General features: G+C 44.8%; 64 protein-coding genes, 2 tRNA genes, 1 pseudogene and 1 other annotated feature (2 of these 68 running past the window's edge). Of the genes and pseudogenes, 53 read left to right on the top strand and 14 right to left on the bottom strand.

Going from position 1 to position 56,470, the window contains the following annotated elements:
* Together feoB and BVG16_RS16800 are read right to left on the bottom strand one after the other, a co-directional pair.
* Positions 1 to 1,427, bottom strand: the 5' portion of a protein-coding gene (gene feoB / locus BVG16_RS16805) for a ferrous iron transport protein B (RefSeq protein ID WP_078499833.1). It extends 589 nt beyond the left edge of the window; 1,427 of the gene's 2,016 nt are visible here — the first part of the coding sequence; its start codon is at positions 1,425 to 1,427; the stop codon falls past the left edge of the window.
* Complete coding sequence (locus BVG16_RS16800) at positions 1,424 to 1,666, bottom strand: FeoA family protein (protein ID WP_078499832.1); 243 nt, start codon at positions 1,664 to 1,666, stop codon at positions 1,424 to 1,426. The genes feoB and BVG16_RS16800 overlap by 4 nt, the downstream gene beginning before the upstream one ends.
* A gap of 215 nt (positions 1,667 to 1,881) precedes the next feature.
* On the opposite strand from BVG16_RS16800, the gene BVG16_RS16795 reads away from it, so the two are divergent.
* Positions 1,882 to 2,844 carry an aldolase catalytic domain-containing protein gene (locus BVG16_RS16795; RefSeq protein ID WP_078499831.1) on the top strand — a complete coding sequence of 321 codons (963 nt, stop codon included), beginning with the start codon at positions 1,882 to 1,884 and terminating at the stop codon, positions 2,842 to 2,844.
* Positions 2,845 to 2,984: 140 nt separating this feature from the next.
* Positions 2,985 to 3,992, top strand: a complete 1,008-nt coding sequence (locus BVG16_RS16790; protein ID WP_078499830.1) for a hypothetical protein — start codon at positions 2,985 to 2,987, stop codon at positions 3,990 to 3,992.
* Between the two features lie 75 nt (positions 3,993 to 4,067).
* Here the strand turns inward: BVG16_RS16790 and BVG16_RS16785 are convergent, their stop codons facing one another.
* Positions 4,068 to 4,967 carry a C40 family peptidase gene (locus BVG16_RS16785; RefSeq protein WP_078499829.1) on the bottom strand — a complete coding sequence of 300 codons (900 nt, stop codon included), beginning with the start codon at positions 4,965 to 4,967 and terminating at the stop codon, positions 4,068 to 4,070.
* Positions 4,968 to 5,146: 179 nt separating this feature from the next.
* Here BVG16_RS16785 and BVG16_RS16780 point away from each other — a divergent pair, with 179 nt between their 5' ends.
* Positions 5,147 to 5,785, top strand: a complete 639-nt coding sequence (locus BVG16_RS16780; protein ID WP_233147079.1) for a TetR/AcrR family transcriptional regulator — start codon at positions 5,147 to 5,149, stop codon at positions 5,783 to 5,785.
* Positions 5,782 to 6,462 carry an MBL fold metallo-hydrolase gene (locus BVG16_RS16775; protein WP_078499827.1) on the top strand — a complete coding sequence of 227 codons (681 nt, stop codon included), beginning with the start codon at positions 5,782 to 5,784 and terminating at the stop codon, positions 6,460 to 6,462. Before BVG16_RS16780 ends, BVG16_RS16775 begins: the two co-directional genes overlap by 4 nt.
* A gap of 312 nt (positions 6,463 to 6,774) precedes the next feature.
* Here the strand turns inward: BVG16_RS16775 and BVG16_RS16770 are convergent, their stop codons facing one another.
* Entirely contained in the window at positions 6,775 to 7,020 is a 246-nt protein-coding gene (locus BVG16_RS16770) for an HD family phosphohydrolase (protein WP_144027409.1), read from the bottom strand.
* Positions 7,017 to 7,340, bottom strand: a complete 324-nt coding sequence (locus tag BVG16_RS16765; protein ID WP_078499825.1) for a YbjQ family protein — start codon at positions 7,338 to 7,340, stop codon at positions 7,017 to 7,019. The genes BVG16_RS16770 and BVG16_RS16765 overlap by 4 nt, the downstream gene beginning before the upstream one ends.
* A 363-nt stretch (positions 7,341 to 7,703) precedes the next feature.
* Here BVG16_RS16765 and BVG16_RS16760 point away from each other — a divergent pair, with 363 nt between their 5' ends.
* The 8 genes from BVG16_RS16760 to BVG16_RS16725 all read left to right on the top strand — a co-directional run bounded on the left by BVG16_RS16760 (position 7,704) and on the right by BVG16_RS16725 (position 13,710).
* A complete protein-coding gene (locus tag BVG16_RS16760) occupies positions 7,704 to 8,597 on the top strand; it encodes a carbohydrate ABC transporter permease (RefSeq protein WP_078499824.1) in 894 nt (297 codons plus the stop codon).
* Positions 8,594 to 9,433, top strand: coding sequence for a carbohydrate ABC transporter permease (locus BVG16_RS16755; protein ID WP_078499823.1), 840 nt, complete (start codon positions 8,594 to 8,596; stop codon positions 9,431 to 9,433). The genes BVG16_RS16760 and BVG16_RS16755 overlap by 4 nt, the downstream gene beginning before the upstream one ends.
* Positions 9,434 to 9,481: 48 nt before the next feature.
* Entirely contained in the window at positions 9,482 to 10,834 is a 1,353-nt protein-coding gene (locus BVG16_RS16750; protein WP_078499822.1) for an ABC transporter substrate-binding protein, read from the top strand.
* A gap of 35 nt (positions 10,835 to 10,869) precedes the next feature.
* Positions 10,870 to 11,862, top strand: a complete 993-nt coding sequence (locus BVG16_RS16745) for a LacI family DNA-binding transcriptional regulator (RefSeq protein ID WP_078499821.1) — start codon at positions 10,870 to 10,872, stop codon at positions 11,860 to 11,862.
* 109 nt (positions 11,863 to 11,971) lie between these two features.
* On the top strand, positions 11,972 to 12,811 hold the full coding sequence (locus BVG16_RS16740) for a sensor histidine kinase (protein WP_078499820.1): 840 nt from the start codon (positions 11,972 to 11,974) through the stop codon (positions 12,809 to 12,811).
* Positions 12,808 to 13,452 (top strand): response regulator, encoded by a 645-nt coding sequence (locus tag BVG16_RS16735; RefSeq protein ID WP_078499819.1) that lies wholly within the window; start codon positions 12,808 to 12,810, stop codon positions 13,450 to 13,452. Before BVG16_RS16740 ends, BVG16_RS16735 begins: the two co-directional genes overlap by 4 nt.
* Before the next feature lie 101 nt (positions 13,453 to 13,553).
* Positions 13,554 to 13,630, top strand: a tRNA-Pro gene (locus BVG16_RS16730).
* A gap of 6 nt (positions 13,631 to 13,636) precedes the next feature.
* Positions 13,637 to 13,710: transfer RNA gene (locus BVG16_RS16725), tRNA-Gly, on the top strand.
* A 367-nt stretch (positions 13,711 to 14,077) separates the two neighbouring features.
* Here the strand turns inward: BVG16_RS16725 and BVG16_RS16720 are convergent.
* From BVG16_RS16720 to BVG16_RS16710, 3 genes and pseudogenes are all read right to left on the bottom strand, one after another.
* Positions 14,078 to 14,413, bottom strand: coding sequence for a YrdB family protein (locus tag BVG16_RS16720; protein WP_078499818.1), 336 nt, complete (start codon positions 14,411 to 14,413; stop codon positions 14,078 to 14,080).
* A 79-nt stretch (positions 14,414 to 14,492) separates the two neighbouring features.
* Positions 14,493 to 15,271 (bottom strand): annotated as a pseudogene (locus BVG16_RS16715) (alpha/beta fold hydrolase).
* A 48-nt stretch (positions 15,272 to 15,319) separates the two neighbouring features.
* Positions 15,320 to 15,748 (bottom strand): MarR family winged helix-turn-helix transcriptional regulator, encoded by a 429-nt coding sequence (locus tag BVG16_RS16710; protein ID WP_078499817.1) that lies wholly within the window; start codon positions 15,746 to 15,748, stop codon positions 15,320 to 15,322.
* Between the two features lie 263 nt (positions 15,749 to 16,011).
* Here BVG16_RS16710 and BVG16_RS16705 point away from each other — a divergent pair, with 263 nt between their 5' ends.
* Genes BVG16_RS16705 through BVG16_RS16695 form a run of 3 tightly spaced genes read left to right on the top strand, consistent with a single transcriptional unit; the run spans position 16,012 to position 18,795 of the window.
* Positions 16,012 to 16,599 (top strand): RNA polymerase sigma factor, encoded by a 588-nt coding sequence (locus BVG16_RS16705; RefSeq protein ID WP_078499816.1) that lies wholly within the window; start codon positions 16,012 to 16,014, stop codon positions 16,597 to 16,599.
* Entirely contained in the window at positions 16,583 to 16,894 is a 312-nt protein-coding gene (locus BVG16_RS16700) for a hypothetical protein (RefSeq protein WP_078499815.1), read from the top strand. Before BVG16_RS16705 ends, BVG16_RS16700 begins: the two co-directional genes overlap by 17 nt.
* Positions 16,888 to 18,795, top strand: coding sequence for a tetratricopeptide repeat protein (locus BVG16_RS16695; RefSeq protein ID WP_078499814.1), 1,908 nt, complete (start codon positions 16,888 to 16,890; stop codon positions 18,793 to 18,795). Before BVG16_RS16700 ends, BVG16_RS16695 begins: the two co-directional genes overlap by 7 nt.
* A 168-nt stretch (positions 18,796 to 18,963) precedes the next feature.
* Here BVG16_RS16695 and BVG16_RS16690 read toward each other — a convergent pair whose 3' ends face one another.
* On the bottom strand, positions 18,964 to 19,833 hold the full coding sequence (locus BVG16_RS16690) for an AraC family transcriptional regulator (RefSeq protein ID WP_078499813.1): 870 nt from the start codon (positions 19,831 to 19,833) through the stop codon (positions 18,964 to 18,966).
* Positions 19,834 to 20,079: 246 nt separating this feature from the next.
* Here BVG16_RS16690 and kduI point away from each other — a divergent pair, with 246 nt between their 5' ends.
* From kduI to BVG16_RS16655, 7 genes are all read left to right on the top strand, one after another.
* On the top strand, positions 20,080 to 20,913 hold the full coding sequence (gene kduI / locus BVG16_RS16685; RefSeq protein ID WP_078499812.1) for a 5-dehydro-4-deoxy-D-glucuronate isomerase: 834 nt from the start codon (positions 20,080 to 20,082) through the stop codon (positions 20,911 to 20,913).
* Between the two features lie 33 nt (positions 20,914 to 20,946).
* Positions 20,947 to 21,702: a DeoR/GlpR family DNA-binding transcription regulator gene (locus tag BVG16_RS16680; RefSeq protein WP_078499811.1), complete on the top strand. Its 756-nt coding sequence runs from the start codon at positions 20,947 to 20,949 to the stop codon at positions 21,700 to 21,702.
* A 15-nt stretch (positions 21,703 to 21,717) separates the two neighbouring features.
* Positions 21,718 to 22,470, top strand: coding sequence for a 2-dehydro-3-deoxy-D-gluconate 5-dehydrogenase KduD (gene kduD / locus BVG16_RS16675; RefSeq protein ID WP_078499810.1), 753 nt, complete (start codon positions 21,718 to 21,720; stop codon positions 22,468 to 22,470).
* 77 nt (positions 22,471 to 22,547) lie between these two features.
* Positions 22,548 to 22,800: a binding site (T-box leader), on the top strand.
* A 66-nt stretch (positions 22,801 to 22,866) separates the two neighbouring features.
* Complete coding sequence (gene pheS / locus BVG16_RS16670) at positions 22,867 to 23,898, top strand: phenylalanine--tRNA ligase subunit alpha (RefSeq protein ID WP_078499809.1); 1,032 nt, start codon at positions 22,867 to 22,869, stop codon at positions 23,896 to 23,898.
* Between the two features lie 74 nt (positions 23,899 to 23,972).
* Positions 23,973 to 26,417, top strand: a complete 2,445-nt coding sequence (gene pheT, locus BVG16_RS16665) for a phenylalanine--tRNA ligase subunit beta (protein ID WP_078499808.1) — start codon at positions 23,973 to 23,975, stop codon at positions 26,415 to 26,417.
* A gap of 91 nt (positions 26,418 to 26,508) precedes the next feature.
* A complete protein-coding gene (gene zapA / locus BVG16_RS16660) occupies positions 26,509 to 28,494 on the top strand; it encodes a cell division protein ZapA (protein ID WP_078499807.1) in 1,986 nt (661 codons plus the stop codon).
* 36 nt (positions 28,495 to 28,530) lie between these two features.
* Entirely contained in the window at positions 28,531 to 29,031 is a 501-nt protein-coding gene (locus tag BVG16_RS16655) for a CvpA family protein (RefSeq protein WP_078499806.1), read from the top strand.
* A 68-nt stretch (positions 29,032 to 29,099) separates the two neighbouring features.
* On the opposite strand, the gene BVG16_RS16650 is transcribed toward BVG16_RS16655, so the two are convergent.
* Positions 29,100 to 29,453 (bottom strand): phage holin family protein, encoded by a 354-nt coding sequence (locus tag BVG16_RS16650; protein WP_078499805.1) that lies wholly within the window; start codon positions 29,451 to 29,453, stop codon positions 29,100 to 29,102.
* Positions 29,454 to 29,608: 155 nt separating this feature from the next.
* Here BVG16_RS16650 and BVG16_RS16645 point away from each other — a divergent pair, with 155 nt between their 5' ends.
* The 4 genes from BVG16_RS16645 (at position 29,609) to cysK (ending at position 33,966) form a co-directional block, all read left to right on the top strand.
* Positions 29,609 to 31,969 (top strand): endonuclease MutS2, encoded by a 2,361-nt coding sequence (locus tag BVG16_RS16645; protein ID WP_078500130.1) that lies wholly within the window; start codon positions 29,609 to 29,611, stop codon positions 31,967 to 31,969.
* Positions 31,970 to 32,042: 73 nt separating this feature from the next.
* Positions 32,043 to 32,462, top strand: a complete 420-nt coding sequence (locus BVG16_RS16640) for a DUF350 domain-containing protein (RefSeq protein WP_078499804.1) — start codon at positions 32,043 to 32,045, stop codon at positions 32,460 to 32,462.
* Positions 32,463 to 32,588: 126 nt separating this feature from the next.
* Positions 32,589 to 33,011: a hypothetical protein gene (locus tag BVG16_RS16635; RefSeq protein ID WP_078499803.1), complete on the top strand. Its 423-nt coding sequence runs from the start codon at positions 32,589 to 32,591 to the stop codon at positions 33,009 to 33,011.
* Between the two features lie 37 nt (positions 33,012 to 33,048).
* Complete coding sequence (gene cysK / locus BVG16_RS16630) at positions 33,049 to 33,966, top strand: cysteine synthase A (RefSeq protein WP_078499802.1); 918 nt, start codon at positions 33,049 to 33,051, stop codon at positions 33,964 to 33,966.
* A 45-nt stretch (positions 33,967 to 34,011) separates the two neighbouring features.
* Here cysK and BVG16_RS16625 read toward each other — a convergent pair whose 3' ends face one another.
* A complete protein-coding gene (locus tag BVG16_RS16625; protein ID WP_078499801.1) occupies positions 34,012 to 35,253 on the bottom strand; it encodes an NAD(P)/FAD-dependent oxidoreductase in 1,242 nt (413 codons plus the stop codon).
* Positions 35,254 to 35,409: 156 nt separating this feature from the next.
* Between BVG16_RS16625 and BVG16_RS16620 the strand changes: the two genes are divergently transcribed.
* The 12 genes from BVG16_RS16620 (at position 35,410) to BVG16_RS16565 (ending at position 43,560) form a co-directional block, all read left to right on the top strand.
* The gene (locus BVG16_RS16620; protein ID WP_078499800.1) at positions 35,410 to 35,643 is read left to right on the top strand and encodes a hypothetical protein; all 234 of its coding nucleotides are present in this window, start codon (positions 35,410 to 35,412) and stop codon (positions 35,641 to 35,643) included.
* A gap of 22 nt (positions 35,644 to 35,665) precedes the next feature.
* On the top strand, positions 35,666 to 36,055 hold the full coding sequence (locus tag BVG16_RS16615; RefSeq protein ID WP_233147064.1) for a spore coat protein: 390 nt from the start codon (positions 35,666 to 35,668) through the stop codon (positions 36,053 to 36,055).
* Positions 36,056 to 36,168: 113 nt separating this feature from the next.
* Positions 36,169 to 36,660 (top strand): Lrp/AsnC family transcriptional regulator, encoded by a 492-nt coding sequence (locus BVG16_RS16610; RefSeq protein WP_078499799.1) that lies wholly within the window; start codon positions 36,169 to 36,171, stop codon positions 36,658 to 36,660.
* An 18-nt stretch (positions 36,661 to 36,678) separates the two neighbouring features.
* On the top strand, positions 36,679 to 37,875 hold the full coding sequence (locus tag BVG16_RS16605) for an aminotransferase class I/II-fold pyridoxal phosphate-dependent enzyme (protein WP_198957491.1): 1,197 nt from the start codon (positions 36,679 to 36,681) through the stop codon (positions 37,873 to 37,875).
* A gap of 125 nt (positions 37,876 to 38,000) precedes the next feature.
* Positions 38,001 to 38,213: an aspartyl-phosphate phosphatase Spo0E family protein gene (locus tag BVG16_RS32480; protein WP_233147063.1), complete on the top strand. Its 213-nt coding sequence runs from the start codon at positions 38,001 to 38,003 to the stop codon at positions 38,211 to 38,213.
* Between the two features lie 98 nt (positions 38,214 to 38,311).
* Positions 38,312 to 38,863, top strand: a complete 552-nt coding sequence (locus tag BVG16_RS16595; RefSeq protein ID WP_078499798.1) for a hypothetical protein — start codon at positions 38,312 to 38,314, stop codon at positions 38,861 to 38,863.
* Between the two features lie 53 nt (positions 38,864 to 38,916).
* Positions 38,917 to 39,477 carry a bifunctional adenosylcobinamide kinase/adenosylcobinamide-phosphate guanylyltransferase gene (locus BVG16_RS16590; protein WP_233147077.1) on the top strand — a complete coding sequence of 187 codons (561 nt, stop codon included), beginning with the start codon at positions 38,917 to 38,919 and terminating at the stop codon, positions 39,475 to 39,477.
* A 1-nt stretch (position 39,478) separates the two neighbouring features.
* A complete protein-coding gene (locus tag BVG16_RS16585) occupies positions 39,479 to 40,048 on the top strand; it encodes a cob(I)yrinic acid a,c-diamide adenosyltransferase (RefSeq protein WP_078499796.1) in 570 nt (189 codons plus the stop codon).
* A complete protein-coding gene (locus tag BVG16_RS16580; RefSeq protein WP_233147062.1) occupies positions 40,045 to 40,980 on the top strand; it encodes an RluA family pseudouridine synthase in 936 nt (311 codons plus the stop codon). Before BVG16_RS16585 ends, BVG16_RS16580 begins: the two co-directional genes overlap by 4 nt.
* Positions 40,981 to 41,016: 36 nt before the next feature.
* Positions 41,017 to 41,373 (top strand): arsenate reductase family protein, encoded by a 357-nt coding sequence (locus tag BVG16_RS16575; RefSeq protein WP_078499795.1) that lies wholly within the window; start codon positions 41,017 to 41,019, stop codon positions 41,371 to 41,373.
* A 168-nt stretch (positions 41,374 to 41,541) separates the two neighbouring features.
* On the top strand, positions 41,542 to 42,420 hold the full coding sequence (locus BVG16_RS16570; protein ID WP_078499794.1) for a 5'-3' exonuclease: 879 nt from the start codon (positions 41,542 to 41,544) through the stop codon (positions 42,418 to 42,420).
* A gap of 9 nt (positions 42,421 to 42,429) precedes the next feature.
* Positions 42,430 to 43,560, top strand: coding sequence for a phosphodiester glycosidase family protein (locus tag BVG16_RS16565; RefSeq protein WP_078499793.1), 1,131 nt, complete (start codon positions 42,430 to 42,432; stop codon positions 43,558 to 43,560).
* Positions 43,561 to 43,613: 53 nt separating this feature from the next.
* Here BVG16_RS16565 and BVG16_RS16560 read toward each other — a convergent pair whose 3' ends face one another.
* Positions 43,614 to 43,910: a DUF3055 domain-containing protein gene (locus BVG16_RS16560; RefSeq protein ID WP_078499792.1), complete on the bottom strand. Its 297-nt coding sequence runs from the start codon at positions 43,908 to 43,910 to the stop codon at positions 43,614 to 43,616.
* Positions 43,911 to 44,217: 307 nt separating this feature from the next.
* Between BVG16_RS16560 and BVG16_RS16555 the strand changes: the two genes are divergently transcribed.
* On the top strand, positions 44,218 to 46,566 hold the full coding sequence (locus tag BVG16_RS16555) for a S9 family peptidase (RefSeq protein WP_078499791.1): 2,349 nt from the start codon (positions 44,218 to 44,220) through the stop codon (positions 46,564 to 46,566).
* Between the two features lie 163 nt (positions 46,567 to 46,729).
* Here the strand turns inward: BVG16_RS16555 and BVG16_RS16550 are convergent, their stop codons facing one another.
* Entirely contained in the window at positions 46,730 to 47,935 is a 1,206-nt protein-coding gene (locus BVG16_RS16550; protein ID WP_078499790.1) for a site-specific integrase, read from the bottom strand.
* 13 nt (positions 47,936 to 47,948) lie between these two features.
* Positions 47,949 to 48,530, bottom strand: coding sequence for a LexA family protein (locus BVG16_RS16545; protein ID WP_078499789.1), 582 nt, complete (start codon positions 48,528 to 48,530; stop codon positions 47,949 to 47,951).
* A 168-nt stretch (positions 48,531 to 48,698) separates the two neighbouring features.
* Here BVG16_RS16545 and BVG16_RS16540 point away from each other — a divergent pair, with 168 nt between their 5' ends.
* From BVG16_RS16540 to dnaB, 14 genes are all read left to right on the top strand, one after another.
* The gene (locus BVG16_RS16540) at positions 48,699 to 48,887 is read left to right on the top strand and encodes a helix-turn-helix transcriptional regulator (RefSeq protein WP_078499788.1); all 189 of its coding nucleotides are present in this window, start codon (positions 48,699 to 48,701) and stop codon (positions 48,885 to 48,887) included.
* 159 nt (positions 48,888 to 49,046) lie between these two features.
* On the top strand, positions 49,047 to 49,244 hold the full coding sequence (locus BVG16_RS16535; protein ID WP_078499787.1) for a helix-turn-helix domain-containing protein: 198 nt from the start codon (positions 49,047 to 49,049) through the stop codon (positions 49,242 to 49,244).
* A gap of 22 nt (positions 49,245 to 49,266) precedes the next feature.
* Positions 49,267 to 49,416 carry a hypothetical protein gene (locus tag BVG16_RS32875; RefSeq protein WP_158081715.1) on the top strand — a complete coding sequence of 50 codons (150 nt, stop codon included), beginning with the start codon at positions 49,267 to 49,269 and terminating at the stop codon, positions 49,414 to 49,416.
* A 32-nt stretch (positions 49,417 to 49,448) separates the two neighbouring features.
* The gene (locus tag BVG16_RS32870; protein ID WP_158081714.1) at positions 49,449 to 49,595 is read left to right on the top strand and encodes a hypothetical protein; all 147 of its coding nucleotides are present in this window, start codon (positions 49,449 to 49,451) and stop codon (positions 49,593 to 49,595) included.
* Positions 49,596 to 49,697: 102 nt separating this feature from the next.
* Positions 49,698 to 49,841: a hypothetical protein gene (locus BVG16_RS32865; protein WP_158081713.1), complete on the top strand. Its 144-nt coding sequence runs from the start codon at positions 49,698 to 49,700 to the stop codon at positions 49,839 to 49,841.
* A 4-nt stretch (positions 49,842 to 49,845) separates the two neighbouring features.
* Complete coding sequence (locus tag BVG16_RS16530; protein ID WP_078499786.1) at positions 49,846 to 50,127, top strand: AbrB/MazE/SpoVT family DNA-binding domain-containing protein; 282 nt, start codon at positions 49,846 to 49,848, stop codon at positions 50,125 to 50,127.
* Positions 50,128 to 50,940: 813 nt separating this feature from the next.
* Positions 50,941 to 51,102, top strand: a complete 162-nt coding sequence (locus BVG16_RS32860; RefSeq protein WP_158081712.1) for a hypothetical protein — start codon at positions 50,941 to 50,943, stop codon at positions 51,100 to 51,102.
* A gap of 1 nt (position 51,103) precedes the next feature.
* Positions 51,104 to 53,179 (top strand): ATP-binding protein, encoded by a 2,076-nt coding sequence (locus BVG16_RS16520; RefSeq protein ID WP_078499784.1) that lies wholly within the window; start codon positions 51,104 to 51,106, stop codon positions 53,177 to 53,179.
* A complete protein-coding gene (locus tag BVG16_RS16515; RefSeq protein ID WP_078499783.1) occupies positions 53,180 to 54,184 on the top strand; it encodes a recombinase RecT in 1,005 nt (334 codons plus the stop codon).
* Positions 54,181 to 54,888: an MBL fold metallo-hydrolase gene (locus tag BVG16_RS16510; protein WP_078499782.1), complete on the top strand. Its 708-nt coding sequence runs from the start codon at positions 54,181 to 54,183 to the stop codon at positions 54,886 to 54,888. Before BVG16_RS16515 ends, BVG16_RS16510 begins: the two co-directional genes overlap by 4 nt.
* A gap of 9 nt (positions 54,889 to 54,897) precedes the next feature.
* Entirely contained in the window at positions 54,898 to 55,098 is a 201-nt protein-coding gene (locus tag BVG16_RS16505) for a hypothetical protein (protein ID WP_233147061.1), read from the top strand.
* Positions 55,099 to 55,103: 5 nt separating this feature from the next.
* Positions 55,104 to 56,033, top strand: coding sequence for a hypothetical protein (locus tag BVG16_RS16500; RefSeq protein ID WP_078499781.1), 930 nt, complete (start codon positions 55,104 to 55,106; stop codon positions 56,031 to 56,033).
* Between the two features lie 4 nt (positions 56,034 to 56,037).
* A complete protein-coding gene (locus BVG16_RS16495) occupies positions 56,038 to 56,376 on the top strand; it encodes a replicative helicase loader/inhibitor (RefSeq protein ID WP_078499780.1) in 339 nt (112 codons plus the stop codon).
* Positions 56,354 to 56,470, top strand: the beginning of a protein-coding gene (dnaB, locus tag BVG16_RS16490) for a replicative DNA helicase (RefSeq protein WP_078499779.1). 1,299 nt of this gene lie beyond the right edge of the window; the window shows 117 of its 1,416 coding nt (coding positions 1–117); its start codon is at positions 56,354 to 56,356; the stop codon falls past the right edge of the window. The genes BVG16_RS16495 and dnaB overlap by 23 nt, the downstream gene beginning before the upstream one ends.

Here is a 56,470-nt window from a genome sequence, read left to right as displayed (position 1 = left end):
AATAGTTTCGCGAGCAATAGAGCGAGTACAATCCCCAGAAGGTATAAGGAGAAGACGACAATCGCTTTATGGCTTACGAAGAAAACACCAACGAATAGGCTATAAACTGGAAGCCGAGCTGAGCAAGACATCAATGGCGTCAACAAGGTGGTAACCAATCGTTCTTTAGGTTGTTCGATGGCGCGCGCCGACATGATCGCCGGGACATTACAACCGAATCCGATGATGAAAGGGATGAATGCTTTACCGTTCAAACCAACCATCTCCATGATTTTGTCCATGACAAGGGTAACACGAGCCATGTACCCTGAATCTTCGATGAAGGAGATCATCAGGAATAACATGAAGATTTGCGGTACAAATACAAGGACGCCGCCGACGCCTGCAATGATACCATCGACAATTAAGGCATGTGTGAATGGGGAAGCACCGAGGGCCGTCAAAGCCTGATTGACCCCATCACTTAGCGGTCCGCTGAAAAAAGCATCTAACATATCTGACACGGGTTGCCCAAACCAATCGAACGTCAATTTAAATAGAAGAAACATAAATAGGAGAAAGATCGGTAAACCCAGGATTTTATGGGTAACCAGGGCATCGATTCGTTCGGTCAAAGAATGCTCCTTCTGCTTTCCGCGATCGACGCATTGCTCACATAATTGCTGGATGTAGGCGACACGCACACTGCGGAGATACTGCGGCAGATGTAAGCCAGCACCGCTCTGGACAATAGCATCTTCCGTCTGCCTGTACAATTGTTCCAATGGCTCCATTGGCATCATTCGAGCGAGGGATTCTTTGACAGCGGTGTTGTTCTCGAACAATTGAAGGCTTAGCCAGCGCGTATCCGGTAATTCGAGCTGCAAGTTATCTAGATAAGAAGCGCATGCGACAACGGCTTGCTCCACAATCGGGCCGTAATCCAGTTGAAAGGGAGTTTCGATGGAAGTTGGCATGCCTGTCAATTGCTCGAGAATGGCATCGGTTCCTTTGCCCGTTCTCGCGACGATCGGAATCACAGGCACTTGCAGGATTTGGGATAGTTTATCCGTATGGATGCGAATTCCTCTTGATTTTGCAACATCGATCATGTTGAGCCCAATCACGAGCGGTTTCCGGTATTCTAAGAGTTGAAGGGTAAGATAGAGGTTCCGTTCAATTTGGGAACTGTCTATGACATTTAGCACAGCGTCAGGAGATTCTGTGAGCAGAAAATTCGCGGCAACACCTTCGTCACGGGAGAGGGGGTTGAGAGAATAGATTCCAGGGAGGTCGACCAGGCGGTCTATTTTATTCAGCAGCGTCCCGACTTTCTTCTCAACCGTTACACCAGACCAGTTACCTACATATTCATAGGAGCGTGTGAGTGTATTGAAAAGCGAAGTTTTTCCGGTGTTCGGATTCCCGGCTAACGCATATGTTCTCATCGGATTTGCACCTCAATCTTAGCTGCTTCTTGTTTCCGGATTCCAAACAGCTGTCCGTTCGATTCTAAGGTAAGTGGTCCGCCGAATAGACTTTTGCGTTTCATACGTATTTCAGAGCCGACTGTAATGCCTAAATCTAATAAACGTCGACAGACGAGAGAATCTAAATCCGAGATGCTGTGGATACAAGCGATGCAACCAGGTTGTGCATGTGATAATGCTATGGTATTCGTCTTCATACGAAGCCACCCTTGCTGTTTATATTGATTCAATGAGAATGCTTATCATTATTATTTACTTCACTATAGCATGTTGCTAAAGCATGAACAACCCCGTAAACTTTGGATTTTTTGCGAACAAAGAGGATCTGTCATGTCGAATTTCTTTTGATTTACTGGACAAATTCAAGTAGAATGGAAGGAAATGAAAAAAGAGCTTAAAGGAGACTAGCTAGATGAAGACAAATCATTGCAAAATCGTCGACTGTACCATTCGTGACGGCGGCCTCGTGAACAATTGGGATTTCAGCATCGAATTCGTTCAGAATTTGTATGCCGGGTTGAACGAAGCTGGCGTTGACTATATGGAAATCGGCTATAAGAACTCTCCGAAATTGTTAAAAGGGGCAGATCAAGTCGGTCCATGGCGGTTTCTAAACGATGATTTTCTTCGCAAAGTCATTCCGCAAAAAGGAAATACGAAGCTATCCGCACTTGTTGATATCGGTCGTGTTGATGAAGATGACATCTTACCGCGTGAAGAAAGCATGTTGGATTTGATTCGCGTAGCTTGTTACATTAAAGATGTAGATAAAGCCTTGGATTTAGTGCAGAAATTCCATGACCTTGGTTATGAGACAACCGTGAATATTATGGCGCTGTCGAACGTTATGGAGCACGAGCTCATCGAAGCGTTCCAAATGATTCGCGAAAGTGTCGTTGATGTTGTATATATCGTAGACTCTTACGGCAGCCTAGATCATAACGATGTCAAACATTTGGTTGAGAAATTTAAACAGCATCTACCGAACAAACGTCTTGGCGTGCATACGCATAATAATATGCAGCTCGCATTCTCCAACACTTTAATTGCGGCGGAGTTAGGCGTTGAATTGTTAGATGCCTCGGTATACGGCATGGGTCGTGCGGCAGGGAACTGTCCTACGGAATTGCTTGTAACGCACCTAAAGCACAGTAAATATTCTTTACGTCCGGTATTGGATATTATTGAACGCTTCATGATTCCTCTTCGCGAGAAAGAAGAATGGGGTTACATCATCCCTTACATGATTACAGGTACACTAGACGAGCATCCACGTTCAGCGATGGCGCTTCGTGTCTCGGACGATAAAGATAAAGCGGTTGAGTTCTATGATCGTTTAACGACGCCTGAGACTGCGATACCTAAATCGAAATAATGCCATTGAAAAAGAGACCATGGATTTCGTGAATCACGATGTCCTGGTCTTTTTTCATACCAGGTTGACGATGCATAGAAACATATAACCGTTCGCTCTCGTCTAGAGGTTAGGTCATAAGAAGAAAAGAGGGAAATGTGATGAATGTTGCAAAAACACTGTTGTGCAACTTGGTGGTGTTATTAACCGTTACGGCTTGCAGCTCAGGCACGGAACCGAAGCCCGAGTATTCTGAAGATCAAGTAGGGAGCATTCAATCCGCTCCAGCACAGCAAAAATCGACCGTATCTAATGGAGAGAAAGAAGAAATTATCAAGAAACTCCAAGATGAATTAAGCAAACTGAATGAAGCAGCGGATGCAGTAACGTTGACAGAAAGCTACATTAAAAATACAGGCGAGAAGCAAGCCGATCATATGTTTATGACATTAGAAGATTTTTACGATAAGAATATAACGATTGCACAAGAAAGATTCAGTCGGACCGAGGTACAGGAAGCGCTTTTGAAAATCTCGTACCCCATCACAGCGGAAAAGGTAGCCACCATTCCCAACAAAGAGATTCGCCACATGGTAGAGCAGCAATTGAACGGAAAATATAAACTGGAATCCGCTGAAGGCATGATTTTTCCGGTCGTGGATTATGAGGGATTAAAGATGTTTCAGCCGTATCTCACCGTTTCCATGAAAGATTATATTAACCTGCAAGCGATTCAGTCCAATGAACCGGTCGCTAAGGACGCGGGGCTTGTGATTTCCAGAGAAGAATTGATGAAGCGGACCGAGCAAGTGGAGAAATACTTGTTGAAGTATCAACAGATGGCCCGTTATGATCGCGTGAAGCAAATGTATCTCAATCACTTACAGATGCTCTTGTTAGGCTTAAACAATACACCAACGTTTGACTATGATACCTACAAGCTGAATCCAGACGTAAAAAAGGAATTTCAGCAGCTCATAAACAAGCATCCTGATACGGTAACAAGCAGAGTTGTGGATCAATTTCTGCAAATTTTAAGTAAGACGAAGGATCATGTGTATACGAAGAAAGATGGGCAGCAGACGGATATTCTGGCTGTTCGCTCGTTCTTGGATGGGTTGGATGACACGGTAGAAAAGCTGATTCGTCAGATGACGACAGAAGGTTAAAGTGAAAGAGAAGAAGCAAAAGACCTGGAACTGCGAAGCGCAGTTTCCAGGTCTTTTTCGTTTTATCAGAACTAGCTATTTGATCACATCCACCATAAACAGTGTGTTCTCTGCCCAGTGTCCAGAATCCAAGTTACTAATTTGTACACCGGGGACACCCCAGGTGTGAATAAACTTGTTATTTCCCATATAGATCCCGACATGCCCAGGTATGGCATTGGTCTTAAAACGTCCCGGTACGCTAAATAAGATTAAGTCGCCGACTTTGAGATTGCTTTTGGTAACCCTGATGCCGCTTTTTCCTTGATCCTTGGCCAGACGAGGCAGACTTAACCCAAAATGTTGAAAGACGTGCTGCGTAAAGGAGGAGCAATCGAATGTATTAGTTTCTTCATAAGGACCTGCGCCGAATCTATAAGTCGTGCCCACGAAGTTTCTGGCGTAATCGACGAGTGCATTTCGATCGATGGAGGTATTTAAGGTCTGGAAACCTTTGCTGCGGTAGACTTGCATGGGTGCCTGATTCATTGCATGCACATCGTTAAGATGACCCAGCGTGATGACGCGTTGATTTTTATCCCAACGCATTTGGGTTTGTAAGAGCTGAGATAGGGACTCCGTCGTGAGATAGAGGTGACCTTTCAACCGAATAGGAGCCTTGCTTAACGTAATGGGTGTGCCTAGGGATACCGCTTGTCGATTGTTGTTCTGAATCTCGTACATGACATCGGTATACCCTATATTGGTCTTGTCTCCGCGGGTTTCCTGCATTCGCAATCCAAGCGATTGGACGGCATCCTCTACAGGAACCCAAGAGGTCCCATCTTGTTCTGTTAGCACCACTTGATCGGATATGACGCCTGTAGATGCATTCATCTGCGGATGATCCAGCGGTTTACTGCAAGATACCGTCCATACGAGACTCATGCCAATAAGGCATATGGAGAAGGTACGGTAAGGTGTTAGCTTCATCATCGTCTACACTCCAATAATGTTTTCTCATAGTGTGCAATATAGTTGTTGGTTCTATGTATGAGGTTATTTCATTATTTTCAGGAAAATGATTGACAAATGGTTCGGATTAAAATATATTATAACCAACGGTTAGTAACCAATGGTTATAAAAATTAAAGGAGGCTGAAGTGATCTTGAAAATGACAACAGAGAAGGGATCTCGGGCCGAGGAAACGAAGCGTCGAATCCTGCAGGCAGCGGGCGAATTATTTGCAGAACGTGGGTTTCAAGCTGTGACGATGCGAGAGATCGCGAAGCGGGCAGGTTGTTCACATACAGCGATATACATGCATTGCAAAGATAAAGAGGAGCTGCTTCATCAATTGGCGGTACCGCCACTAGAGGAATTCCGATCTGAACTGCAGACTTTGCTGGAAGCGAACCCCGTCGGTTCTGTTGCTGCACTGCAGCAAGCGAGTTTTGGATGGATGCGCTTTTCTCTCCAATATCGGAGTATTGCGTCGGTGATCGTAACCATGAAATCTGTACGTGTGGATGAACCGGCACCAGAGTTAAAGATCAACCAGATTCGATTAGTGATCTTTAACCTTTTAAGTGAAGTGCTTGTAAGGAGCTTGCCTGTTGGATTGACGGAGAATCAGAAATTAATGTGTTCACGCATATATTTTTACTTGCTCATGGGAGTTTTGAATACGTATATCGATAGCGAAGAGAACACGGCAGAATTACTTAAACGATTGACACCGATTTTAGAAGAATCAATGAATGTGATGCATGCTGGAATGCTCCAGCAATATGGAGAGGGGAATGGAAAATGAAGTGGACGAAGGTAACCGAACGGATTTGGAGATTGAAAAGCTGGTTGATGTATCCGATTATTCCGATTCATGTATGGCTTGTAAAGGATGAGACCTATGGAGGTTGGACGCTTGTCGATGCGGGGATGAAAGGCATTGCGCCAGCTGTGCTCCGACATATCGAAGAATTGAATGAAGGGCCGCTTCGGCGCATTATTCTAACGCATGGCCACACGGATCATATTGGTGCCATACAACCGATCGTAGACGCAACGAACGCGGCTGTCTATGCTTATGCAGAGGAGATCCCCTATATGGAGGGGGCGAAGATCTACCCTCGCCGCAAGAAAGCTGAGTTCAACGTAAAGCCAGGACTTGCACAGGCATTGCCTACGGATTCAGCAGGGAAGCTGCTAGCTATTGGCGGTCTGCAGCCTTATTTTGCTCCAGGTCATTCTCCAGGGCATGTTGTATATTATCATGAGCAGGATGATATATTGCTGGCTGGGGATCTGCTCACCTCCAATGCGAGGGGAACGAAGTTGAAAACGCCGATGGCGATGTTCACGGGGGATATGAACCAAGCGTTAGAGAGTGCGCGAATCATTGATAAATTGAAGCCTCGTCAGATCGAGGTATGCCATGGCAGCGCGGTATCGAATCCGGTTGCCCAGCTACAAGCGATATTCAGTTCGTAATAGGAAAAGGGAGCCGTGAAAAACAGCTCCCTTTCTATTTGCTCCCCCTCCAAATCAAATGGAGAAAGAAATCGCGTGTCTGCGGAAAAATGTTTTAATAAATGAGTCCATCAAGTAGAGGTGAGGGATTTTCTTGGAAGAGTTTACGTCCGCCTTTGGGAGCCCATTTTATCCCTCTCATCTAATCCAAGAAAATGGGCGGACAAGAGCGGCTGGAGAGAAAGCCCTCACCGGTACGCCGGGATGCATATTATTTAATCATGCTTTTCTTACTTTTCTTACTTTTCCCTTATGCTCCCAGATGTTCTTTCTTCATTTGTCATCCACCCGTACATATTCGCGTTCACCTGTACTTGGATTATAGTAGACCTGATACGTGAACCCGTCTTTCGGGTCAATGAAGACCTCGTTCGTCTTGACGAACTGACCGTTAAGGAGCGGGTTCATCGTCTCATTCGGTTTGCGGCGATAACGTTTGTCATAATAAGCCCAGCTTAACCATAGAAGGACAAGGAAGACAACAATATTGAGTCCCCACCATCCAAAAACCCACATCACGCTAATGGCCTCACGGTTACGGCTGTACCGTACGCAACGATCTCACTCATGTTCTGGCCTACATCTCCGCTGTCAAACCGCATCATGATGATCGCGTTCGCACCCATGGTATGGGCATTCTGCACCATGCGATCCATCGCCTGTCTCCGGGCATCCTCAATCATTTGCGTATATTGCTTGACTTCACCGCCAACTAATCCTTTCAGGGATGCCATAATGTCTCCGCCCAGGCCGCGCGCACGAACAACCACGCCAAATGTAGGTCCAAGAACTTCTGTTACTTCATAATTTGCTATATTTTCCGTCGTAGCTACGATCATAAAGAACAACTCCTTTTTTGTATATATTTTTCGCAAAGTCTTCCAGTAGTATTACGAAAGAAAGCTGGAAAAGTTGTGATTATTTTTTTGTTTAAAAATAAAATAAATATATTGAAATTTTATCCAATAATGTTATGATGAACCTACAGTCAAAATTAAAGCCCTTTAACTTTGTTGCAATCCATGCAGCACGACAATCCTACACGAGCGATGTATTACGAATTCATGAAATGAATGAATAGGCTTGAGTGGTTAGATTGCATGCGTGGATCACATCGGTAAAGGTTTTTTTGCATCCGAAAGTTAAAGCCCTTTAATTTTGATGAGAACAAAAGAAAATATAGAGGGGGAGGGGTAGAAAAGATGAAATTATCCGCAACCGGCAGAGAAAATTTTTATTTCTATATCTTCATCATGCCGTGGCTCATCGGATTTATCGTCTTTGCGTTATACCCAATATTAGCGTCGTTATATTACAGCTTTACGGAATACGACATTATCAGTACACCGAAGTTCGTCGGACTCGCGAATTACAAAGAGCTGTTCCAAGATGAATTATTCTACAAATCGATTTGGGTTACCGTCAAGTACACCATGATCAGCGTTCCGCTCACCCTATTATTATCTTTAATCTTCGCGATGCTGATCAATCAGAAAATTCCGGCTCAAGGGTTCTTCCGAACAGCAATGTACTTCCCGAGTATGGTATCCGGGGTGTCGATGTCCCTGCTCTGGTTCTGGATTTTCAACCCACAAATCGGGTTTTTCAACTACATCCTGTCCTGGTTCGGCATTCAACCGCAGCTTTGGTTTTTGGACGAGAAATTAGCTTTGTGGGCATTGATTATTATGTCCTTCTGGGGCATGGGCGGCGGCATGTTGATTTTCCTCGCTGCACTGCAAGGGGTGCCTGCAAGCTTACTTGAAGCCGCAAGACTAGATGGAGCCGGCCGTTGGTCTACGTTCCGAAATGTTACGTTTCCTATGATTTCTCCGATTTTCTTGTTTCAACTCATCATGGCTATTATCGAATCCTTCCAAGTCTTTACACCCGCGTACGTGATGACCCAAGGAGGTCCCAATTACTCCACACGCTTCTATGTCTTTCATTTATACGAATCCGCTTTCAAAAATTTCCGACTCGGCTATGCTTCTGCGATGGCTTGGTTACTCTTGATCGCCGTATTAATCATTACTTATATCATCATGAAGACATCCAACCGCTACGTGTATTATGAGGGGGGAAAAGAATCATGACCCAAAAGATTACCCTCGGCCGCAGTATAGCCTTCCTCATCTTAGTCGTGTGTACGGCCGCGATGATTTCTCCCGTAATCTTCATGATCTCGACTGCGCTCAAAACGAAGAGCGAAATGATGTTATTCCCGCCCACCTGGATTCCGCAAACCTTTCAATGGAAGAACTTCACGGAGTTATTCACCAATGATGAGATCAAATTCGGCATTCTCTATCAGAACAGTGTCATTATTGCATTCTTCACCGTCATTGGGACGGTTCTATCGTCTGCCTGTGTCGCCTATGGATTCTCCCGCTATCACGGTAAAGGACGCAATCTCATGTTCATGCTGATGATCTCGACCATGATGCTGCCTTATCCCGCGATCATGATCCCTCAATTTTTATTGTTTTCGAAGTTGGAGTGGATGGATAGCTTCTTGCCGTTGATTGTACCTGCTTTTTTCGGCTCAGCCTATCAGATTTTTCTGCTGCGTCAATTTTTTAACACATTGCCCAATGAGTTATATGATTCCGGGAAAATAGACGGTTGCAGTGAGTTCCGGATGTTCTGGAATCTTGCATTGCCGTTATCAGGGCCTGCGCTTGCGACGGTCGCGATTTTCTCGTTCGTATGGAGCTGGAATGATCTGCTGGGTCCAGTTCTCTATCTGAGCTCTCAAGAGAAATTTACGTTACCTATCGGTATGGCGGCTATGATCTCATCGAAATTCCGGATTGCGCCATGGAATTTGCTTATGTGTGCGGCGATTATGGCGGTTCTTCCGGTGGTTGCTTTATTTGCGATCGCGCAGAAGCGATTTACAGAAGGTATTGTGCTGACGGGTATTAAGTAGTCGCGAATGGCGATTGTTTAATCTATACATTTTAAGGGGGAAATAAACATGAAAAAAACGCGTAGCGTCTGGCGTAACTTGTTAGGTACTGCATTGGTATTATCCTTATTTTTAACCGCATGTAGTAGTAAATCATCCAGTGGAAGCAGTGGAGACCCCGTTACGATTACGTATTACACCATTGACTCTCCGGATCGCACCTATGTAGAGAAGCTTATCCCGGAATTTGAGAGCAAACATCCGAACATTAAAGTAAAGGTCGATAAAGCTCCTTATGAACAGTTCGATTCGAAGCTTCAAGCGAATATCGCAGCTAAGAAATCGCCCGATATTACATCGCACTTCGGGTATGGCGGTTTTATGGAGTACTACAATAAAGGTTTACTTACGGATTTATCAGATATCATGAAAGAGGATAACTTCAAAGCTGCGGATTACGGTATTCAAGAAGAGCTGATGAATATCTACAAAGTCAATGGGAAGACCTATGGTATTCCTTCGAACAACTACGTCACATTGATGCTCTATAATAAGGATCTGTTCGATAAAGCGGGCGTAGCTTATCCGCCGTCGGATTATGAAGATGCAAGCTGGACATTCGATAAAATGGTTGAGATGGCCGAGAAGTTGACGGTTCAATCGGATGACATTACGAAAGCGCAGTACGGTGTGGATTTCGGCTGGGGTGAGTTGGATATGCGTCCTACGTATTTCGGAGCGAAGGTATATTCCGATGATACATGGACGAACGGCGGTAAACCTAGTGAGACATATTTTGGCTCCCCGGAAGCGATTGCTGCTTATCAGAAGTGGATCGGCATGATCTGGGATAAAAAAGTATCTCCGCCACCAGCGTTCTCCAAAGCTGTAGCCGGTCAATTCGGAGATCCGTTCCTCTCTGGTAAAATTGCGATGTCTGTCGTCGGTTCCTGGAGCTTGGCAAGTCAGAAGGATTTCAATTTTAAAGTCGGTGTCGCCGCGGTTCCGACTGGCGGAAATGATAAAGTGCGCAGTGTGCTGTACGTTGACCCGTTGTTCGTGCTGAAAGACTCGAAGCATCCGAAGGAAGCCTATGAATTCATCAAATATATGATTTCCAAGGATGTTCAAGAGCAATCGATCGAATTGAGCGGAGGAACGCCTCCGATCAATGACAGTGCGAAAGAGAAATATTATAATAACTTTGAAGGTATCGATCCGAATATTATTAAGCAAGTATATGAAGGTGCCAACAAGTACGGCGTCGAATCTTATAATCACCTCGTAGCGAATTACTCTCAGATCAATGAGTTGTTCATTAATGAACTCCAATCGGTGCAGAATGGGGATCAGAAAGTGGAAGCCGCGCTCCCAGTCATTCAGGAGAAGCTGACCAAATTATTGGAACGCGTGAATAAATAAGGGGTAACCCTTGACGTAGTAGGAGAGAAGAAACGATGAAAGTAAGCATTTTTGATGTTGCAAGAAAGTCCGGTTTATCGGTTGTCACGGTATCTCGCGTGCTGAATAATTCACCGTCTGTGCGGGAGAAAAATCGTCAGCGGGTACTCAATGCGATGAAAGAGCTGGATTATCATCCGAATGCGGCTGCACGGTCGTTGGCAAGAGGCAAGACGCGCATCGTAGGTCTGATCGCAACGACCTTACAGGATTCCTTTCTGGATGAAGTTATGCGAGAGATTACGACGGCCCTTGAATCTCACGGGTACTTCCTGGCGCTGTCAGTCTCCGCGGATAAGCAAGATAAGAATCATTACCTAATTCAAGAGGAACGGGTAGATGGGCTGATTCTGTTATCCCCTATTCATGAAGCTGAGTATGTTTATGAATTAAACAAGCGGAACCTTCCGTTTGTGCTCGTGGATAACCAGACGAATATTCCATCGACATCGAGCGTGATTGTGGAAAATGATAAAGGCGGGTACGATGCGACGAAATATTTGCTGGAGTTAGGGCATACGAAAATTGCACATATTCGAGGACCGCATTTATTCCGAAGCGCGAATGAACGGGAGAAAGGATTCTTGCGTGCCCTTCGTGAAGCGGGATTGGAGCCTTTTGCCGTGGAACAAGGCGAATTCTCCATCAATGAGGGGTATCGCATTGCACGGAAGTGGCTGGATGAAGACCGGTTGCCGACCGCTATTTTCGCAGGAGATGACTATTTGGCTACAGGTGTGATCAATGCCTTGTTGGAAGCAGGGATTCGCGTGCCTGAACAAGTGTCGGTTATTGGTTATGATGACCAGTTCCTTGCGCAAGAACTTCGACCTCTTCTAACGACGGTAAGACAGCCAGCGCAACAAATCGCACATCATACCGTAGATATTATTTTGAAGTTGATTCAAGGCACATTACAGGATAGTGTTACCGTGAAGCTCCGTCCTGAACTTATTATTCGTGATTCTACGCAACGATTGAAACCATAAACGAAGCCTGCTGCTCTGTTGGATACAGAGTGGTGGGCTTTTGTACCATTTTGAAGTAAACTGAAGGGAATGAAGATGTCTAATAGCCTAAAGGAGCTGAGTAGAGCTCATGTCTTACAAGTGGATTAAGCGGTTGATCTTATGGATCCCGACGATTACGATCGGATTGTGGGAATACGCTCGACATACCGTTTTGCTTCCTTATATCTCGATGAATTTAGGGAACGTGCTGGCGGCCGTCATTATCTTTATTATAACGATTACGATTCTGCGTCATTTATTCGCTCGACTTGAGGATGTACAGGAGAAGCTGAATGAAGAGCGATCTTTGAAAGCGGCATTGCAGGAACGGGAGAAATTGGCCCAAGAGCTGCATGACGGGATTTCACAATCTTTGTTCATGTTATCGGTGAAGTTAGATCAGCTTGAGATGGCGAAGGACGAAGAGGATCGGATCGAAAAAGTGGACAAGCTTCGGGAAAAAGTACGGTACGTCTACGACGATGTGCGGCAAGCTATAAGCAACCTGCGAACAGATCCGGAGCCGTCAGACATGCCTTGGTCACAATCGCTGCTGATGATGATGGAAGAGTTCAAACATGACTCCGGGATTGAACTCCATTTGGATTGGCAATTATCCGAAGATCCCCTGACAGCCAAAGAAAAGATTGAGCTTTTTGCATGCCTGCGTGAAGCGCTCGTGAATGTACAAAAACATGCCCAAGCTTCTGACGTGTGGATTACAGGGGTTTCTACGGCAGATGGATTCCATTGCGTGGTGAAGGATAATGGGCGTGGATTTACTTCCGATCCTTTTCAGGTCAAGGGAAGATTCGGCTTGCAAATGATGAAGGACCGCGCAGCGAGTATGGGATGGGTCTTGGATTTGACGCGTGAAGAGAAGTATACGATCGTAAATATACGTAAAGGAAGGAAGGACGTCATATGACAGCATTTCGCGTCTTAATTGTGGATGATCATGCACATGGTCGGGAGGGAATGCGGGATATTCTATCCATGGACCTGGAGTTCGAGGTGGTGGCCGAGGCAACGAACGGATTGGAGGCGATCCAATTAACCGAGCAATATATGCCGGACCTTATTCTGATGGATATCTCGATGCCGGAGATGGACGGGCTGCAAGCGACGAAGCATATCAAAGAATCCTACCCCTATGTCAAAATCGTGATGGTTACCGTATCCGATGATATTACGCATCTATTCGAAGCATTGAAACGCGGTGCTCAAGGCTATTTGCTCAAGAACTTGAAGCCTTCGGCTTGGCATGAATATTTGCGTGCTATTGCCATTGATGAAGCACCGATGTCGAAGGAGTTAGCATTCCGTATCTTGCAGGAGTTCCATCCGCGGGAAATGAAGCAAGTTGCCACTGCCAGCCCGTTAACCGTTCGTGAAAAAGAAATTTTGGAGCGCGTTGCTAAGGGAGAGTCGAATCGAGAGATCGCCGAGGTGCTGACCATCTCCGAGCATACGGTAAAGAACCATCTGAAAAACATATTGCAGAAGCTGCATCTAGAGAACCGTGTTCAGTTGACGCGATATGCGATTGAGAACGGGCTAATTCTTTAAAATAAAAAAATATAAAAAAAGTATTGCAAAGATTCTGGAACCATGATATATTATTACTTGTCGCCGCAATGGTGACGAGCAGTAATGAAGAAACACCGCTTCGGGATGTAGCTCAGCTTGGTAGAGCACCTGGTTTGGGACCAGGGGGTCGCATGTTCAAATCGTGTCATCCCGACCATTATTTGCGGGTGTAGTTCAATGGTAGAACTTTAGCCTTCCAAGCTAATAGCGTGGGTTCGATTCCCATCACCCGCTCCAGTTAATCAAAAAAGCAACCACCCATTGGGTGGTTTTTTGTTGTTTGGAGCGGTGCGAGAAATGAACGGACACAGGAGCCCTTATTCTGCAAAAAGCATTCAAAATGCTGGTTGAACGGACACAGGAGCCCTTAATCTACTATAAATAGGGTATATACTCATTATTAGTATAGAATAAGGGCATCTGAGTCCGCAAAAGCGGCTAATCTGTGATTATAGCAAAGAATAAGGTCTCTCATGTCCGCTTTTGCTCCCGGATTTCTACGACAGTTGATTTGAAATACCAATCCGCCTCTCCTATCGACCAACGTATAGGTTTACACAATAAAGAACCGTCGGGTGATCTTCCCTGATGGTTTTTCTCATCGCTACTCCCACACATAATCGATTAAACGGTTAACCACAAGAATAACGCCGAAAATGGTTGCCCATGTTGATTTTCCTCGGCGGTACAGTGCATAAATCGAAATTGCGAATACGCCTAATCCGATGGCTTGCTGAATGACATAGGGCAATTTATAGGTGGCATGCGGAGCGACGTATAGTCCCCAGATGAACGCAGCGAGTATAGGCGCACCCAAACCGCAGATTATTTTGATGCCCCACCCTTTGCGAATTGTAAATCCCCAATATCCTAGCGCGGCAAGGGCGCAGAGTTCTAATAGAAAACTTATGGCTAAGTTCAGATTTAAAATGATCGTCAAATGAGACTGCCTCTTCCTTGTCCTGAATGGTATATATTGTAACTATGCAGGCGCGAATTATTGTGTTTAGTCGACAAAATCAACCTATTATTTTTTCACCCTTCGGTAAACTCCCTTTATATATCCACGTTTCTATCATTTGATTAAAAAAATCAGGCTTTGCCATAGAAATTCCGTGCCCCATTTTAGGTATGATGACACCTGCACAATTTGAATTGCTTGCCACAATATCCTTTGCAGATTTTTTCATAACGGCTTTTTCTCGTTCGCCCACAGTAACCAATATCTTTCCATTCGCTTTTTTAAAATCCTTAGGTATTTCAAATGACATATTTTCCTCTAATATTCGAACAAGCGTATCTGGTCTCATATGACTGCTCTCTTTATAATACTTTTCGAAATATTCTTTATTCACATATAATGTTTGTGCTTGTAGTTTGGCAAACAACCTATTTCGCATTAATGGAGATGTTAATCGAATAGAAGGTCGAATCCACTTCTTGATATATGTAATAGGTCTCACCAAAGCACTATTTATCATTGCAAAGTCAATCAAATCTGGTTTCATACTCACGAGTTGAATCGTTACTTGAGCGCCCAAAGAAAACCCAATAACGATCACTTTCTTACCTTTTGCTTTTTCTTGGATTAATTCGATTAGTTGATCTGCGCTATTTTAATTGAAAAGTCTACCTCATCATTACTCAGACCTTGCTCCGGTAAATCTGGAACAACACAATGAAAATTAGTAAAGTATTGAATTTGCTTATCCCACATCCAACCGCTCACTCCACCGCCATGTAAAAATAACATCAGAGCAGCGTTTATATCACCATATTCCTGATAATGCAAAGCCATCTCAATCATCCCTCTCTTCTTTGTAATGATCCGCTTTTTTGAATTTACTTAGCAATTCCCTTTCGCAATAACTTGTAATTTTTCTAGTATTTTCGTCAACTGTTTCAATTCTTCTAGAGATAGCCTTCCATAGACCTCTCTATTAATTTCATCCTTCAAAAAGGCTAAATCTTTAAAATATTGATTGGCTTTATCAGCGAGATTCAAGATAATTTCACGGCGATTCTTCGGATTAATAAACCTTTCAACATAACCTTTATCCTCTAATTTATTTAGCAGCTGACTTACTGCACTTGTTGAAACATTTAACTTATCTGCTAAATCTTTTGTTGAGGTAACACCTGCTTTTATTAATTCAAGTAATAATACTTGCTTTGTTGTTAGCTCATTATCCAGCTTGCCCTCATATTTTTTTGCTATTTGGATATTTATCTCGTTATGTAAAACGTTTATATGATTAATATAATGATCCTTCATTCCACACGATACCTCGCTTAATTATTAAGTTTACTTAACTATAAAGCTTGTTTAATAAAATATAAATATTAAACGGCATTGATGGTAGTTCACGATTTTCTCTTGCCCATTTTCAACCTCGGTTAATTCGTCAAGCATGATTTCGGTTTTGAACCAAAATTTCTTTTGGAATTTTTGCAACATCATGCAACCTAAACACGAGGTGACCGCATCTACATGGTAGAATACTTCAAAGAAAGTCCCGGCAGGTGGGAGCGTGAGATATGGCAAACCGGGGAGTTGCAAGGGAAGTGGAGCAACAATTGGCAGCGCGGATGAAGCAGGGGGATCAGACGGCGCTCGCGGAGCTCATGGATCTGTATGGAACGGGGATTTATCGTACAGCCGTCTTGTTAATGAAGGATATACATTTGGCAGAGGATGCAAGTCAGGAGGCTTTTATCAAAGCGTATCAAAGGATACATCAATTTACAGGGCAAGGATCGCTGTATGGATGGCTCTTAACAATAACGTTGAACCAGTGCCGGACTTGGATGCGCAAGAGTGCGTGGAGACGATTATTCTATCGAGCGGTGCCGGAGGAAACGATGATCCCTAGACCAACCGAAGTTGATCATCAAGGACCAGAGCAGTCCTTTCTTCGTCAAGAGCTACTGGGACAGGTGTACCAATTACCTTATAAATATCGAGAGGTCATCATTCTTCATTATTATCAAGATTTATCGGTATATGAGATAAGCGAATATTTGGGGGAGCGGGAAGGGACAGTCAAAAGTAAATTATTTCGTGGCAGAGCACTGCTAAAAAACGTACTCGAGAAGGAGGAATGGCAAGATGAAGGATCGGGATGACCTGCATCAACAGTTGGAGAAGGCCGTACACAACATCCATTTCGACGAACACATGAAGCAACATGTCCTGAACCATGCGAAGCCTTCATTCTGGGAACGTGAAATTCAAATTCCAATTTCGATCATCGTGGTGCCGGCGCTGCTTATGGTGATCGTGAGTGTCGGGTTATTCCATGCGCATACTTGGTTCGGAACGGATTCGAAAAAGGGGCTTAATAATCCGAACAAGATGGTTACGCTGCATAGCGGTACGTTTTATGAACAAGAGCTGGAGAAAAGGAGAACATCATGGTGATTCGGTTAAAAGTAAAGACGCTGGCGATCCTGATTGTCCTCCTTGTCATGGCATCGGTGATCGCTGTTGTAAATCTGCCGTCTAATTTATTGCGCTCGGGGGCATATGATGCGGTGATCCGCTATTTTCCTTGGAGTAGCGAGGTGCCTGATGCGCTAATTCTAGCTGGACAGAACGCGGTACCTAATATAGATGAATCGGATGAATTGCTGTATATGATGAGTGACGGGGATCGAGCATCTTTTTCGAATTCAGGCATCACGGTAGAGAATCAAGAAAAGGCGATTCAATATTACGAACAATTTCTCCGTGACTATCCCGATGATCCAAGAGTGAATGACTTCGTATTATGGCAGTTAACCTTGCTTCATCGAAAAAAGGGGGACATCACCCGCACGGAAGAACTGTTGAACCAACTCGTGAAACTGCCTGCGAAGTCTGCGGAAGCTCAAAGATTATTATACGAAGTTAAACGAATCCAATCCGAACCCGGGGAGCATCTAGCGGTCAAGGGGAGCGTCCGATTTAATGGAGAACCAAGATCAGGAGTCGTCTTATTTCTAAAGAGCCGAAGTACGATAGGCGGATTCTCGAGCAATGAAATTTATCAGTCGGATTCCATCACGGTGATGACCGATAAAGACGGGAATTATTCGTTCTATGATGTGCCTCCGGGGGAGTATTTGGTCGGTGTCGCGGTTCCTTATCCCAGCGTGGAAGGCTATTTTTTGCTGCCGCACAAAGAAAAGTTTGTTGTCGTGGAATCTTCTAAGACAAAAGATTATGACGTGGATTTTATACCTTTAATGGAGCTTGTTTCGCCAATGGATAACGAAATGATTCAAGGATCGACGATCCAATTTGAGTGGAAACCCGTGAAGGGAGCGCAGTATTATCAAGTCTCACTTACTTCTCTGGAGCGTTCTAGGGAAGATGGTCGGATCGTTGGTTCTTTAACAAGACCTTTAACAGAGAAATGGATGGGTACTTCTGCTTCATATAACATCGAGGCTTTACAAACACAGTATACAGGCTCTTCGAAATCACACGCAGCAGGGGACGATAAGAATAAAGCTGCGCTAGATCCTAATTCCATACTGGGTCTTCTGTATCCTGGCGGCGAGTTTAGTTGGTCCGTCGATGCGTATGGGACAAAAGGTGAGAAGATCGGCAGCAGCAGCGGATACTATCGATTAGACTCGGCTATTCCGTTCTTTACGATTAATGCGGCTGGCGAATCCGAAGGAGATCGTTATGCAAGGCAGTATGATTATGAGAAAGCGATCCAGGCGTATGAGCAAGAAATTCCTGATCCCAAAGCCGTTCGCAAGCTGGCGCTGATCTATGATTACGGCATCACTTGGGAGGATCATGGGAACCCGCACAAAGCGCTGCCGTATTGGGAAATGCTTCAGAATCCGACGGCTATGGATCAACTGATGATGGCGGACGATTATCAAAAGACGGGGGAGCCCGAGAAGGCGATCGCGATTTATGAGAAGTTAGCTGAACAGGGCGAATCTCGAGCGGAAGAGAAATTAGGCGATGATTATCGGACACGCGGGATGCGTAACGAGGCTATGCAGATGTATAAACGAATGCTTCAGCATGCCCCTGAACCAACGGGCGAGAAATTGGTGTTGATGCATCTATTGGATGGGGATATCGACGAAGCACGCAAGGTGGCAGAAGAGGCACCTATTGATTACGCAAAGGAAAATTTGCATGCACTTATGATGAAGGTAGAGGAAAAAGATGTAAGCAATACGCAGTTCATGCAAGGCCTTGAAGGAATCGAATTAGGAAAAAGTTCGCAGGTGGATCAAGCTGTTGCTGCATTAAAACAAGATGACCCCAATTTGGCGACTATTTTAAAAGTTTTACGATATTACGTGAAGTAGACACAACTTGGGATCCACCAACGGTATAACATGAAAAAGCTTCTTCGAACACACCAGTGTGAGCGAAGAAGCTTTTTTGTGCAAATATGAGAAAGCATTAGCTGCGCAAATATTTCTCGCTGAAACGCTATACGTCCTTGAAAAGGACTCCGTAGGCGTTTTTGCTTGTTACGATTGAATAGGTATCCAAATCTCAGAATAAAGATCAGGGCTGGAAGGATCCTCTTTGCTGTAGACTTCCATCTCAGGAATCCCCGCTGCGTGCGTATAGCCGCTCGTTGGGAACCATTCCGAAAAGATTTGCTTCCATGCATTCTGCATCGCGTCCGGCATCGGACCTCGTACTTCGAATACAACCCACTTTGCCGCGGGTATTTCTAAAGATGAGAATCCTTCAGGCGCTGTACCATCGTACGTCGTAGCAATCCAGTAATCCATATCGGTACCGGATGGGGTGTCGCGATGGTCAACGCATACGCCTAATACGCCAGGAATGACATCGTTATTGAGTTGAAATAATTGATCGTCGATGCCGTTTTGATTCACCTCCGCCCACATTTTTGGAATCCCAATGAGATTCTCTCCGTTTGTGCTTGAAAAACCTTGTTTGATTCCTGTAATTTGAAAAGCTTCTTTGTCAACAAAATGATACTGCATAGGTTCCGCTCCCTTCAGACTTACCTGGATAACCAGGCGATTGTAAGACGTGAATTTTCCGATTGTTTTGCGTGCTTCGCTAGGCGTGACGCCATGCTGCCTGCTGAATGCTTTGGAGAAAGCTTCAGGTGTGTCGTACCCGTATTTGAAGGCGACATCAATGATTTTACCGCTCTCTCGGGACAATTCTTGAGCGGCGAGGGTTAATCGCCGGCGTCTTATATAATCTCCTACGGTAATGTCGGTTAAGATGGAGAACGTCCGCTGAAAGTGAAATGAAGAGGCGTTCGCCTGCTGCGCAATCTCTTCGATCGTGATGGGTTCTAGGATATGATCTTCCATATAGTCAATCGCCTTCTGTAAGGATTCGATCCATGCCATGTTGTATCGCTCACTCCTTTATGTAAATTGTAATCATTGGGGATGTTTTTATCCTGCTTTTTTGTGCGCTCTTGTGTCATGTTTCGTTTTCGGAATCGAGTTGATTATACAAGATTCATGTAAGGATAGGGAAGCAGCCTCTAATGAAGAGAGTTTAAAAATGTTCATTTAAGTTCGAAACTAACGTTTACTTCGAGGACTAAATGAACTATAATGAACCTAATTAATCGATTAGGAGATGATCTCATGGAAGTACGTTACGCATCACATCCCAATGAAGTTAAACAATTTGATACCGAGCGCTTGCGTCAGGAATTTTTAATTAACTCTTTATTCGTACCGGGCCAATTGCAATTGGTATACACGCATGTGGACCGCTTTATCGTTGGCGGTGTCATTCCAACGAAAGAACCTGTGAAGCTGGAAGCGGATGCGAAAGACATGGGAACGGAATATTTCTTGGAGCGTCGTGAAATCGGGATTATTAACATCGGTCCTGCCGGCGTGGTTACTGTCGATGGCGTTCGTTACGAAATGCAGACAAAAGATTGCTTGTATATCGGACTGGGTTCGAAGGAAGTGTTGTTCGAGAGTGTAGATGAAGCAAATCCTGCACGCTTCTATTTGAATTCTACGCCGGCTCATAAGCAATATCCAACGGTGAAATCCGCGCTTGAAGAAGCGTCTCCGAACCATTTGGGCAGCATTACGAACTCGAATGAACGTACGATTTACCGTTTCATTCATCAGAATGGCGTACAAAGCTGTCAGTTGGTGATGGGCATGACATTACTCAAGCCAGGCAACATGTGGAACACCATGCCTTGCCATACGCATAATCGCCGTTCAGAAGTATATTTGTATTTTGATATGCCGGAAGATGGCGTTGTATTTCACTTGATGGGTGAGCCGGATGAGACTCGCCACGTGGTGATGCGTAATGAACAAGCTGTTATTTCACCAAGTTGGTCCATTCATAGCGGTGTAGGAACAAGCAATTATACATTCATTTGGGGCATGGCTGGTGAGAACCAAACGTTCGAGGATATGGACGCCGTAGCGATGCAGGATATAAAATAGAAACAAACTCTTAGGTGAAATGGTGGAACTTTGATGAACAGTATACGACGGCATGAGAAAATAATGGAAGTGTTGCTCTCTAAACGCGAAGTGACCGTGAATGATTTAAGTGAGCAGTTGCAGGTCACAGGCAAGACGATTCGCGAGGATTTAAGCAAGCTGGAGGAACAGGGACTGCTCCTTCGCGTGCATGGAGGCGCTATTCTTAAGCACCCAGACCAGCTCGGCATGCTGTCCGTCAAAGAGCCTCATACACAGCATCTGGAAGATAAGACATCCATCGCAGCAAGAGCGATGAAATATATTGCCCCGGATGACATTATCGCGTTGGACGGCGGCAGCACGACACTTGAAATGGCTCGTTTGTTAGATAACCAGCCCTATACCGTGATCACGAATGATCTTTATATCATCAATACCTTATCGGCCAAGGATCAAATTCGCTTGGTTGTTCCAGGTGGGTATCGTGTTCGGAATATGTTGGTTGGTGTCGAGGCAATCGAATACATCCGAAAGTTAAATGTACAAAAAACATTTATCTCTGCGACAGGCGTTCATTTGGAACATGGGCTTTCGGTCTATACTGGTGATTTCATTGAGATGAAACGAGCCATGATTGAGATCGCACAGCATGTGTATGCTGTTGCAGATCATTCGAAGTTCGATCGGACGGCATTACGAACGGTGGCTCCATTAGATGAACTCGATGGGATTATTACGGATGGCAAGCTTCCGCGAGAAGTCTATGAACGATATACTAACGTGGGTGTATTCATTGACCAATCTTGAGAGGGTGTAATACACATGGCATTATTTGATCTTACAGGAAAAGTGGCCGTCGTTACCGGCGGGGGTGTTGGACTTGGCCGTGGGATGAGCTTGGCACTTGCTGAAGCGGGGGCTGACATTGTGCTTGTATCGAGTTCCGTTTATCCAGAGACGGTGCAAGAGATCGAAGCGCTTGGGCGTAAAGCCGTATATGTGCAAGCGGATTTGGGACAAAAGGATGCGATTCAAGGCGTTGTGGCTCAATGTGTTCAAGCCTTTGGCAAAGTGGATATTCTGGTGAATAATGCAGGAATTATCAAAAGAACACCTTTTGCAGATCACAGCGCTGAGGATTGGCAAGCCGTGATGGATCTGAACTTAAATGCTGTATTTTATTTAAGCCAAGCGTTTGGGCGCCACATGATTGAGCGCGGCAGCGGGAAAATCATTAACATTGCATCCATGTTGACCTTCCAGGGCGGAATCAACGTTCCTGGATATACGGCTAGCAAACATGCGGTTGCCGGTCTGACGAAAGCAATGGCAAATGAATGGGCCTCCAAAGGGGTACAAATTAACGCGATTGCACCTGGCTACATGACGACAGCGAACACGGCTCAAATTCGGGCGGATGAGGAGCGTTATCAATCCATTACGGTTCGTATTCCGGCGGCACGTTGGGGAACACCGGAAGATCTTCAGGGTCCGGTTGTATTCCTAGCTTCTCAAGCATCGGATTATGTGAACGGACATGTCTTATGCGTCGATGGCGGATGGATGGTTCGCTAGAGGCGATAATAGACGAGACTTGACTTGCATACGGTCCCTTTTTTGCATATAATATAACCTAATTGCATGAATGAAGTTAAAATGCGATGACGGAGATAAGTACGCAGTGCCTCTAGAACAGGGAGGAGATGCCACAGATTGAGAGCATCTCTATAGAACAAGGCTGTCGAAATTCACTCCTGAGCAGTTCCTTGAACGATGCGGCTTACAAGAGCACATTCATTAGAGGATACCGGATTCGAACCGTTACTCGATGTAAAGTGAGAGATTTGTCTTATCGATAAGGCAATTGTCTAACAAGGGTGGTACCACGGTCTTTTCGTCCCTTACGGGAGAAGAGGCCTTTTTTTATTGCTCTTTAACAGAGCGAATTTGCAGAAGGGGGTTCACCAATTTATGAAAAATCGATTGGAACAATTAAAAGCATCGGCGCTGTCCGCACTCACTGAAGTGATTGAGCCGCAGCATCTACAGGATTTACGCGTAAAGTACCTTGGTAAAAAAGGGGAGCTAACTGAAATTCTTCGCGGAATGGGCGCATTAAGCGCTGAGGAACGTCCTGTCATCGGGCAAGTTGCCAATGATGTACGCGGAGCGATTGAAGAGGTCATTGAACGTCTTCAAGATAAATTCCAACAAGAAGAGACTGCCAAACGTCTGCAAGCGGAAACGATTGATGTCACACTGCCAGGGAAACCCATGGCACGCGGTGCCGTTCATCCCTTACAGAAAGTAATTACGGAAATTGAAGATATCTTCGTAGGTATGGGCTATCGTGTGGCAGAAGGTCCTGAGGTAGAAAGTGATTATTTCAACTTCGAAGCGCTCAATTTGCCCAAAAACCATCCCGCTCGCGATATGCAGGATTCGTTCTATGTGACAGATGAAATCTTAATGCGTACACAAACATCTCCTGTTCAAGTACGTACCATGCAAGCCATGAATGGTGAACCTATCAAGATCATCTGTCCTGGTAAAGTGTATCGACGCGACGATGACGATGCGACGCACTCCTTCCAGTTCTATCAAATTGAAGGTCTTGTTATTGATAAGAACATTCGGATGAGCGATTTGAAAGGAACCTTGCTGCAATTCGCGCAGCAAATGTTCGGTAAAGACATGCAAATCCTTCTTCGCCCAAGCTTCTTCCCATTCACAGAGCCAAGTGCAGAGGTTGACGTGACTTGCGTACACTGCGGCGGACAAGGATGCCGTATTTGTAAGCATACAGGTTGGTTAGAAATTCTAGGTTCCGGCATGGTGCATCCAGAAGTGCTGCGCATGGGTGGTTACGATCCAGAAGAATATAGCGGCTTCGCATTCGGGATGGGTGCAGACCGAATCGCGATGTTGAAATACGGTATTGACGATATTCGTCATCTATATACGAATGATCTCAGATTCTTACAACAATTTGGGCGGATGTAGCCGTATAGACGGTTATCCAATCGGGCGTTACACGCTTATTAGCAATCCATTACGATGAGGGAAGTGAGCAAGCGATGAAAGTATCATATCAATGGCTAACGGATTATATCGATCTTCATGATCATACAGCCAATCAAGTCGCAGATAAAATTAGAGATGCAGGCATAGAAATCGACGTTGTCGAGGATCGTAATAAAGGCGTTAACAAAGTGGTTGTCGGGTATGTGGAATCCAAAGAAAAGCATCCAGATGCAGATAAATTAAACGTATGTATCGTAGATGCAGGTCTTGAAGAGAAACTTCAGATTGTTTGCGGAGCGAAGAACGTAGATGCAGGGCAAAAGGTACCCGTAGCCCTTGTTGGCGCGGTGATGCCAGGCGGTATGGAGATCAAGAAAGCGAAACTGCGTGGTGTCGCTTCGCATGGAATGATCTGCTCTGCGAAAGAATTGGGATTAAATGATAAATTGTTACCAAAAGAGCTGCAAGAAGGTATTCTTGTTTTGCCGCAGGATACGGAGATTGGAACGCCGATCGTTGACGTGCTTGCGATCAATGATCATGTGTTGGAGCTAGACCTTACGCCGAATCGCTCGGATTGCTTAAGCATGTTAGGCGTAGCTTATGAAGTGGCTGCTATTCTGGGGCGCGAAGTGAAATTACCGCAAGTCCAAGCCGAAGTATCTACGAACGGTGAAGCAGCCAAGGATAAAGTGAAAGTTAATATTACAGATAAGGCGCTTTGCCATCACTATACAGCGCGCTACATTAGCGGGGTTAAGGTCAGTGCTTCTCCATTATGGCTCCAAAACCGTTTGATGGCAGCGGGCGTTCGCCCGATTAACAATATCGTCGACATAACGAACTATGTCATGTTGGAATATGGTCAACCGCTACATGCCTTTGATGCAGATAAATTAGCTGGCGGGCAAATCGACGTGCGTTCTGCACGTAACGGTGAAGTGATGGTGACGCTTGATGATCAAGAACGTAAGTTAGATCCATCCATGCTTCTCATTACGGACGGCGAGAAGCCGATTGCCATCGCAGGTGTCATGGGCGGAGCGAACTCCGAAGTGACGGAAACGACCGTGAATATCGTGTTGGAATCCGCTAAATTCGATGGGGGCTCCGTACGTAAAACTTCCCGTCATCTGGGTCTTCGTTCCGAAGCGAGTATTCGTTTTGAGAAAGAAGTGAATCCAGAGGCGGTAATTCCTGCCATTAACCGTGCAGCAGAATTGATGGCAGCTCTAGCAGGCGGAGCAGTTGCGCAAGGTATCGTGCAGGCCATTGTGACAGAGCCGCAAGCAACGGTAGTGAAGTTGTCTCTTGCGAAGGTTAACCGTTATTTAGGTACAACACTTGCAACCGATGAGATCAAAGCGATTTTTGATCGGTTACAATTTGCATACGATGATCAAGGGGAATCCGTCCTTGTTACGGTGCCGAAACGCCGTGGCGACATTACACAAGACGTCGACCTTATTGAAGAGATCGCAAGACTTTACGGATATGAAAACATCCCAACGACTTTAATTGAAGGTTCAACGACACCAGGTGGATTCACGAAATCCCAACGCATTCGTCGCGAGCTGCGTCAATTACTGACAGACAATGGCATTCACGAAGTGATTAGCTATTCGTTCACCCATCCATCCCAGACTGAAATTTTTGGGTCCTTGACGGATGGTCTACGTCCCGTGCCGCTTGCGATGCCGATGAGTGAAGAACGCAGCGTGCTGCGCACAAGTATCGTACCGAACTTGTTAGATATTGCGACTTATAACCGAAATCGGAAGACAGACGATGTAGCGATCTTTGAAATTGCGAATATCTATGCAACCCAGGAATCTGAATTAACGACACTTCCGCAAGAACAACCGATGTTGGCACTCTTACTGACAGGTCATGCTCAATCCGCTCAATGGAATCAGAAGCCTGTTGCTTATGATTTCTATGATCTGAAGGGTGTGCTCGAGACTGTATTTACATCGCTTGGCGTTGCGGAACAAATCCGTTTTGTTGCAGATCAACCGAAGGGATATCATCCGGGGCGTTCGGCTTCCATTTATTTAGCGGCTGAAGCAGGGGATGTGCTGCTCGGGACCATCGGTCAAATTCATCCGGAATTGCAACGGGAAAAAGATTTGGGCGACACGTATGTAGCAGAATTAAGATTGGCGCCGCTGTATGATGCTGCTGATTTCGCGATCACGTACAAGACGCTTCCACGCTTCCCGGCTGTACAACGTGATATTGCTGTTGTGGTAGCAAGTGACGTACCCGTAGGCCAATTAGTTGAAGCAGCTAAGGAAGAGGCGGCAGATTTGCTCGAAGCTATTCAAGTGTTTGACGTATTCGTCGGAGAAAAGCTTGGTCTAGACAAGAAGAGTGTCGCGATTTCTCTTGTATACCGTCACGCAGAACGTACATTGACAGATGAAGAAGTAACAGAGGCCCATGGTAAAGTCGTAGCACGTTTAGAACAATCTTTTCATGCAGAATTAAGAAAATAGCAGGAAATAGGAACAGTCACATCGAATCATAAGAAAGGGCTCGATGTGACTGTTTTTTTTGCATGAGAAAAGAGTTAAGGAGGACACGACCATGACAAACGAAGATCGTACCCGCGTAACCGTAGAAATTTACGGAGCACAATACAAACTTGTCGGAACCTCTAGTAAAGACTACGTAAAAATTGTGGCGGATTACGTCAATGACCATATGGTTGAGATTGCGAAAGGGAATCCACGGCTCGATGTGCCTCGCATTGCAGTATTAGCGGCGGTTCATATGGCTGAACAAGTGATGGATTCGAAGCGTAATCAAGAAAATATTGATCGCATGAAGGATGCACATGAGAAGTTGCAGAATGAATTGCACCGTGCTCGTGCAGAGCAGGCTGTTCAGGTAGAACAAGCACAACTTCAACTTGACGAACAGAAAAAATTAACGGATAAGCAATTGAAAGTCAATGAAGAACAGCTCAACCACATAGAAGGTTTGAAATCCGAACACCAAGAGAAGCTTACACAGGCAGAACTACAGCAGCAGGAACAATTGAAGAAGCTAGAATCGGAACAGCAGCAGGCCATGTCCAAGATGGAACAACAGTACAAGGAGAAGCTCTCCGAACTGGAGTCGAAGCAGAACAGCCAGTTGACTTCATTACAAGGACAATGGAATGCAGCGAAGAAAGAATCTTCAGATTTGCGTTCCCAATTAGGCCAAATCACGCAGCGCGAGCAAGCTCTGAAATCCAATGAAACGAAGCTCAAGAATACGATTTCGCAGTTGGAGAGTCAATTGGCTGCTGCGAAGAGCCTTGCCGAGAAGCAAATAAACGACAGCAAGTCCTTAGCTGCTAAGGAACGTACGGAAGCCAAAGAGCTTGCCGCGAAGCAGTTGCTAGAGATGAAGACGCGAGCTGAGCAAGAAATCGCACAAGCGAAACAGCAAGCGGATCAGCGGGTAACGGCCATCAAGCAGCAGACCGATGAGCAGTTGAATGAATTGAAGCAACAAAGTGATAAGCAGTTGAATGAAATGAAGCAACAAAATGATAAGGAATTGGCCGTGTTGAAGCAGCAGGCAGAACAGCAGGTCTCGAGTGCCAAATCTCAAGCCATCGAAGCCAAATTAAGTGCCGAGAAGAAACTAAAAGAGATGCAAGCCCAATCGGACAAGCTGGTTGCGGATCTAAAATCGCAATCGGAAAAAGATGTAACGGCAGCGAAGACATGGTCTGAGCAAGAGATGACGAAGGTCAAACGCCAATATGAACAAGAGCTGTCGGAATTGAAACGTCAATCCGAAGATGAAATAGCGGAGTTTATGCTTCAGATGGAGCAGAAGATTGCGGATCTGAAGGAAGAGATGTCCGAGATCACGCTTCAATCCGAGCAGGAAGTTTCTGAGATGAAGCTGCAATCAGAACAAGAAATGGCAGAGCTTCAACAGAAATTCGATAAAGAACGTTTGGATTTCAAGCTGAATGCTGAGAATGAGATAGAGGAGATCAAATCGTATTATGACGAGTTGATCGCCGAAGAAAAAATGCATATGCAAGAAAAGCTTGAACGCGTTCAAGCAGATTGTGCGGACTTGGAGCAGCAATTAAAAGTGGCACAGTCCCAATTATCTGAGCATAATCAACAGGTGACAGAATTGCTGCATCAGCTGGAACCTTTGAAAGTTCTTAACGAGCAGCTGGCAGCTTCGAATGACGAGTTAGCCGTTACGAAGGAGCAGATGACATCAGACGTTCATCAACTTGAGCTGGAACAGCTGCAATGGAATGAAGAACGTTACGAGTTAGAGAGCAAAATTGTAGAAGAACATCATCAATACGAAAAAGCAGTGGAACGGACTGCTTCTTTGGAACGCAATTTGGCGGATGTCTATGACGAATTAAATGTGATTCGTGAGGAATTCGAATTGGTGTCCCATCAATATCGACTGCTGAAGACGGAACGTGAGCTTGGAACGGAGAAAGCAGAACAAATCGCTGTGGAGTATGAAAAGTTGAAGGAAGAATACGCGAAGCTGCAAGAAGAGTACAATGAATGGATCGAATTGATCGAACAGAACTAGAGGAACGTCACAAATAGAACAGGGTGGAAGGCCGCAATGCATTTGAATTTCATCGATTACATCTGGTTAGGAATCGCCATTCTATTCGGCGTCTACGGCTATGTTCGCGGCTTTGTGAATTCGTTCTTGTCGGTTGTGGGACTATGCTTCTCTTTCATGATTTCAATCCTTTATTATCAACGTCTAAGCGTGTGGCTTGGAAAAACAACAGGCTTAAATGTGACATTTTCAAGCATTCTCGCCTTTATCGCCCTATTCATTATTACTAAATATGTGCTTGTTTTGGCGGGAGGGTTCTTGAATTTTCTCGCCAAAGTACCAGGCATCCATCGACTTAATCGTTGGATTGGTGCTGTATTTGGGTTGTTTGAATGGGGTGTCATATCGATTATTGTCATTTATTTAGCACGCTACATGAAAGCGCCGGAAGTAAAGTCCGCCTTGGCAGATAGTTGGGTATCTCATCAGGTAACTCTGTATACACCCGATATTATCACGGCGACAGCTCAATTTATTACACGGCTTACACAAAGCTAACGAATGAAAAAAGCGGTTAAGACGCGGGATTTCCACGTGTCATAACCGCTTTTGCTCATTTGCTGTTCCTAACGTTCTTTGCCAGCTTCGTACGGTGTAGCAATTGGAATGAACAAGTCGATGATTCCAATCACTAGAGCACCGAGGATGGCGCCAATGACAGACACAGAAACACCGCCGATGAAGAACTGTGCAAGCCAGATGACGAGCGCGCTGCTTAGAAAACCGACGATTCCGCGACCGAACGGTGTCACTTTTTTACCAAAAATACTTTCGATGACCCAGCCTAGAACAGCGATCGCAAGCGCGAGGAACAAAGCGCTCCAGAATCCTCCAATTTTAAAGGCAGGAACAATCCAGCTTACGACTAACAGTACGAGGGCCGAGACGATGAATCGTACTACATGGCCAAGGAAATGCATGTGGTGTAACCTCCTTTAGGTTCATAAATCTTACGTTTCAACGATTATTTTACCCTGTACTGCAAACATTATGAGTGATGGTAAAAAAAAGCCTGAACATGGCGTTACGTCTGATGTTCAGCTATAATAAACAACGAGAGGAGCTGAATTTACCAGTGGACCAGAAAATTTACAAAACGATGGAATACGCGAAGATTTTACATAGATTAGCAAGCCATGCTTCGACAAGTCTGGGGAAAGAAATTGCAGAGCAGCTGCAGCCCGTGACCCAGCTGAGTGATGTGAAGCGACTGTTGCAAGCAACAGATGAGGCTTATACCATCGATCGACTTAAAGGCAGTGCGCCATTTGGCGGGGTTGTTGATATACGAAGCAGTCTTCAAAGAGCTCATATCGGTGGGATGTTAGGCCCTCATGAGCTTCTAGATATCGCGAATACCATCTTTGGCGGCAGACGTGTAAAGCGCTTCATCGAACAGGTGCATGATGATCATCCTGTTCCGATGCTGCATGAATTAAGTCAACTGATCACGGATCAGAAACCGCTTGAAGATTCGATTAAAGCTTGTATTGACGATCAAGCGGAAGTGATGGACCAGGCGAGCTCAGAGCTTGCATTGGTACGTAGAGAATTACGTAACGGCGAGGTTAGAATTCGTGAGAAATTGGAACAGATGATTCGTTCATCATCCGTAGCCAAGATGCTTCAGGATCAATTGATCACCATCCGAAATGATCGGTTCGTTATTCCGGTGAAGCAGGAGTATCGTTCGCATTTCGGCGGCATCGTGCATGACCAATCCAGTTCGGGCGCGACGCTTTTTATTGAACCGGAATCGATTGTCGCGATGAATAACAAGCTTCGTGAAGCAAGACTGAAGGAAGAACGCGAAATCGAGAAAATATTGCACCGCTTATCTGACGAGGCGGGCGAGCAGCATATTCTGCTGCAAGCAGACGTGGAAATGATGGGGCAGCTTGACTTTATGTTCGCCAAGGCACGCCTAGCGCATGTGATGAAAGCGACGCTTCCGATCATGAATGACCGCGGTTTCTTGAAATTACGCAAAGGCCGGCATCCATTAATTGATATCGATAAGGTCGTACCGATTGATCTTGAACTTGGGAATCAATATACCTCCATCATTGTAACCGGACCGAATACGGGGGGGAAAACCGTCTCCTTGAAGACGATTGGATTACTCAGTTTGATGGCGATGTCAGGACTTTTCATTCCTGCGGAAGACGGCAGTCAAATGTGCGTATACGACGCGATTTATGCAGATATCGGGGATGAGCAGAGTATTGAGCAGAACTTGAGTACCTTCTCAAGCCATATGACGAATATCATTCGGATTCTTAACCATATGTCGCCGAAGAGTCTGGTATTGCTCGATGAGCTGGGCGCAGGCACAGATCCTGCAGAAGGTTCTGCACTGGCCATCTCGATTCTGGAACATATTCATGCGATGGGATGTCGGATGGTTGCTACAACACACTATAGCGAGCTAAAGGCATATGCCTACGATCGCAATGGCGTCATTAACGCGAGTATGGAATTTGACGTACAGACATTAAGCCCAACGTATCGCTTGCTAGTAGGTATACCAGGACGAAGTAATGCATTTGCGATTGCTGAACGATTAGGTCTGTCGCATGAGATTATTGAACATGCACGCGGCACGGTAAAAGAAGAGGACCTTCGCGTGGAGAGCATGATTGCTTCACTTGAAGAGAATCGACTAAGTGCGGAAGCAGAACGCGAAAGTGCCGAGCAGCTGCGTCGCGAGTTGGAAGCATTACGGAAGCAGCAAGAGAGTGAACGAGACCGATTTGATGCGCAGCGTGATAAAATGATTGAAAAAGCGGAATCCGAAGCGCGTGAAGTGATCTCCAAAGCGAAAAAAGAAGCTGAGAACATTATTTCGGATCTGCGCAAGCTTGCACTTGAAGAAGGCGCATCCGTCAAGGAACATAAATTAATTGCAGCACGAAGAGCGCTGGACGAAGCAGCGCCCGCACATAAGACTGCAACACCGAAACGTGCGAAGGCGAAGCAACAGCGTCCAATTCAGGCTGGCGATGAAGTGGTCGTGTATAGCTTGAACCAACGCGGCCATGTTGTAGAGATGTCAGGGAATGATGCGGTCGTTCAATTAGGGATCATGAAAATGAAAGTAAGCTTAAGTGATCTCGAGATGGTTCAATCTGCTCCAGCGAAAGCGCAACCGCAGCGGAACGTAACGCCGGTCAAACGTACAAGGGATGATAACATTCGAACCGAACTGGATTTAAGAGGGGCGAATCTAGAGGAAGCGATCATGGAAGTGGATCGGTTTATTGACGAGGCGTTCTTATCGAATCTGGGTCAGGTTTATATTATCCATGGTAAAGGCACAGGGATTCTAAGAACAGGAATTCAAGAATATTTGCGTAAACACCGCAATGTCAAAAGCTATCGCCTAGGGAATTATGGCGAAGGCGGATCGGGTGTTACGGTCGCTGAACTGTCATAGTTGATGAATGAAGAAATGGCATACCGAAGGTTATGCCATTGCCATTACTATAGTCATGGAAGGAGTGATCGGCATGGAAAATCAACTGGAGATGCTCTTAAAAAACCCTTATTTTTCAATGGTTGCTTATTTTTCAGTCGCCGTTCTTGCGCTGATCTTCTTCCTGTACTGCTTTGAGCTGCTAACGAAATACCGATGTTGGGATGAGATCAAGCAAGGAAATCTTGCTGTTGCGATGGCTACGGGCGGGAAGATATTCGGGATATGCAATATTTTCCGCTCGAGCATTCAAGAAGCAAGAAACATCTATGAATCATTAACATGGGCAACCTTTGGATTTGTATTGCTTATTATTGCTTATTTTTTATTTGAATTTTTAACCCCTGTATTCCACATTGATGAAGAGATTGGTAAAGATAACCGTGCGGTTGGTTTTATCGCGATGATGATCTCTATCTCATTATCCTTTATTATTGGTGCAGGGCTGTCGTAGCAGCTTTGATTCAGGAGGAGAACGCATGAAGTACTTGTGGGGGACTTTATTTGCATTAGCTGTTGTTTTTGTTACGATTGGAATTATCTATTGGATAAATATTTAAAGAATGCGAGGAAATAACGTATGGAACCAGTCATTTGCCCTTGGTGTGATACCGAGATTGTATGGGATGAAGAAATCGGACCGGAAGAGGAATGTCCGCATTGTAATAATGAACTGAAAGGCTATCGCACATTGCAGGTGCAGATTGATCCGGCCACGGATGATGATGAAGAGCTAAGTCGTTATGAAGAAGCCGTAGAACGTGTGTTAGACGAGCAAGAGGAAGTGCCTGAGTGCATGTATTGCCGTGAGTTTATGGTGTTAGCCGGCAAACAGGTGACGCCTCCGAATGCATTCCAACCGAACGTACCGGATACGGTAGGACAACCTTTTGTGGAAGCACCTTTTCAAGTGAACATGTATGTATGTACAGGTTGTTTCCAAGTTGCCTATGTACTGTCCCCTGAAGATCGTCAAAAAATGATTAAGCGTCTGAGCCGCTAGTACACGCATAAAGAAGTATTGCAGAAGGGGGATTCGTATGCCGCGCGTCGTGCAGCACATTACCGAATTGATCGGCAATACGCCGGTCGTGCAATTACAGCGCATGGTGACATCTCAGCATGCGGATGTATTCGTGAAGCTAGAGATGTTCAATCCTAGCGGCAGCGTGAAAGACCGGGCAGCGTACCATATGATTGCGGAAGCCGAACGTACAGGAGTCATTCGTCCGGGTGCGACGATTATTGAACCTACCAGCGGCAATACGGGAATTGGCTTGGCCATGACCGCAGCGTCGAAGGGCTATCGGGCGATCCTCGTGATGCCTGATAATATGACGGCTGAGCGAATCAACCTGCTCAAAGCTTACGGTGCTGAAATCGTGCTAACACCGGCAGCTGAACGAATGTCGGGCGCGTTGCGTAAAGCAATGGAGCTCAAAGAACAAATCGAAAACAGCTATATTCCGAATCAATTTGAGAATGGATCGAACCCTGATGCACATCGTCATACCACAGCACTCGAGATTCTTGAGCAAATGAATGGGAAGCTCGATGTATTCGTGGCGTCTGCGGGCACCGGAGGGACGATTACAGGGACAGGGGAAACCTTGCGCGCGCATCTCCCTGATATCTATATTTCGGTTGTGGAGCCCAAAGGATCTCCTGTCCTCTCAGGCGGTATCCCTGGACCTCATAAACTGGTGGGAACAAGCCCTGGTTTTGTGCCGCAGATCCTCAATACGAGTATTTATGATGAAATCATACAAGTTGCTGACGAAGATGCCATCGAGACGACCCGAAGATTAGCACGGCAGGAGGGGATTCTCGTGGGTCCTTCTTCAGGAGCTTCGGTATGGGCTGCCTTGCAAATCGCGGCCAAGCTTGGACCTGGCAAAAAAGTCCTCTGTATGGCTCCCGATACGGGAGAGCGATATTTGAGCATGGACTTGTTCTAACTTTATGACTACAGATAACCTCTATACGAGATGCTCCAAGGCGAGCTAACTCGGTAGAGGTTTATTCTCGTTCGAACGATATAAACGAAACATATCTGCATCAGGATGAGCGCCCTTGATGATGAAGTCTCGAATGATTTGGGCAGCCATCAAGTTATAGGCCATTCCATTGCCGCCAAAGGCTTGGACAAAATAGCAATTTGGAAACTTGGATGGATGCTCTCCAATAATTGGGTAGCCATCATGAGTAGAACCGAATACGCCGGCCCATTGATAAGCAATCTTCAAATTTTGAATGTCAGGTATATTCGGGAACATGGATTTCAGGGTGTTGAGGAGTACATCACTCTTATGCAGCAGCTTTGAATCTCGCTCTTCAGGACGGATCGTGCGCTCATCCAATCCTCCGATAAGGATACGATTATCATCTGTCGTGCGTAAGTATAAGTAAGGGCGTGCTGTCTCCCAGATCATTGCGCGTTGATACCAATCGGTATATTCACGCACAGGCTCCGTTGCAATCGCATAGGTGCTCACGAGCACCGCATTGGGGTCATTCGTCATTTGAGCCGTTTCATATCCTTTAGCAAAAACAACTTTCCTTGCACGAATGCGATGCTTACGGGTATAACAGTTGACATGATGCTCTTCATTGTCCCATCGAATGAGTTTGGAGTGCTCATAAATCCGAAGGTTATGATCGATTCCAAACTGCGCCAAGCTAAACGATAAGGCAACGGGATTCACTTCTGCATTATCATTCGAGAAGATGGCGGCGGGCTTGGAGAACGAGAAATGACTGGAAATCTCTTGATCATCCCAGTAGGTCGCATCAAAACCGTATCGCTTGAGCGCTTCGTATTCCGCTTGTAGTTTCGGCACATCGGCCCTACAGCTTGCGTAATAGAGACTTTCCCGCGGATGGAATTGAGCATCGAAAGGCAATCTAGCACATAAGGCTTCTAAGTCGTGAATTGATTGACGGCATAGTCGGTAAAAACGAACCCCATTGGTTTCACCAAAGGTATGAATGCAGGATGAAAGATGCTTATCACTGGAATATTGAAGTAAGCCTGTACTTGCTTGCGTACTGCCAGACGTAATGGTATCTTTTTCAATCAGAATCGTTTTTAAGCCCTGTTCTGCGAGCAGTGCTCCGCACAACAAACCGCCAATGCCGCCCCCAATAACCAGGACGTCGCACGTTAGATCCTCTTCAACTGTTGGATATGATGGGGTTGGATGGATCGTAGGATGCCAAAACAAAGATCCTGACACAAGGTCCATTCGTGTACTCCTCCTCCCTTTCCCTCATTATGCTTCTCTCAAAAAAGCTTTATTCACAGGAATAACACAATATCAATACATATTTAGGACACTGTTGAACCATCCTAGGAAGGAATCAGAACTTCTATAGTTCGCCACAAGGAGGAACGTCAACCCATGCAAATGATGCACCATCTGCCGTTATCCGGCAAAGAGTTGAATTACATTTCAGATTCCCTATCGAATGAAGATCTTCTTATTAAACAATGCGTAGCCGTTGCGGCAAGCTCATCGAACCCGACTGTACAACAAATTTGTTCGACGATGTTGAAAGCACACCAGGCGCATTATCAGACACTTGCTCAATCCCTGCAGCACCATCAATCGCTTGCTCCCACTCAACTTCAGTAACACAGCAAAGGAGAAATGACAGGTGAATTCACAGCAACAGAATAATCAACAAGGTACTTTTATGCCAGACGGAGACATGATGTACACGATTTTGGCAGATCTAAAAAGAACGGTAGGCGAATATACGACAGCGACGACCGAAGCAGCGTGTCCAGCGGTTCGTTCCATGTTTACCAATCTGTTAAATCATTCGCTTCAGATCCAAGGTGACTTGTACAACTACATGCAGCAAAACAATATGTACGACAAGCCATCACCTGCCTTGAAACAAGCGATCGATAAAGAGATGCAACTTATGCAGCAAACGCAGCAACAGACACAACAGTTCGTTTCTCAGAAACAAGCTCAAAACTTTCAACCACAGGCAAATGCGCAGGCTGCGCAAACATCGAATAACCCGTATTACTTTTAACATCACCGAAAGCCGTTTTTACAGGCATATAAACGCCGTAAAAACGGTTTTTTGTTTTGCATGAACATGGTATTCGTTGTAAGATAGTTATTATGGTTTGGGAGGTTTGATCAATGAATGCGTTGAAATTGCAAATTTTGGATCTATTAAAAGAAGATGCCCGCCGTGACACAGAGCTGCTGGCCACATTGCTTGGGGTCGAGGAAGCCACTGTGAAGCAAGCGATTACGGAGTTGGAAGATGACCATGTCATTGTCAAATACGCGGCTGTTGTAAATTGGAGCAAAGTTGAAGACGATAAAGTAACGGCTTTGATTGAAGTACAGATTACACCCGAGCGCGGACGCGGTTTCGAAGGCATTGCCGAGCGCATCTATTTGTTCCCCCAAGTAAAATCGGTCTACCTCATGTCCGGCGCGTATGATTTACTCGTCGAAGTAGAGGGCAAGAATTTGAAAGATGTTGCAAGCTTTGTTTCGGACAAATTGTCGCCGATTGATCAGGTTCTTTCGACGAAAACACATTTCATTCTCAAAAAATATAAGCAAGACGGGATTATATTCGAAGACCATGAAGACGACCATCGTCTCATTGTCTCACCGTAACGAAAAGGAAGAGAAGCCATGATCATAAAAAATGAAGAAAAAAACAAATCGATGTCATCGTATTTAGCTCCTGCTGTGCGTGCGATTCCGCCATCAGGCATTCGGAAGTTTTTTGATTTGGCGGCTGGCAGCAAAGATATTATTACACTAGGTGTCGGTGAGCCGGATTTCTGTACGCCATGGCATGTACGTGAAGCATGTGTGTATTCCTTAGAACGCGGAAAGACCAAGTATACCTCCAATGCAGGTATCCCGGAACTTCGTGAAGCCATTGGACAATATTTGCATGATGAGTTTCATGTAACCTACAACCCCGCAGATGAAATTTTGGTGACGATTGGCGGTAGTGAAGCGATTGATTTAGCGCTTCGTGCGTTGATTTCACCAGGGGACGAAATCTTGATTCCTGAACCTTGTTACATTACGTATTCTCCAATCACATCCATTAGCGGAGGCGTACCTGTTGGAATTGAGACGTTTGCCAAGAACGATTTCAAATTAACGGCGGAATCTTTGAAAGCTAAGCTTTCACCGCGGTCCAAGGTGCTGGTTCTATGTTACCCAAGCAATCCAACGGGCGGTATTATGACCTATGAGGACTGGTTGCCGATTGCAAAGATCGTCGAAGAGAATGATCTTATTGTTATCTCCGATGAGATTTATGCAGAATTAACCTATGATCAAAAGCATGTGAGTTTTGCTTCTCTGCCAGGAATGAGAGATCGTACGATTCTCGTTAGCGGATTTTCCAAAGCCTTTGCTATGACGGGATGGAGAATGGGATATGCCTGTGGGCATCCAGAGATCATTTCCGCGATGCTCAAGATTCACCAATATACAGTGATGTGTGCGCCAACGATGGGGCAAGTCGCTGCACTTGAAGCGTTAACGAACGGCATGGACGAGAAAGATCGGATGGTCGAGTCCTATAATCAACGCAGACGCCTTGTTGTGAAGCGATTCCGTGAGATCGGACTGGAATGCCATGAGCCCCAAGGAGCGTTCTATGCCTTCCCATCCATTCAATCCACGGGTCTTAATTCTCAAGAGTTTGCGACACGTCTATTAATGGAACATAAGGTAGCCGCAGTGCCTGGCGATGTTTTTGGACTTGGTGGCGAGGGTTTCATTCGTTGCTCTTATGCAACTTCAGTGGCACAATTGAATGAGGCAATTGACAGAATTGGTAACTTTATCGAGAAACTTAAAAAATAGTTAATTTTTTTATACCAATAATAGGCTATTTTTGATATAATACAACATGAGTTTTACTTTTAATGTAAGATCTTAGATATTATGAGTGAAATGGAATTGATTTTGGACTCCGGGGAGGGATCGTGTTGTATTCTGTTGAATATGATTTGCGTAGCAAAGCGGGTAATTCATTTTCGCCAGCGGTTGCTCTGGAGGATGAGATTCAATTTTTGCGTTTGAAGATGGAAGAAATCGTGTTACTTGAACAATCATTTACGTCGGATAATGTCATCTTAATAAGCAGTATGCTGGATGTCAAAATCAATGAATATATGAAAATCAATCCTAGAAAAGCGTAATATGCAAGAAGACCTGCGTGGGTCTTCTTTTTTTGTCTTCCATCTTTATGATATAGTGTGATATAAGATGTATTTACGAGCAGAGGGGATCTATGAACATGAAGAGATTTGGAGTTATCGCTGCGTTATTATTAGGATTGGTAATGTTGACAGGCTGCGGGAAAAACCCAGATATGACGATATTTATGATGCCGGCAGCCAATGAAGTGATCCCGACCGAGGTGACCGAGCAAGTTCAGGCTCAGCTCCAGGCAAAGCTTGGAGAGGAGAAAACCCTGCAGGTCAATTCCAGCGCCATGTACAATATTCAGAAATTGATCGCTGAACTCGCGGTGAGCCAGAACGGCATCATGGTTATTCAGGAACAAGACATGTTGAATTTTGCAAATAGTGAAGGTTGTACGCCGCTCGAAGGCACTTTTGACCAAGAAAAGTACAAGAAGGGCTTTGTTGAAGGCACAGTAAGCGTGAAGGGTGCAGATGGCAAGGATCAGGAGAAAAAAGAGCAGCATTTGTATGCATTACCGATTAATGAGATGAAGATGTTCCAGACTATCGGGTATAAAACGGACAAGCTGTACGCGATTATTCCGTCCAATGCGCCGAATAAAGAGCTGTCGATGAAAGTCTTGCAAATGATGGCCGAGTAGGCGACGTGAACTCATATGTAACAAAAATGCAGGAAGGAGGGGTCTGCTTGTTGATGATGATTACCGGTGGATCCGGTAGCGGGAAGACGGCGTTCGCGCTCAAGTTAGCCGAGAAATTCGATCATGCGGGCATTTGGCTCGTCTCACGTTGGCCGGATAAAGATGCCGAACAGATCGCTGAATCTGTATACCCATGGAAAATCATCGAGACACACCCTATTCTTCCTGAAATTATTGATACGATTAATGTGAACTCGAATCCTTTTGTGACGAATAGTCGTGTTCTCGTGGTGGATAACATCGCCGTTTGGTTATATCACGAAGCAAAGCTGATCGCGCAGCGAGAGCAGGATGATGACAGGATGCATCGACTTATGGCAGAGCGGGCGGATACATTAATTGAATCCATTACAGCCTATCAGGGGACGATACTTGTTATTACGAATGAGATGAATGGCTATTGGGATGAAGTCGATATACATAAAATACTTTTTCACCACTGGCTTCCGATCGTCAATGCACGATTGACAGCGAAGTGCAGTCAACTTTTTCTTCTCACTTCGGGTGTAGCCGTGGAATTAACCAGCAGACAGGTACGATTGGGAGGGAACTAATATGAAAATTTATACGCGTTCAGGTGATCAAGGAACAACATCCGTTATTGGCGGGCGTGTACCGAAGGATCATATACAGGTAGAGACGTATGGTACGATTGATGAGTTGAATTGTTTTGTGGGCCAAGCCATTAGCGATCTGAAGGGTGAACGTTATTCCGATATTCGTGAAGCCCTTCTACAGATTCAACATGAGTTATTTGATTGCGGATCAGATCTTGCGTTTGCGAACCCAGATGGCAAGACATTCAAAGTTCAAGCGGCGTTGATTGAGCAACTTGAGAAATGGATCGATCAGTATGATGCGGAGAATCCGAAAGTTACTCGCTTCATTCTGCCTGGAGGTACATCAGCGGCTAGTTCATTGCACATTTGCAGAACGGTATGCCGTCGTGCTGAGCGACTCGTGGTTACGTTAGCAGGAACAACGCCGATAAATTCGGAAGTACGCAGTTATTTGAACCGGCTGTCAGATCTTTTCTTCGTATTAGCGCGTACAGCGAATGTTCGCGGCGGGGTTGCTGATGTGGAATACATCCGCAGTGCTGAGGTGTTCCGGAACGAGCCATGATGACATCGATGCAATACTATGAGCCTATCACTTACATCGTGCCGCAAGCGGAGGATGGATTCTATTTAAAGACGATCCTCTCCAACCGGATGCAAGTATCGCGCAAGCTGATGTCACGCCTGAAATTAACCGAGCAAGGGATTACGGTGAATGGGGAGCGGCGCTATATCAGCGTGAAAGTTCAGGCGGGGGATTGTATTCAGATCCGAATGGAGCAGGAACGATCTGATGATATTTTTCCACAACCGATCGACTTTCAGATTATTTATGAAGATGAGCATCTGTTAGTGGTGATGAAAAATGCGGGGATCATTGTGCATCCGACACATGGCCATTATATGAATACACTTGCGAACGGTATCGTGCATTATTGGCAGGAAAAGGGCTGGAATTATCGCTTCCGTCCTGTACATCGCTTGGATCAAGAGACTTCCGGTGTCCTCTGTATTGCGAAGAATCCTTATATTCACCAGCATATTTCAGAGCAGATGATTGCAGGGGAAGTCGACAAGCAGTATCTCGCTTTTGTGCATGGTGTGCCTCAACCCATAAAAGGAACCGTTGAAGGACCTATTGACCGTGACCCTGAGAATCCGCATTTACGGATTGTAACGCCTTCAGGTTATGAATCTATAACACATTATGAAGTGGTTGAAAGCTACCAAGAGGGTATCGCCTCGTTAGTGCAGCTAAAGCTAGAGACGGGAAGAACGCATCAAATTCGCGTACACATGCAGCATATCGGCTGTTCCTTGATTGGGGACAAAATGTATACCCATGAACAAGAGAATGCCTTAGATACCCGCATCGAACGTCATGCGCTGCACGCGTGGAAGCTGGGACTTACCCATCCGATTACGAAGCAATGGATGGAGTTCACTGCGGATTTGCCGCAAGACCTCATGAAATTACAGGCATCCCTGTTAGAATAAACACTGAGATTGCCGCTTTTAAAGGAGTTAACAATCATGTCGAACTTAAAAGTATATCATTACCCCAAATGTGGGACGTGCCGAAATGCCGTCAAATGGTTGGAAGCGAAAGGCCATGAGCTAGAGTTGCAGAACCTGTTCGAGGAGGCGCCGACGGTAGACGAGCTGAAGGAACTCATTCATCACAGCGGGCTAGAATTGAAGAAGTTCTGGAATACTTCAGGGGATGTTTATAAAGAATTGAAGCTAAAAGACAAACTTCCTACCTTGTCAGCTGAAGAGCAAATCGAGCTTCTTGCTTCCAATGGCCGGTTAATTAAACGCCCGATTGTTACGGATGGGCAGCGTGTGACGGTTGGATTCAAAGAAGAGTTATATACAGAAAACTGGTGAGGATAAACAGCCTGTCTACGGTTAATCAGACCGAAGATGGGCTATTATTTTAATAAAATGAGATTAGGAGGATTACCAGTAGTACACTAGTACGAAATGGTGTGAGGTTGCACAGGCTTATGTTATACTAATGAAATTGAAATATGATGAATAGATAGGAGAGATCACATGGTTGAACAACATCAGCCCAAATTACTCCTTGTGGACGGGATGGCTTTACTGTTCCGCGCGTATTATGCGACGGCGTATGGCGGATATATCCGCAAGACGAGTACAGGGATTCCGACGAATGCCATTTACGGATTTATCCGTTATTTCTGGGATGCCGTATCGAAATTTGAACCGACTCATATTGCTTGCTGTTGGGATATGGGGAGCAAAACATTTCGGACAGAGCAATTCTCCGACTATAAAGCAAACCGCGCCGAGGCACCAGAGGATTTGATTCCGCAATTCTCGTTGATTAAGGATGTCATGACAAGCTTCGGCATTCCGAATATCGGTGAAGCGGGCTATGAAGCGGATGATTGTATCGGTACCATTGCGAAGCAGTATGGAGCAGACATGGACATTTATATTTTGACGGGTGACCATGATATGCTGCAATTGGTGGATGAGCGTGTCAGCGTCATTATCATGAAGAAGGGTCATGGCAATTATATGGTGTACAATCCGATGACCTTGATGGAAGAACGTCAATTAACACCGCTGCAAGTCATTGATGTAAAAGGGTTAATGGGCGACCCGAGCGATAATTATCCCGGGGTTCGAGGCATTGGGGAGAAGACCGCGTATAAGCTGGTTCAACAGTACCAATCCGTTGAGGGGATTCTTGAGAATCTCCATGAATTAACGAAATCCGTTCGTACCAAAATCGAAGCAGATCTCGATATGTTGCATCTATCCCGCGATTTAGCGCGGATTCGTTGTGATGTACCGATCGTCTGCGATATGGATCATTGCGTAATCACCTTAGATCGAATCGAAATTGAACGCAAATTTGCAGAACTGGAGATCCAGAGCTTAAATTCAGTGATCGGGGTGTAATCAGAACAAATGGGGAAGAAAAACCTAAATTTATTACTCATCTTAGCCATTGTAATGAGTCTGTCAGGAGCATCGATCGCGTCCGCGTCGGGAGAGCACAGTGAAGTGACAACGAGCTCCGCGACAAGCACCAAGACGACGGCATCTCAGCCGAAGGTTGCGGTCAAGAATGTGAAAGTAGGATCCAAAACGTACGCTGTTCAGACGGTTGCAATACCGAAGAATATCGGTGTCGGCGTAGGGCTGGCGAATCGGAAAGTTGGCGAGACGGCGAACCTCCAAGATATTGCGAAGCAATGGAATGCAAGTTATGCAATGAATGCCACGTACTTTGAGGCTTATGGCGGCATTCCCGAGCCATACGGAACGATTATTGCAAACGGCCAGCTTGCGCATATTGGGAACACGGGTACATCCATTGGCTTTACGAAAGATGGACAGGCACGGATGGACACCTTGCGCGTCTCAGTGACAGGCAGTGTTTATGATGAGGATAAAGGACGTTCGAGCAGTTGGTATGTGTATTTTGTCAATCGAACGCCTGTCAAAGGCAAGAACGGAGCTATTCTCTATACGCCACAGCGTGGGAAGACGATCGGATTTAACTATGGTCATATGATTGTTGTGAATCAAGGCGTCGTCACGCAAGTCACGCAGAATACAAATGTGGAGATTCCGGCAAAAGGATATGTACTCGTATTTAACGGGACCGATGCAGGACAAGCAAGCCGGTTTAAGGTCGGGGATCGGGTAAATTATGAAGTCCATTATAAGGATCTGAACGGAAAAACAATTCCTTGGAACGATGTCGTTACCGCAGTAGGCGCAGGTCCTCGGCTCGTTAAAGACGGCAAAGTGGCGGTAAATCCAGCAGCAGAGGGATTCACGTCAGCGAAAATCTTAACGAATGGCGGCGCGCGCAGCGGCATCGCGATCATGAAAGACGGTTCGGTCATGCTTGCTACGGTTGGAAATGCTACGATCAAAGATTGGGCAGCGATCATGGAAAAGCTTGGGGCCCAGCAAGCGATGAACTTAGATGGCGGTGCTTCTTCCGGGTTATATGCGAATGGTAAAATGCTTACAGCACCAGGTCGCAAGCTCAGTAATGCTCTGATATTCGGCAACCAAATCAAATAGTTGATCCACACAAGAAAGGATACCTCAGGAAATGAGGTATCCTTTTTGACGTTTTAGTCGGTAAAAACCGTAGGCCCCACCACAAGTGACAAGAAATTGCGAAGCTCTCCAGCTTCTTCTTCCGATAACTTAAAGGTGTATTCCAAGTATCCTTCTTCTTCGATATCTTCTTCCCCAACAATGGCGGATATACCGCTCTGAAGGTCCGTAATTAGTTTTTTGCCGTAAAAACGATTAGTCGTCATAATGGCCAGGTCAAACCGTTTGTAGCTCTCACCGATGAAGGTAACAAATCGTGTGGTCGTTGCTTCGGTGGAATCGGATAACATATCAAATTCATGCTTAGACATGGGGTCACTCCTTCAATGATTATGTCGTCATTATATATGAATTGGAGAAGAACAGGAAACTTATTTTTATCGGGCAAATGAGAAGTTATGCCAAATAATGATTGTATAATCTTGACATTTGAAATCAAGCTTTGTATACTGTATATAATGATATATACAGTATGATGTGTGCAGCTGTATATCTTGTTTTTTATAGGATCCGTAAGTTATTTCATGTTGGGGAAGGCACACGATGATGAGGAATGGAATCGGGAAAATGATCGATTGAGGGTCTTCTCGGTTCCCAGCAGAGAGGGGAAGCATAAGTATGAAAGTAAGAAAAAGGTTAGTCTCCGCAACGATCGCGGCTATTATGGCCGTATCTGTTCCCGTGTCTGTCATGGCACAGGATGACGCGAAAAAAGCAGCACCATGGTATCAAGTTGGCATGCAATCGCTCGTTACGAAAGGGATTGTAGAAAAAGGCGTAAAGCAAAACCAAGAGGTTTCTGTCAAAGACTTTATCCGCTATGCGGTATTGTCGCTTACATATCAACATGGTATTGACTCGATGAAGGTCGCTTCTGAGAAGGGTTGGATGAAGGAAGGCGAATTCACTTCCGTTGACGCTCCGATCAAACGCGGCGAGATGGCTCGCATCATAGTGCGAGCGCTCGGTAAGGAGCAAGCCGAAACAAGCTTGGCCGAATATGCAGCAAGCGCTAAGGCACTTGGGCTCATTCAAGGGGATGCAGATGGAAGCTTGCACGAAGATCAGCCTATGACAGTAGCTCAAGCGGCTGTTGTACTTCAGAACTACAGTAATAAAATGTTGTCAGCGATGGACGAGAGTGGTGTGCCACAAATTTCCGTGGAAGACTTCATGCGGAGTCCAGGCAGCTTTGGGTATGAGCTTTCTCCTGACGGCAAGTATCTTTCTTATACGGGTACTTGGGAGAACCGTTCCAATGTTTTTGTAGAGAAAATCGGTGAGAAAAGCGAGCCTATTCGCGTGACAAGCTCGAAAGATCGCGATATCGCTGGTTTCTTCTGGAAAGGCGATAACATCCTGTATCGCAAAGATAAGGGCGGAGACGAGAATTTCCATGTATATTCGTCCGCTTTTAACGGCAATAAGGAAGTGGATTTGACGCCTTACGATAAGGTTAGTGTTCAACTCGTGAGCGGTTTATCGGGTGTGAAAGACGAAATTTTGATTTCGATGAATAAAGAAGATGCTGCCATTTTCGATGTATATAAATTGAACGTAAAGACAGGGGAAACGAAGCTGATCGCCAAAAACCCCGGGAACATTATGGCATGGGTAGCGGATCGCCAAGGTAAAATCCGGCTTGCTTCCGAAAGTGATGGTGTCGAAAGTACATTGTTGTACCGCGATACGGAGGAAGAGGCGTTTAAACCGCTTGTTACGTTAAAGGACGGGGATGCGATGAATCCGCTGGGTTTCTCGGCAGACGGTAAATCGATCTATGCCGTTTCCAATAACGGTCGGGACAAGACGGCGCTCGTCAAGTTGAACTTAAAGGGTGAGGAAGAAGTTCTGTATCAGCATCCGGAAGTTGACGTAACTGGGGCGTACTACGACAAGAATCAAGATAAAATGCTGGCAGCCGTCTATGTGACAGATAAAGCGCATTTGGAGTTTTTCGATGATAAATTCGAGGCTTTGTACCGCAAGCTGCAGCAGAAGCTTGGCGTCAGTGAAAGTGAGATCGGGCTGAACGATTATAACGAGGATATGACGAAGCTGATTATTAGCGTTTCGAATGACAAGACTTACGGGATGTATTATTTTTATGATAGCGTATCCGGTGAGTTAACATCCTTAGGTAATTTAAGCCCGTGGCTTAACCCAGATCAGATGGCCGATATGTATCCAATCTCTTACAAGAGTAGAGACGGATTAACGATTCACGGCTATTTGACATTACCGAAAAATAAAAAGCCTCAAAATCTGCCGATGATCGTGAATCCGCATGGCGGGCCGTGGGCACGCGATATGTGGGGCTTCAACCCGGAAGTGCAACTGCTGGCAAACCACGGGTATGCCGTACTTCAAATGAATTTCCGTGCATCAACGGGGTATGGAAAGGCCTTTATGGATGCAGGAGATAAACAATGGGGATTGAAAATCCAAGATGATATTACTGACGGTGTGAAGTGGGCGATTAAGCAGGGGATTGCTGATCCAAAACGTGTTGGTATTTATGGTGGATCGTTTGGTGGATACGCAACCTTGACGGGCATTACGAAAACGCCGGAATTGTATGCTGCTGCCGTTGATTATGTAGGCGTATCGAATATGTTCACATTCTTGGGGACGATCCCACCATATTGGGAGACCATGAGAAATCTGTTTAATGAACGCGTCGGCGATGTCGAAAAGGACAAAGAAATGCTGAAGCAAGTTTCGCCGGTGTTCCACGTCGACAAGATCGTAACACCATTATTCGTGGCTCAAGGGGCGAATGATCCGCGGGTTAACAAAGCAGAATCCGACCAAATTGTCGAAGCTCTTAAAAAACGCGGCGTCCAAGTGGAGTATATGGTCAAGGATAATGAAGGGCATGGCTTCGCCAACGAAGAGAACTCGATCGATTTCTATAACACGATGATCAAGTTTTTGGATAAGTATTTGAAGCCGCAGAGCAAATAAGATAAGTGTTGCTAGAGAATAGGTAACTATGCTATAATTTAGAAAATTATACAAAACGGATGAGGTAGCACCTCTCTCGAAAATATAAAAAAACCCTTATTTATAAGGGTTTTTTTGATGTATTATTAATTCTATCCCACATTTTGCCCACACTATACACAGATTATATGCCACTCATTAGTTTTGCAAACTTCTGAGAGGCTTCTTTTTTTCTTGGTTTTGTTACATGTAAGTAAACTGTTCTTGTTACTTTATCATCATGGTGCCCTAATCGATTCATTATCGTTTCTAAAGAGACATCAGCTTCAGCCAATAAAGAGGTATGTGTGTGTCGGAGAGAATGAGGGGATAATTTGTGATTAATTTTAGCAAGTTTTAAGATTCTATTCATTCTTTTAATCAGATCGGCTGGAACAAGTGGGTATCCTGGGAACGCATTCTCATTAGCAAATACATATCCTTCATCAAAGTAAGTATTTCTCTTTTCCATCCGAAGCAAATTCTGTCTTACTCGGTGGTCTTCAAGAGTTTTAAGTACAAGTTCGTCAACATCGATAACTCTGATTGAACTTTTTGTTTTTGGTGTGTGTACAAGATATTCTCTCGTATTATTCTTTTTGTTATAGATAGTTTTAGTAATACTGATTGTTTGATCAATGTAATTAATATCTCGCCATTTTAGTGAGCACAATTCTCCTACTCTCATGCCAGTGTAGGATAAACAAAGGAAAATAGGATAATCAAGGGGATATTCTGAATTTCTTGCTGCTTTAAGGAATTGTGATAACTCTTCCTTTTCTAAGTATTTGGGGACTGGCTGTTCTTCTTCTAATTCAGCTACAGTTTTCCTTACATAAGGCATTTCAGCATGTTCAGTTATGTCTCTTGAAATTATTTCAAGTTCTACTGCTTTTTTAAATAATAAACTTCCAGTTTCATGTACACTGGCGATTGTTTTACGGGCGTATTTTTTTTGAAGGTCAAGAAGCATATCCTGATACATGAGTTTAGTTATGTCTTTTAATTTAATCTTGCCAAAGAAATATAAAAGATGTTTTAATTTGGCCTTTCGAATATCTACTGTGCTTGTTTTAACTTTTCCGGAGTTTTCGTATATCTCAATCCACTGATTTGCAAAATCTTCAAAAGTTATATTCTTCTCTTCAAAAAAAGTACCTTGTTGAAGATCTGCTAGTATTTTTTTTGATTCAGCTTCAGCCTCAGCTTTTGTCTCAAAACCACGAGTTTCTTTTTGTTTCCTCTTACCTGTTTTTAAGTCAATAACATCATAACGAAAGTGCCATTTTGCACCACATGTACATCGTTTTTTTTTGCAGGTGCATCCCCTTTTCCGAAATGAACCAAGCATATCTAAGCCCTCCTTAAAATTTGATCGTCGCCATCTTTAATTTACCAATGATTTTAGCTTCGGCGGGTGGCACAAACATAGGTTGATAATTTGGATTTTCTGATTGAAGAACTAATTGATCTCCGTTTCTATAAACCCTCTTTAATACTGCTTCCTCTCCAATAAGTACGGCAGCTATCTCTCCATTTTCTACCTCGGGTTGCTTTCGGATCAATAGCAAGTCTCCTTCATGTATACGAGCTCCAATCATGCTATCCCCTTTAGCGCGAAGATAAAAATGCTCACCACCAGTTGCCCATTCTTTTGGTGTCTGTTCGTATCCTTCAATACTTTCGTAAGCAATAATACCGTTTCCACAAGAAACTCGACCTACAACCGGTAAAGCAATAACATCACTAATTTTTTCTTCAGCAAAAATATCATCTATGTTTACTTGGTAAACAGTGGCTAATTCCCTGACCATTTCAAGACTAGGCCGTCGTTTTTCATTCTCATAGTGGGAATATGTTTGCTTGCTTACTCCAAGTTTCTTTGCAACTTCTTCTTGAGTCCACCCTTCAATCTTTCGAAGTTCTTTAAGCTTATCTCCGTACATAGTAACAACCTCCTTATAAGTAATAGTATATACGAAAAACCAAGAATGTAAACAATAAGTTGACAAAAACGACTAAAATTGTGGAAACATCTCGTTGACATCGCCTATATGTTGATGTATATTAAGGTCAACGTACAGGCGACAAGATTTGACGAAAGGGGTGTATTTATGACATCGCATGCAGAAACCAAACGTAAAGAACTTGGATTATCTCAAGATGAAGTTGCAAAAAGAACCAGAATATCACGGCAATATTACAACGCGATCGAAAATAAAAAAAGGAAACCCTCTGTTGAATTAGCTAAATGTATTGCTTCTGAATTGGGAGTAGATTGGACCATTTTTTTTGCAGAATAAGTCAACAGTTAGGCGACTTTTAGCGAAAGGAGGAGAGGGATGTGACCGATAAGGAGAAAAAAGAAAAAAAGGAAATCCTTCTTCGTGATATTTATTACGAACTAAAAACCCTTTCGGAAAAAGAGAAAAATATGAATCCACAATGAAAGGAATCTTCTTATGAAAGAAACTACTTACGGTATACTTCCTGAGATGTTAACTGTAATCCAGGTTTCAGAGTACTTGAACGTGTCAAGAAATACAGTGTATGCATGGTGCAATTCAGGTGAATTACCAAGCTTTAAAAATGGAAATACCAGAAGAATTCGAAAAGATTGTTTATTGAATTGGATTAAAGAGCAAGAGAAGCTGCTGTAAAGAACATGAAAGGAGTAAACCCATGAACTATCACATTAGCAAAGTAAAAGAGATCCGCAAGGCGAATATGAACGAAACGAATGAGCTGCTTTCCACGGGTATGTGGAAAGTGGCTCAAGAATCCACTAATGAGTTCGGTGAATGCGAATATATCCTTCATCGGGTGAAATAAGGGACTCGGTAGGAGAGGAGGTGGGCTCACTAATGCCAGAAGAAGAAAAGGTCTCACTGATTGAAAGGCTTGCGAAGTTTTACCACAGCGATTATGTGAAGCATAACCAACCATGGGTAAGAGATACACCATATCCGGAATGGTTGGAAAAGCAGTTGAATCGCCTTGGAGCTACATAAAAAAAGCAACCGTCCTGCCAGACGATTGCTTCAATGCTGCTTATGAAATAATTGTACGGTCATTATAACCCGCGATGATCAAGGAATACAAGGGGGAGCGATATGCCACCTGAATTAGAACAAGATTTAGATATGTATATGGATTTATACGGTCGTTATTTGGATGAACCTAATCAATCAGAGCGTGTCAGACTTATCAAGCAAATGCATGAAATCGAAATCAAATACAACATTACGGAGGGTTAATTATATGAAAGCTACTGGAATGGTAAGACAAATTGATGATCTTGGACGTGTGGTAATACCGAAAGAACTACGTAGAACTCTAGGCATTAGCGAAAGAGATCCGCTTGAAATCTTTATAGATGGTAATCGCGTTATTCTGCAGAAGTATGCACCTGGTTGTGTCTTATGTGGAGCTGTTGAGAACGTAGAGCCGGGACCGTATGGGAAGCTGATCTGCAAAGGCTGCACTGATCAAATTAAGGGACAAGCTCCTAAGCTCGTGCCGGCAAGTATGTTAAATGAATAACCGCCTGATGATGGCCCGATGGCTACGGGCCGAAACGCCGAGAGGCGTCGCGGTAAGCCGCAGTTGCTCTTTGACAATTTCAGATTTTTCTCTCCGCTTGCGAACCAGTAGATCAATAATCTACTCCCCCCACCCCCGGTTCGTAGGCGGAGAGATGTGTCTGACACATCGATATAGCATTAGCGCGAGGGTTACATTCTTCGCCGTAGTTGACTCCCTCCACAAAAGGATCAAAACAACGGTTGGTTTGCCATTAGCCACGTAACTGCCTGCGCCGATTCGAGGATACATAGTACAGTTGGTCCGGTCGGGTGGGTAAATGGGTTGGGAAAATGGCAGCTCTCGCGGTGATGCTATATCACCCAAGGTGGCAGGGGCAGGAATACAAACGCTTGTGGTCTAGAAGTAGGGTGGAAATCCCGGCGTTAAAGTTGCTCGTGCAGAACGAGTTGTAAATCCAATGACTGCTTTTCGGTGAAGCACGGTGAAAGCCCGTATCTGCTCCGATAGGAAGAGCCCCATTAATTAAGACCGTTTTGATGAATGGGCAAACGGATACTGCAAACCGATGCCGGGTTCGAGTCCCGGGCCACTGTTGTAATACATATGAAAGGACTGAGAACCATGTAGATAAACTGATTTATCTCATAACTGTCCGGACAAACGAAAAATGACCCGTTGCACCGGGTCATTAGTCTGAAGCTTTGAAAAATGAAATTGCCCTCATCTTAACTGATGGGGGCATAAAACACAATAGGGGGTATCGGCATGAGCGTAACGATGTCCTTAGACGTTTCAGGTGAACGCCTGAGTGTGAAGTTGTTGCCGAGGCTTACACTTACACCGGCAACACTAATCATCAACAGCCAGTCGGGGATCGTAGAGCTAAGCTGTGACGATGAACATCTCGCCGAGATTGAGTCGGCAATCCGTCAGTATCGGGAGAACATCGGCCCCCGGAACGGGAGGGAATAGCTTGAAGAAAATCATCTTGGAGCGGTTGACGCTTCGTAATTTTAAAGGGTTCGGAGAATTTACGTTCGATACCAGGGGTGTGAATACAGATGCCTACGGTGACAACGGTACAGGTAAAACGACCATATTTGATGCTTTCATATGGCTCCTGTTCGGCAAGGATAGCAGCAACAAGGCGGATTTCGAAATAAAGGGCCTGGATGCTGAAGGCAAAGTCGAGCAGCAGGGGTTGGAACATGGGGTTGAAGGGTTCTTTATAATCGATGGCCAGCGTAGAGATTTACGCCGTGTCTTCTCGGAAAAGTGGACGAAGAAGCGCGGATCCGCTCTTTCTGTCTTCAGCGGGAATACGACTGATTATTATATCGATGGCGTTCCAGTGAAAGCAGGTGAGTACAAGGCCGAGGTCGACAGCGTCATTAAAGAGGACTTATTCAAACTTCTGACCAGTCCATCTTTTTTCAATGAGCAATTGAAAATGGAACAACGACGCAAGCTGCTGCTTGAAGTTTGTGGTGAAATCACCGACGCCGAGGTTATTCACGGTAATAAAGCCCTTGTAAAGCTGGCAGATATTTTGGGTGATCGTTCGATCGAGAATCATAAAAAGGTTATCGCTGCTCGTCGTTCTGAGATTAATAAGGAACTGGTTAAAATCCCAGTCCGTATCGACGAGGCCCGACGCAGTGTGCCAGATGTTTCCGAACTCGATGAAGAGCTTCTCGAAGAAGATATTCAGACAATTCGTGCACAGATCCGGAACAAGGAAGATGAGATCAGCCGCATTCAGAATGGTGCTGAAATCTCCGTCAAAGAAAAGGGACTTCGTGAGATTGAAACAAAACAGATCGAGATTAAGAACAAGCTGCAGACTGTTACTCTCGAAAAGGTTTCGGCTAAGAGGGCTGCGGTTGATCAGTTGCATCGTGAAATTGATCAATTAAGACGTTCGATCGAAGACAAGCAACACCGTGTGCAGCAGAACGAGCGGACGATCAAAGCTAGGAAGCAAGAGGCTGATAGATATAAAGCTGATTGGACTTCAGTTAATAGCATTGAATTCGAAGATCATCACGATAGCAATTGCCCGACTTGTGGACAGTCACTGCCGGCTGAACAAATAAAAGCAGCTCACGATAAGGCAGTAGCGGATTTCAATCTTCGTAAGTCCGAGCGACTTACTGAAATCAGTGCAAAAGGTAAGGCTGCATCCGAAGATATACGACAGCTTGAACAAGCTAATGCTCAGATCAGTGTTGAGTTGGAACAGCAGAATGAGACCCATGAAGGGTTACAACAGTCTGTATCTTCATCCGAATCTGAGCTAAATGAATTACGTTCAGGTATTCAGGATCCTTCCGCTAATCCGGAGTATAAATCATTACAGCAAAAAGCGGTAGGAATACAGCAAGAGATAGGACAGCTTCAATCTTCATCGCAGACTACGGTCTTGGCTATACGCGAATCAATCAGCAAGCTACGAATTGACTGTGCTGATCTCGAAGCAAGTAAAGCGAGATTTGATACTTCAAAAGCCGCTGATAAGCGCATTTCTGAGCTCGAGCAACAGGAAAGAGAGCTCGCGGCGGAATTTGAACGCCTGGAACAAGAGCAGTATCTCATGGAAGAGTTCACTCGAACTAAGGTCGCGATGCTCGAAACCAAGATTAATTCTAAGTTTCGGTTCGTTCGCTTCCGACTCTTCAAGGAGCAGATCAATGGTGGACTGGAAGAGTGTTGTGACACATTGTCCAATGGGGTTCCTTACGGTAGTGGCTTAAATCGTGCTGCTGAAATGAACGCCGGCATCGACATCATAAATACATTATCCAAGCATTACGGCTTCTCTGCACCAATCTTCATTGATAACGCTGAGGCAGTAACGAAATTGATTGATACGGATGCTCAGGTAATTAGATTGATAGTTCCTCCGACATTTGATAGCTTGCCTGCCGAGACAAAGGAAGAACTAATTAAACTGCATGGTAGTTACGAAAAGGCAAGTGATGTTTGGAAGGATAAAAACAAGCAACTTCGTGTTGAAACGAAGGGAAAACAGCATGAGGAGGCGATTTAATTGACAGAAGAAAACCAGAAAACAGCTATCGAGAAGAAGGAAATAGCTCCTTCAGAGAGATTCACGAGCATGGTTATGAAGCAATTCAATTCCAACGTAGGAAGCGATGTTGCTTTAACCAATTTCCAAAAACGATTAGTACAGAATTATTTCATCTCTCTTGATTCTGTGTTGAGAACCACCGATGAAAAACGCTTGAAGAAGGCAGAGAAGAATCGCGACAAGACTCCAGTAACTTGGGCAAATGTAAACATGGACAAGCTTGCATTAGATGTTGTTGCCTATGCGAAGATCGGCTTCGATCCTGCGCAGCCTAATCATATCAATCTTATTCCATTCAAGAACAACACGACTGGAAAATATGATATTGGTTTTATTGAGGGCTATCGGGGCATGGAGTTAAAAGCAGTGAAATACGGCTTAGATGTTCCTGATCTCGTTGTTGTTGAGCTTGTTTATGCAAACGATAAATTTAAAGCGATCAAGAAAGATTTGCATAACAAGGTCGAAAGCTATGAATTTGATATCGTGAACGCATTTGATCGAGGATCAATCATTGGCGGTTTCTACTATCATTCTTATTTAAATACACCAGAGAAAAACAAGATTGTCATGATGACACTTAAGGATATCGAAAAGCGAAAACCAGAAAAAGCGGGTACTGAATTCTGGGGCGGAAAAAAAGATAAATGGGAAAACGGTAAAGTAGTTGGCTCTGAAGAGGTTGAAGGATGGTTCGATAAGATGTGTTGGAAAACAATCTATCGTGCAGCTCATGGTGATGTAACTATCGACAGTCAGAAGATTGATGACGATTATCTGCGCTTGAAACAAATGGAGAATGATTTTGCTGAAGCAGAGGTGAATCGTGAGATCAGAGCCAATGCGAACGGAGAATTTATCGATATTACTCCTGGGCAACCAAGTTCTGAGTCTGAACCACCAGAAACAAACTTCGAGAGCGAGGGTACTGGTCAACCTGCAGGTGGACCGGAGTCCTGGTGATTGATATTAAGCCTCTTGGTTCCAGCAGTGCAGGAAACGCCTATCGCATAAGCGATGGGCGTACTGCTTTACTGCTAGAAGCAGGGCTTCGCTATAAAGATATTCAACGAGAACTAGAGTTTCGTATGTCAGAGATTGCAGGGTGTTTGATTACACATGATCATGGAGACCACAGCAAGGCAGCTAGAGACGTTTTGAAAGCTGGGATAGACATTTACACCAGTAAAGGTACAGCAGACGTTGTGGGGCTTTCTGGGCATCGTGTGAATGTCATAAAGGCGAGGGGAGAGTTCAAGATTGGAACATGGACCATTCTCCCTTTTGAGATCGAGCACGACGCTGCAGAGCCGCTGGGTTTTCTCCTGGCGAATCAATCAGGGGAAAAACTTCTGTTTGTGACAGATACCTATTACGTTCGTTACCGATTTACCGGGCTGACTCATATCATGGTCGAATGTAATTACAGCATACGGATTCTGAACGAGAATATAGCTGCCGGGAGAATCCCAAGCGTGTTAAAGAGCCGGCTATTACGTTCACACTTTGGGTTAGATCACGTTAAGGAGTTTCTGCAGGCGAATGATCTACGGGATGTAGAACAGATATGGCTGCTACACCTAAGCGACTCTAATAGTGATGCCGAGCTGTTCAAACGAGAGATCATGGAACTTACAGGCAAGGCAGTCTATGTCGCTGATCGGTAGGTGAACCCGGTGGACAAGATCATTCAAGATACGCCGCTTTTAAAGAGTGGGGTTAGCGAACGGATATGGAATCTACAGAACACGAATCCGGAAGCATTCAAGCGTGAGGTTAAAGCATTCTTCGCGCTTGGTTATCCGGGGTGGACAGTGGTTCGAGCAAAACACCCGCATATTTACTTGCGAGATGATAGAAACAAGCTTAGGGGATGAGTAATATGCCCAGCAGTTACCCTTTTCCGACGTATTCAGGATTGTTGGAGCCTAGACATTACAAACAAATAGGGACAGCTTTATGGTTATTTCTCTGGTGCATCAGCTCCACTACTAAAGAGGTCGAAAGAGACGGAGAGATGTGGGGCATTGTACTCGGAAATAAACCTATGCTGCTTCCAGAACTTGCAAAAATATTCGATGTGAATGAGAAAACGATAAGCCGATGGATTGCGACCTTAGAGAATCAAGGGTACGTAAGAGTCACCCGCGCACCGCATGGGCTTATTTTAACAGTGAGAAATTCCAAGAAATTTCATCATGAGCGATCAGACAAAAATGTCCGATCACTTGTAGAAGAGACAGATTTGCCCGGTAGTGATCAGACAGAAATGTCCGATGACCCGGACAAAAATGTCCGATCTAATAAAGATATTATAAAGATATTGATTGATAGATGGATTCAGGGTCTAGAAGATAATGACGCTAAAGAGTTGAGTTCAAGAACCGGGGTTCTGTCGTCCGCTGTGGGTTCCGTCTCCACAGGCCAAATAGTTCTTGATAAACCGATAATCCAAGAACGGGAGCTTGCGATTGAAAACTATTTTAACCAACGCAAGGCGCGGTTGATGTTTAATAACGCAGACCTCCCCCATATTCAAGAGATTGCGAATGAACCCATTCCGTTGGAGTTCGTACACTTTGGCATAGACCTTTCCTTTGCACGACACAAATTAACACGAAGGAGACCGACGGATACAATTCGGAATTTCTCTTATTGCAAGACAATTATTTTCTCGTGTTGGGATGAGCTGTTAAACCGCATGGAAGCGTCCGAGACTCCTTCCGGAGCTTTAGGGAGCAATGAAAGTAAGTCTAAAAAAACAGGTTTGCAGGACAAGCTTGATTATCTTAATAGATTCGGAGAGGAGTGACGCTATGAACCGGCAAGAATTTGGGCGGTTACTTCGAAAGATTGTTTTAAACTATCCGCATTTTGATGTGGCGAATGATGAACGCAACGATGAATGGATCGAGCGCTTAAAAGATTTCCCGATAGAGGCTGCCATTGCAAACATTGAACAACACACACTGACGGAGAGATTCCCGCCAACGATTGCTGATATCCGAGGACGTTTAGGTGAGCAGCTTGAACGCGATCGTTCGAAAGCAGCGGCAGCAGAATACTTTGAACAACTTGACGCATGGAAACAGAACGCTGCACCTCCACCACCAGGATTAAGGGAGAAGATACATGAAATCCTTCGACTCAATTAACGCTATTGAATTGCCTGAAAGCCCAGAAGCGGAGCAGGCAGTCCTTGGAGCGATGCTTGTAGACGAAACGTACGAAGCGCTTCGCTTGGCTACT

This window comes from Paenibacillus selenitireducens (genome assembly GCF_002021565.1).
Classification (GTDB): domain Bacteria; phylum Bacillota; class Bacilli; order Paenibacillales; family Paenibacillaceae; genus Paenibacillus_K; species Paenibacillus_K selenitireducens.
This window is presented reverse-complemented; position numbering and strand designations above follow the sequence as displayed.

Bases quoted from the DNA above. Each gene is read 5' to 3' on its own strand.
- BVG16_RS16800 (WP_078499832.1), bottom strand. From the start codon at position 1,666: ATGAAGACGAATACCATAGCATTATCACATGCACAACCTGGTTGCATC.
- BVG16_RS16595 (WP_078499798.1), top strand. From the start codon at position 38,312: ATGAAGAGATTTGGAGTTATCGCTGCGTTATTATTAGGATTGGTAATG.
- BVG16_RS16735 (WP_078499819.1), top strand. From the start codon at position 12,808: ATGACAGCATTTCGCGTCTTAATTGTGGATGATCATGCACATGGTCGG.
- BVG16_RS16570 (WP_078499794.1), top strand. From the start codon at position 41,542: ATGGTTGAACAACATCAGCCCAAATTACTCCTTGTGGACGGGATGGCT.
- BVG16_RS16605 (WP_198957491.1), top strand. From the start codon at position 36,679: ATGATCATAAAAAATGAAGAAAAAAACAAATCGATGTCATCGTATTTA.
- BVG16_RS16750 (WP_078499822.1), top strand. From the start codon at position 9,482: ATGAAAAAAACGCGTAGCGTCTGGCGTAACTTGTTAGGTACTGCATTG.
- BVG16_RS16580 (WP_233147062.1), top strand. From the start codon at position 40,045: ATGATGACATCGATGCAATACTATGAGCCTATCACTTACATCGTGCCG.
- cysK (WP_078499802.1), top strand. From the start codon at position 33,049: ATGCCGCGCGTCGTGCAGCACATTACCGAATTGATCGGCAATACGCCG.
- BVG16_RS16540 (WP_078499788.1), top strand. From the start codon at position 48,699: ATGACATCGCATGCAGAAACCAAACGTAAAGAACTTGGATTATCTCAA.
- BVG16_RS16780 (WP_233147079.1), top strand. From the start codon at position 5,147: ATGACAACAGAGAAGGGATCTCGGGCCGAGGAAACGAAGCGTCGAATC.
- BVG16_RS16585 (WP_078499796.1), top strand. From the start codon at position 39,479: ATGAAAATTTATACGCGTTCAGGTGATCAAGGAACAACATCCGTTATT.
- BVG16_RS16680 (WP_078499811.1), top strand. From the start codon at position 20,947: ATGAACAGTATACGACGGCATGAGAAAATAATGGAAGTGTTGCTCTCT.
- BVG16_RS16500 (WP_078499781.1), top strand. From the start codon at position 55,104: ATGCCCAGCAGTTACCCTTTTCCGACGTATTCAGGATTGTTGGAGCCT.
- BVG16_RS16550 (WP_078499790.1), bottom strand. From the start codon at position 47,935: ATGCTTGGTTCATTTCGGAAAAGGGGATGCACCTGCAAAAAAAAACGA.
- BVG16_RS16625 (WP_078499801.1), bottom strand. From the start codon at position 35,253: ATGGACCTTGTGTCAGGATCTTTGTTTTGGCATCCTACGATCCATCCA.
- BVG16_RS16755 (WP_078499823.1), top strand. From the start codon at position 8,594: ATGACCCAAAAGATTACCCTCGGCCGCAGTATAGCCTTCCTCATCTTA.
- BVG16_RS16785 (WP_078499829.1), bottom strand. From the start codon at position 4,967: ATGATGAAGCTAACACCTTACCGTACCTTCTCCATATGCCTTATTGGC.
- BVG16_RS16565 (WP_078499793.1), top strand. From the start codon at position 42,430: ATGGGGAAGAAAAACCTAAATTTATTACTCATCTTAGCCATTGTAATG.
- kduI (WP_078499812.1), top strand. From the start codon at position 20,080: ATGGAAGTACGTTACGCATCACATCCCAATGAAGTTAAACAATTTGAT.
- BVG16_RS16740 (WP_078499820.1), top strand. From the start codon at position 11,972: ATGTCTTACAAGTGGATTAAGCGGTTGATCTTATGGATCCCGACGATT.
- BVG16_RS16555 (WP_078499791.1), top strand. From the start codon at position 44,218: ATGAAAGTAAGAAAAAGGTTAGTCTCCGCAACGATCGCGGCTATTATG.
- BVG16_RS16745 (WP_078499821.1), top strand. From the start codon at position 10,870: ATGAAAGTAAGCATTTTTGATGTTGCAAGAAAGTCCGGTTTATCGGTT.
- BVG16_RS16790 (WP_078499830.1), top strand. From the start codon at position 2,985: ATGAATGTTGCAAAAACACTGTTGTGCAACTTGGTGGTGTTATTAACC.
- BVG16_RS16575 (WP_078499795.1), top strand. From the start codon at position 41,017: ATGTCGAACTTAAAAGTATATCATTACCCCAAATGTGGGACGTGCCGA.
- BVG16_RS16775 (WP_078499827.1), top strand. From the start codon at position 5,782: ATGAAGTGGACGAAGGTAACCGAACGGATTTGGAGATTGAAAAGCTGG.
- BVG16_RS16635 (WP_078499803.1), top strand. From the start codon at position 32,589: ATGGAACCAGTCATTTGCCCTTGGTGTGATACCGAGATTGTATGGGAT.
- BVG16_RS16640 (WP_078499804.1), top strand. From the start codon at position 32,043: ATGGAAAATCAACTGGAGATGCTCTTAAAAAACCCTTATTTTTCAATG.
- BVG16_RS16710 (WP_078499817.1), bottom strand. From the start codon at position 15,748: ATGAAGGATCATTATATTAATCATATAAACGTTTTACATAACGAGATA.
- zapA (WP_078499807.1), top strand. From the start codon at position 26,509: ATGACAAACGAAGATCGTACCCGCGTAACCGTAGAAATTTACGGAGCA.
- BVG16_RS16655 (WP_078499806.1), top strand. From the start codon at position 28,531: ATGCATTTGAATTTCATCGATTACATCTGGTTAGGAATCGCCATTCTA.
- pheS (WP_078499809.1), top strand. From the start codon at position 22,867: ATGAAAAATCGATTGGAACAATTAAAAGCATCGGCGCTGTCCGCACTC.
- BVG16_RS16765 (WP_078499825.1), bottom strand. From the start codon at position 7,340: ATGATCGTAGCTACGACGGAAAATATAGCAAATTATGAAGTAACAGAA.
- BVG16_RS16700 (WP_078499815.1), top strand. From the start codon at position 16,583: ATGAAGGATCGGGATGACCTGCATCAACAGTTGGAGAAGGCCGTACAC.
- BVG16_RS32870 (WP_158081714.1), top strand. From the start codon at position 49,449: ATGCCAGAAGAAGAAAAGGTCTCACTGATTGAAAGGCTTGCGAAGTTT.
- BVG16_RS16560 (WP_078499792.1), bottom strand. From the start codon at position 43,910: ATGTCTAAGCATGAATTTGATATGTTATCCGATTCCACCGAAGCAACG.
- BVG16_RS16795 (WP_078499831.1), top strand. From the start codon at position 1,882: ATGAAGACAAATCATTGCAAAATCGTCGACTGTACCATTCGTGACGGC.
- pheT (WP_078499808.1), top strand. From the start codon at position 23,973: ATGAAAGTATCATATCAATGGCTAACGGATTATATCGATCTTCATGAT.
- BVG16_RS16535 (WP_078499787.1), top strand. From the start codon at position 49,047: ATGAAAGAAACTACTTACGGTATACTTCCTGAGATGTTAACTGTAATC.
- BVG16_RS16610 (WP_078499799.1), top strand. From the start codon at position 36,169: ATGAATGCGTTGAAATTGCAAATTTTGGATCTATTAAAAGAAGATGCC.
- BVG16_RS16590 (WP_233147077.1), top strand. From the start codon at position 38,917: ATGATGATTACCGGTGGATCCGGTAGCGGGAAGACGGCGTTCGCGCTC.
- BVG16_RS16705 (WP_078499816.1), top strand. From the start codon at position 16,012: ATGGCAAACCGGGGAGTTGCAAGGGAAGTGGAGCAACAATTGGCAGCG.
- BVG16_RS16760 (WP_078499824.1), top strand. From the start codon at position 7,704: ATGAAATTATCCGCAACCGGCAGAGAAAATTTTTATTTCTATATCTTC.
- BVG16_RS16495 (WP_078499780.1), top strand. From the start codon at position 56,038: ATGAACCGGCAAGAATTTGGGCGGTTACTTCGAAAGATTGTTTTAAAC.
- BVG16_RS16690 (WP_078499813.1), bottom strand. From the start codon at position 19,833: ATGGCATGGATCGAATCCTTACAGAAGGCGATTGACTATATGGAAGAT.
- BVG16_RS16530 (WP_078499786.1), top strand. From the start codon at position 49,846: ATGAAAGCTACTGGAATGGTAAGACAAATTGATGATCTTGGACGTGTG.
- BVG16_RS16545 (WP_078499789.1), bottom strand. From the start codon at position 48,530: ATGTACGGAGATAAGCTTAAAGAACTTCGAAAGATTGAAGGGTGGACT.
- BVG16_RS32875 (WP_158081715.1), top strand. From the start codon at position 49,267: ATGAACTATCACATTAGCAAAGTAAAAGAGATCCGCAAGGCGAATATG.
- BVG16_RS16620 (WP_078499800.1), top strand. From the start codon at position 35,410: ATGCAAATGATGCACCATCTGCCGTTATCCGGCAAAGAGTTGAATTAC.
- BVG16_RS16650 (WP_078499805.1), bottom strand. From the start codon at position 29,453: ATGCATTTCCTTGGCCATGTAGTACGATTCATCGTCTCGGCCCTCGTA.
- BVG16_RS16695 (WP_078499814.1), top strand. From the start codon at position 16,888: ATGGTGATTCGGTTAAAAGTAAAGACGCTGGCGATCCTGATTGTCCTC.
- kduD (WP_078499810.1), top strand. From the start codon at position 21,718: ATGGCATTATTTGATCTTACAGGAAAAGTGGCCGTCGTTACCGGCGGG.
- BVG16_RS32865 (WP_158081713.1), top strand. From the start codon at position 49,698: ATGCCACCTGAATTAGAACAAGATTTAGATATGTATATGGATTTATAC.